Here is a 57,671-nt window from a genome sequence, read left to right as displayed (position 1 = left end):
AAACGATCACTGTTATCCTCCGGCCAAGTATAACGAATTTTACTTTCTTCCATACAGATATAATCCTTCCGTCCACAGATTGCACATTCGACATAATCACGACCCGATTTGGCAATCCTTAGAGTGTGATGATAATCTGGGTAGGCTACTTCTTGAGGCGTTTCATAAAGATAACTTTTTTTAAATCAACTTCCGGATGCACTATGGCTCTCCATACAACGCATGAGCCGCTACATTCGTCCTTGGGCCAAAAAATACGATCTCTAAAATCCGATATGACACCGGCAGACCCTAAAACCCAATCTGGTGATCCTAAAAGGAATCCATCGCACTCAAAAAAACTTTTCGGCAAGTCAGGCACCATCATCTTTCAAAATACACCCTTACAACCTTTTTTTCATATAAGGGATATGGCCACATGCTTTACAAAGTCGTAGATCACAACGGTTTAACCGAATCAGCTCGACCCCACAAGCCATTTTCTGTGCTTTTGCTAAAGCGATTTTTATATACGTTTCTGTATCTCTATTGACCTTTCCTACAGAAAAAGCCACAATCTTTTTTGACATATTGCATACTCCATAAAAAAATCATTACGATTACTGTATCAAGTTGTTTTACTGAAACAAAGATCACTTTTTTTAAATGTTCATTTTTAAAGGAGTTACCATGAAAAACAAAGAAACGATCATATAAATTGTCCATATTTTGATTTATATAGCCAAAACAATAGATATTGACCAGAATCGTGTCAAAGAACATTGTCAAACTGACTATATCAGCCGTAGTACCTTCTATCAGTATTTTACAGACATCAATGATATGATTAAGCGTTTGGAATGTTATCTGATCAACAAATTTCATCAGGCTACGGATTCAAAAACAGAACATGCCGCGTAGATTCACAGCTGGTTTTCCTATTTTGTTCAATATAAAGATGCTCTCAACACACTATGAGGACCACACGGTCTTCAACAGTTTTATGCGAAGATGAAAGAACAGATAATCCTTGCTCTAAATCAATAAATGAACTTTGACGGATTCCCTGATGTACTCTTCGAAAATACTTTCAAAGCATCTATGCCGGAACTTTTTTGATCCTTGCCATGGAATGGACACAAAAGAAATAAAAGAACGATCTCAGCATGGCTTCATTATGTGATATTGCGTTGGCTTTACGCGAAAAGAAAGAATAAAGAAAGACACAAGCATTACGTAATGTAATTGCTTGTGTCTTATATGATGCATTAATCTTCTGTTTTTTCTTTTTCTGTAATCTGAATGTGCAACTCTTTTAACTGTGCCGGATCAACCGGTGTCGGTGCTTTGGACATCGGACATTTCGCATTGGCATTTTTCGGGAATGCGATAACATCACGAATGGAGTCACTTTCTGTTAAAATCATCGCAATACGATCCAAACCAAAGGCCAATCCTCCATGTGGTGGTGTACCATATTGGAAGGCATCGATAAAGAACCCGAATTTATCTTTGATTTGTTCTTCAGTAAAACCTAACAATTCAAAGATTTTCTCCTGCAGCTTGTTGTCATAGATACGAAGACTTCCTCCACCTAATTCATAGCCGTTTAAGATGATATCGTAGGCATTGGCACGAACCGTCTCAATATCCGTATCCAGTAAAGGAATATCTTCTTCCATTGGCTGTGTAAATGGATGATGGAGTGCCTGATAACGTCCTAACTCTTCCGAATACTCAAACATTGGAAATTCCGTAACCCACAAGAATGAGAATTCATTCTTTTTCTTTAAGCCCAGCTGCTGGCCGATTTCATTACGCAGAGCACCAAGAACAGTGCAAGTCCTAGACCATGTATCACTAACGATAAATACACAATCCTGATCCTTCAGATTTAAAGTTTCGTATAATGCTTTTACTTCGTCATCTGATAAGAATTTACGAGCCGAACCGGTCAAATCCTGATCCACGGCCTTTAAGACTACAAGCCCTTTGGCTCCGTTCTTTTTCGCAAGGTTAGTAAAGGCATCGATTTGTTTTCTGGTGATATGGGCAAAATCTGGTACAACAATGGCTTTGATACTTCCTTTTGCTTCGACAACCGATTTAAAGACACCGAATTCCGTATGTTCAAAAATAGATGTGATTTCCTGCAGCTCCAATCCAAATCGATTGTCTGGTTTATCACTACCATAACGATTCATTGCCTCTTTATAAGTCAAACGTAGGAATGGCGTTTCAATATCCAACCCTTTTACTTCCTTCATCAGCTTTTTCATCATTTCTTCCATCATGGTCAAAATTTCGTTTTCAGTTAAGAAGCTGGTTTCAATATCAACCTGTGTAAAGTCGGTTTGACGATCGGCTCTTAAATCTTCATCACGAAAACAGCGGGCAAACTGATAATAGCGCTCAAAGCCACTGATCATTAAAAGCTGTTTATAAAGCTGTGGTGATTGTGGTAATGCATAGAAACTTCCCGGATGTACGCGGCTTGGCACTAAATAGTCACGAGCTCCTTCTGGTGTACTTTTTCCTAGCATTGGTGTTTCAATTTCAATAAAGGCATGGTTGTCTAAGTAATCACGCATACTTCGTGTAATCTGATGACGCATCATCAATTTCTTTTGCATAATCGGACGTCTTAGATCCAAATAACGATACTCTAAGCGTGTATCTTCTAAAGCATCGGTTTCATCGGCAATGATCAAAGGTGTCGTTTTTGCCTCATTCACAACCGTTACTTGATCGACCTGTACTTCAATATCGCCGGTTGCCAAATCCGGATTTTTATCCTTACGTTCTACGACAGTTCCGGAAACCGATAATACATATTCGTTACGCACATTTTTTAAAGTCTCACTAAATGTTTCATCAAAAAGCAGCTGGCAAATTCCACTGCGATCACGCAAATCAATAAAGTTTAACTGTCCGAAGTTTCTTTTTTTAGAAACCCATCCGACTAAATCCACGTGCTGACCGACATGGCTTAGTCGAAGTTCTCCGTTTGAATGTGTTCGTTTCATTCCTCTTCCTCCTGATGATGAAGTTCATGTTCTTCTTCCATGTGGGCATCCACATAGCCAATCAACGCTTCACGCGCAATTGTTTCCTGTGTTTTCTCTTTCAGGTTTTTGATCGTGATCGTTTGATCCAGTGCTTCCTTATTTCCCAACAACAAGGCAAATTGTGCATGACTTCGATCCGCTGCCTTAAACTGTCCTTTAAAACCACGTCCTAACATATCCATTTCACAGCGATATCCATAGGCTCTTAGTTCTGTTAGGGCTTTAAAGGCATAAGTTCTGGCTTCTTCATCCAGACACATCACAAAGACATCCAGATCCGGTTTTTGTCCCAGTTCGATCCCTTCTGCTTCCAAAGCAATCAGTAAACGCTCCATTCCTAAGGCCCAACCGATACCGCTCATGGCTTCCGGTCCACCAAAATATGGAATTAAACCATCATAGCGGCCCCCTGCCAAAACAGTGGATTGTGCGCCCATTTCTTTATTCAAAGAAACGATCTCAAATACAGTGTGTGTATAGTAATCTAAACCACGCACCAGCTGATCATCAATTTCATAGGGAATCTCCAGTTCATCCAATAATGCACAAACTGTATCAAAATAAGACTTACTTTCCTCGTTTAAGTAATCTTTCATTTTTGGTACATGTTTCATGCACTCTTTGTCTTTATCCACTTTACAGTCTAAAATACGCAAAGGATTTTGTTCATAACGACGTTTACAATCCGAGCATAATTCCTCTTTATACGGTGCAAAATAATCTTTTAATGCCTGTCGGTAATTAGCTCTGGAATCATCATCGCCTAAAGTATTCAAACAAACCTTTAAGTCCTGTAAGCCTAAAGCCTTTAAAATAGAAAAAGCCAAAGCAATGGTTTCTACATCCGTATAAGGACTTTTATTTCCCAGACATTCTACGCCAAACTGATTAAAGATACGAAGTCTTCCCTTTTGCGGGCGTTCATGTCTTGCCATTGGGCCCATATAATATAACTTAACAGGAAGATCCGGATTGGCATACATCTTATTTTCGACAAAGGAACGAACGACACCTGCAGTTCCTTCCGGACGAATCGTTAACGAAGTTTTTGAGTTCTCCAGTTTGAAGGTGTACATTTCCTTATTGACCATATCACTGGAATCATTTTCTCTTTTAAATACATTCGTGTGTTCAAAAATTGGTGTACGAATCTCATCATAGTTATACAAATAACAGAATTCTCTTAATGTTCTCTCTAAGCTTTGCCAGGCAAAGCTTTGTTCAGGAAGAATATCCTGACATCCTCTTGGTATCTGGTACGACATAGTTTCACCTTTCTTTCTATAAAATAAAAAACGCCCTTATATATAAGGACGTTTTCACGCGGTACCACCTTACTTCATACACAAAGTGTATGCACTTATGTCTTAACGCGACCAACGATCAGCTTTTCACTGATTTCTCCAAAGTGTCCCATCTGTAACCCATCCGATCTTTTCACCAGCCAGATCTTCTCTACATCTGTTTTACAGATTTCTCTTCTTCAACGAATTAGTTTAAATTATCTACATTATGATATACGTTCTGTACATCATCTACATCATCCAACAATGTCACAAGGCGTTTGAACAAATCCAAATCTTCTCCTTCTAAAGAAACTGTTTCGTTTGGAACCATCTTATTTTCCAGGACTTCAAACTTAACACCCGGAATCAATTCTTCCACAGCTTCTTTGGCATCATCCAACTGTGTCGGATCAACTGTAATTGTCATATATCCATCTTCAATTTCGATTTCTTTTAGATCGATATCTTTACTGATCAGACAATCCATCATCGCTTCTTCATCATCGTACTGAATTACGATAACACCTAAATGTTCATACCCAAAGCTTACAGATCCACCAACGCCCAATTTCGCATGGCTTTTGTTGAAGCAGGCACGAAGGTTTGCAATCGTACGATTAGGATTATCCGTCAAACAATCAATGATAATGGTACTTCCACCACCGGAACCAAAGCCTTCATAACGGGCGCTCGAATAGTTTTCATCGGCACTGGATTTAGCCTTATCGATCGCACGTTTGATAACATCTGCCGGAACGTTATTAGCTTTTGCACGTTCAATGGCTTTCTTTAAAGTCTGGTTCATATCCGGGTTTGGATCCCCGTTTTTGGCAGCTACCAAAATTTCTTTTGAATATCTTGAATAGATCTTAGCTTTCTGATTCGCTGTTTTCTGCATAGCAGCAGCACGAACTTCAAAATGTCTTCCCATAGTTTCTTTTCACCTCAAATACCTTTCTAGTATAGCCTAAAGACTTTTAATTTTCAATTGTCTCATATCGTTCAATGATCTTTTGTACAAGCGGATGTCGCACTACATCATCCGAACTCATCTGTACAAAGGCAATACGATCGATTCCCTTTAAGATTTGTGTAGCCTGTACAAGGCCTGACTGTTCTTTTCGAATCAAATCGATCTGTGTGATATCTCCGTTGATGATCATTTGCGCGTTTTGACCCATACGCGTCAAAAACATTTTCATTTGCGCCTGTGTCGTATTTTGTGCTTCATCTAAAATTACGACAGCTTTGTTTAAAGTACGTCCACGCATAAAGGCCAATGGAGCCACTTCGATGACTTGTTTTTCCATTAATCGTTCTACGGTTTCCACACCTAACATATCGTATAAAGCATCGTATAAAGGACGAAGATACGGATCGACCTTATCCTTCATATCTCCCGGCAAGAAACCAAGTGATTCTCCGGCTTCTACGGCAGGTCTTGTCAGAATAATCTTTTCCACTTCTTCTTTCTTGAGCTGCATGACTGCATAACAGACCGCAAGATAGGTTTTACCGGTACCGGCCACACCGGAAGCAAAAATAATATCGTTATGGAAAAACGCATCACATAAGATTGCCTGTCCTAAAGTCTTTGGATAGATCAACTTACCGGACTTTGTCTTTGCGACCGGTTGCAAATGACTCAGATCAAATCGATCTAACTGATGATGCTTTGCCAAACGACAAAGATAGTTTACATCTTGTTCATTTAACTTATGCTTGGATTCGATTAAATCAAAACAGGTAGAAACTACTTGTTGAATCTCATCAAATTGTTCTGAATCAAACTTTAATTGTTGATCTCTGAGTATAAAATCCGTTTTAAAAGCTTTATGAAGTACCTGCAGATGTGCATCTTGATTCCCCACAAAGATCTGTATTGCGTTTACATCATAATCTGATAAATCAATCGTTTTGAATGCCATATGCTTCTCCTAATATAAAAAGAATCTGCATTATGCAGATTCTTATTTTCCTCTACGTGCTTTACGGGCAGCTTCAGATTTTAACTTTCTGCGCACACCTGGTTTAACGTAAAATTCTCTTTTTCGGGCCTCAGCAAGGGTGCCGTTTCGAGATACCTGACGCTTGAATCTTCTTAATGCATCATCAAGCTGTTCGTTCTCTTTAAGAACTACCTTTGGCATTTGATAACCTCCCTTCCTGAGTAACAACCAAAAGAATTATAGCAAACTCCCTTTTTCATTTCAACTGTTTTTCGAAAACTTTAGGGGAATAAAACGTATGAAATACCAACGTTAAAGAAGAAAGATGGCAGAGCTGTCCTACCATCTTTCTATTAGAACCTTTTTCGTTTGATAAACCAAAGCACAATCAACATCACAATGCTTGTGATAGCCAAGACAATAACCGTAGTAGAATCAAAGGATTCACTGGTTGGTGTAGAAGACTTCTTTTGCTTAGAATAAGAAGGTGCATTCTGTGTATTGGTAATCACAAAACCTTCATCCATGTTTCCCTGCATTGTGCAAGTATAACCCTCTTGTTCTTGTTCTAAGACATCATACTGTATCTTATGACCATCTATTGGATCATACATCGGTAAATCTTCAAACGCATATGTCCATCCGCTTTCTTTTGTCATTACCACCGTTTGTAGAGTCTTGTCATCCTGGCATAAAACGATGGTCGCAGATTTTCCTTCTTGACCTACCCATTTCTTGGTTACTGTAATCGTACGAGTACTGATGTTGGTATTTGTTAGTACAAAACCATGTGTCATATCCCCTTGTACAGAGGAAGAATAACCCGACAACTCTTGTTCCTGTATACCATAAACAATTTCATGACCATCTACATCATATTTGTTCAGATTCCTAAAAGAATCAGTCCATCCGTTATCCGCATTCAATGTCAAAGTTTGATCCGTTTTTTCTCCATCTTTGATCAAGGTAACTTCTATTGTATCATGTTCAGGTCCAATCCAAACTTTCGAAACAAGAATCGATAGGGTTTCCATGTTGGTATTTATGAGTTCATAGCCACTTTCCATATTCCCCTGAATCGAAACCTCATAGTTTGGCAATTCATGTTCCTGAATGCTGTAAACAATTTCATGGCCATCAAGCGCATCATATTTTATTAAAGAATCAAAAGAAGACTTCCATTCATTCGCTTCCTGCAAGGTCAAAGTCTGATCCGTTAAAGTTCCATCTTTGACAAGCGTGACTTGTACAGAGTCCTGTTTCGGCCCGATCCAAACTTTAGAAACAACTATATCCCGTTTCTCTGTATTTGTATTCGTAACGACAAAACCGTTTTCCATATCACCACGAACAGATGATGTATAATTCTTTCCTGCTTCCTCTTGAATGGAATAGGCGATAGGATTTCCGTTTTTATCATTGACTGGTAAGTTTTTGACACTTGTTTTCCAACCATCGGCTGCCTTTAAGACTACTGTTTGACCTGTATCCTTCTCATTGGCTAAAATATGAACCGACACTTCCTGCACGTTTTGCGGTCCAATCCATTCTTTTTGAAGACGCATGGATGTTCTTGGTACATCATTTTGAATCACGATTTTTTGTACATCGGAAGCATCGATTGGCTCTGCTACAGTAAAATATGTCTTCGCATCCGATTTTACATACCCCTCCGGCGCTGTAACTTCTTGCAGATAATATTTCTTACCAATAAATAAATTCGGAAGTGTGGCAATACCATCATGGTTTGTTGTGATATTCGACAAGATCAACCGATCCGTTCCGTTTTCTCCGGTACCTTCTTCGTATAGATTAAAAGTGCCCCAAATAATTTATACGAATCATCTTCCATGTTCACTTTTTCTACCAATACATCTCGTTTTGGATACGTTACCTGCACTTCGGTTCGCAAGGCTTCCATAAAAGATGTTCCCTCATTCAAAGTATACGCAAAGGAGTTATATGCCTTGTCTCCGTCCTGAATCTTAGGATCATTGACAATTTGATTGTGCGTAACGATATACGCATTTTCTCCCACCGGTATCGTTTGTCCTTTCTTTAGGACAGCCTTGATCATCGTGACCTTGCTCATATCATCGACTGAGCTGGACCAGTTGACCTTATAGTTTTCCTGTGTCGTTTGTTTAACCGGATCCGTTGAATAGTAATAATCAAATTTACTATTGTCCTCTATGGAAAGAAGCGGCGTTGTAAATGAAGAACCACGAGCCGGATACTCACCAAGATCGTTATGAACAATCGCATGATCCCCCTTATCCGGTAAGATATCTAGAATTTCCAGTTGATCGATCGGTGCATTGGAGTTATTCTTTAGTACCCATCGATAATCAATTTGATCCCCAATCGTCGCCTTGCTGCCAAGAGAGGATGCATATTTGGAATCCGGCTCTGAAGTCAACTTCACTTCCTTGATAGACGATATAACCTTCGGCGGATAAATGGTAAAGGAAGAAGAATAAAAATTTGTAAACTTTGTCGGATCATCTGGTCGATTGGCACCATCTTTTAAGATCGTACTCCATACCCCACTTGGTGTCGAATCTTGTAGAATCCCATATTGATTGCCGTTTGGATCCACACCAATCTTATTATTATCGTAAGACATACAAGAATATATGGTATATTTTCCAATATCCAGTCGAGTCGTGACGGTAAAGTCCAAATCGAAGATATTAGATATATCTCGACTCAACGATCCATCTAGCTTAGGAATCGTTATGGATTTTGGCTTGGCGATAACTAAATTCATGCCATCTCTATATCCACGAATGACTTCGATACTTTCAAAAGTATTTGTATTTTTTATGGGTTCTAGTCCATCCGGGACTAAATAATAAACATTTAAATTTTTCGGCTCTGTTGCTTCAGAAAAATTTCCGATTCTAGAATGCCTATACATCTCACTTAAAGAAATTGTATCGTTGGTAAAAAACTGGCTTCCATTTGTGATAGATAGACTATTATATCTGATAATTTTTTCTATTTGCATGCGAATAATATCAGTGGTCCAGGCAAATTGACGAGTATCCTCTTTGGAAGTAAGCTCGGTATCACCGGCAAACTTATAGTATCTGGTTGTAATCGAGGTATTCGCATACTCAGTGGTGTCTCCCAACAATGCCTCTTGGTGTGCATCGATTTTTTCTTTTAAGGTTTGGTAGGTAGATTCTTTTACACGGCCAATGACATCCGAATAAATGGCATACTTGCAGCATTCGATTTGATCTTTTCCTTTCAAAGTCACTCCGCCATTGGGATAAACAAATTCTACTTTTGTATAATTTTCTGTGTTTGAAAGTGTCTGCCAGTCTTCACCATCAAAAGAATCATTATAGGAACGATCTATATGGATCGGTACATGATCACTGATCAGCACCTTTTGTCCGGATGAAGTAATTCCATACGCTTTTGTTCCAGTTAATTGTTCCTTCATCCATTTCGCATCCTCCTCATTTAAACCTATCACCATTAAACGAATTTGATGCGGTTCTACATAAGGACTAATATCCACCCTGGAATCTCTGATGGTCAATTCGCGAATACTCTCATCTTCTCTATTGGCATTTGATAAAGACCAGGCATAGATATTTTTTAAAGTATAGCGCATACGATGTGTATACAAATAATCCTTATTATAGGAAATAGTCGTATACTTATAAGTAAAATCTATTGGATAAGTTGACCCATCAATCGGTTGATAATCTTTATCTATGATTTTTTCATATTTCGCAATATCCCAGCTAGGCGAGGCACCTTGTGGTTTGGGTATTTCTTTTAAGACATAATAAGGTTTACTGTAGTAACCAGTATTTGGTCCTAAATCATTTTGGACGATACCATCGACAACCGGCTGTATACTAAAATCGACTCTAAATTCTTTTGACTTGTTGGAGGCATCATAACTGGATAAATCAATGCCTCCCAGATCCAAGGTAATTGTTCGATAATATGTATTATATCTTCTTAGAGTATAATCATAGCCATCATTAAACTTATCTCTAGGAATATCTCTATAATATCGATTTGTTTCTGGCTCATACGTCCAGCCCGTATTTTCTTTCACCTTGGTTCCTTCGGGAATCTTCGCATATAGGCGTCTATCTCGTGGATCATTTTTATTCGAATGAACACTGTAGTAATAAGCTATAAAATCCACATACGTACCTTCTTTAATCACAAAATCAGAATCCACTTCTTTAATCAATTGTGTTGCTCCATAATCTTTCTTTTGTAAAGTTTCGATTGTGGCCTTTGCCTTAATGATCTGGGTACTGTCCTGTGTCAATTTTTTACCATCTTTATTAAAGAACTGTTGGGTGATTGTATGTTGTGAATTATTGATAACTTGTCCCGGTAAAAGATTTACACGAATGGGAGTACCCCCATTGTAGCCGCCATATAAAGTCTTATACGTTAAGACAATCTGAAAATCGGTATCCGTTTCTTTGATTTCTAAGTTCTTAAAATTGTCAAAGGACGTGGAAACTTCACTTTCTCTTGGTTTTTGAAACGATGCCTTTGGTAAGGAGACAATGGTATAAGCGCCTTCGGGTACCACGGTATTGTTTCCGGATATAGAAATGTTGTCATAGACTGTTATGATTTCACCACCATAATAAGCATCACTGGTACCGGGTGCTAAATTGATGGAAGAATCATAGTAATCGGTTGAACTGGATGGTTCTTCAACTTCTTCTGCCGGCTGTTCTTCCGGCGTAACTACAGTTTCCGGCTGGATAGTCTCGCTTGTTTCTGTAGGAGATACTATCAAAGCGTAAATACTGAAAGAAGAACTTTCAAATGTAATTAGTTTTTTATTGGTATCGAACGTTGCAAGTTCTTTTTTTTCAGGCTTGGCATTTTTATCTGGTAAATGATACAAAGTGGCTTTTGTATCTTTGGATAGATCCAGATTTTGCAGGGTAATGGATATCTTTTGTTTTGGTTCTATATGATGCAAGTTCTCTGTATAGAAATCAAAATCAAGCGCGATTACCTCTTCCTTTTTGATGGTTTCATCCTGTGCATGTAGAAGATCATAAATCGTATCGACATCTATTTTTTGGATATCCACTTGTATCCCCTGTGGAAATGCACCTTCTGGTGCATTTACTTTTACCGTTGGTCCATCTTTCATATCGATGGACTTTTCAAAAGAAGGAAATTGTTCTTGTTCAACTGGTTCTTCTGCGGTGGTTTGTGGTATTGAAACTTCATGATTTTGACTCGGCGCATTGATCACCGGTTCTTCTACTGCTGGCTCTTCTGGAACAATTGTTTCTTCAACCGGTTCTTCGATGGATTTGTCAACATCCGATGGATTGTCTATAGGAATCTTTTCTTCCTGTGCCCATACCTCAAACCCCGGACTGGTGATCGTATTACAGGCCAGTAGTACAGTTGTTAAAAATGTGGTGGATAATTTCTTAAAACGTTTCATACTCTTTCTCCCTTCAATGAATAATTTTATGTTCTGGTCAATAAAATATTAAATAATCCTATTTACATAGTAGCATACATACGCACATAAGCCTATATATTTAATAGGAACAATAATAAAAAGTCATTCGTGGGAATGACTTTGTTGTTTATTCTTTTGTATAGCCTGCTTGCGCAAGACATTCTCTGGCGCAGTTATTGTCGCCTGTCCATGGAACACGTCCTTCTGTATGATACATAAAAGGTTCATCGCCTTTACCTAAGATCAAGATGACATCCCCATCGGATGCGTTATCAATGGCTTGACGAATCGCCTCATAACGATCTTCGACAAATACGCTTGGGGTATTTTGAATTCCCTCTTTAATTTGACACGCGATGTCTTTAGGATTTTCATCTCTTGGATCATCTTCTGTCAGTATGATCAAATCGGCATATTGATCCGCCAGTTCTCCAAAGACTTTACGTTTGGCAATATCACGTTTTCCGGCAGAACCAAAAACACTGATGACGCGATGATTCTGAGCGATGTGTCTTCCATATCGTAACATTTGTTCCATACCATCGGGTGTATGGGCAAAGTCAACAATCACATGGAATGGCTGGCCACAATCAATCTGTTCCATACGGCCTTCAATTTGCGGAATGTTGGCGCAGGCTTGTAAGACGATGGCTAGATCCATGCCGGTCTGATGTAAAGCCGCAATACAGGCTAATAAGTTATAGACATTGTACATCGCAACAAGACTGCTCTTTACATGATAAATATTTTCCTGATACACAAGGTCAAAAGTCGTGGATTCTGGATCAATACGAACATTGATTGCCCGATAATCACATTCTTTTTCCATACCATATGTAACAACTCTGGCTTTGGATAAAGACTTTAAATCTTCAAACTTATCATCATCGACATTTAATACGGACACACCATTTTCTTTAACTAAATCTTTAAACAAAATCGATTTGGCATTAAAGTAACTGTCCATAGTTCCATGAAAATCTAAATGATCATAAGTAAAGTTAGTAAAGATTGCCACATCAAAACGAATCGCATCGACACGATGTTGTGCCAAACCATGCGAGCTGACTTCCAGAGCGCAAGATTTCATACCGGCTCTTACCATATCGCTGAGCTTCTTTTGAAGAAACAGGGCATCCGGTGTTGTCAGATCCGGTGCTAAACGTACCTTTCCATATTCAATCGCAATCGTTCCGATATAGCCACAAGGCTCTTTTAGCTCACGAATATATTTGATGATATTGGCACATGTACTTTTTCCGTTGGTGCCGGTGATTCCATACATTGTCATTTTATCAGAAGGCTTGGCATAGAAAATTCGGGCACACTGGTTCATGGCTAAAACGACATCTTCTACACGAATATAGACAGCACCTTCCAGTTTATTTTCAATCTCTTTGGAATGAACGATACCAATCGCCCCTTTTTCTACGGCCTGGGCAATAAAATCATGTCCATCGTAGGTCATTCCCGGAAGACAAAAATACAGATCTCCTTTTTGCACTTTTCGTGAATCAAAACATAGACCCGTCACATTAACAGTCGGTGCATTTTTAAAAAGCTTGCTTAGTCGCATAACGATCCTTCTTTCTTTAACACAATATAAGTATGATCCTTGATTTCATTCCACGTTACATGAATACGTGTAGAAAGAGGAACATCACTATAAATCTTAACGGGATGATATTGTTGGCAATAGCCATGATACACACCATCCTGGTCTTGTTTTTCAATCAAGACTTCTAAATCGGTAAAGCGTTCCATATCATTTTGACGAAGTTTGTTGGAAAGTGCTAATAGTTTATTGACTCTTTCTTTGACGATCGAGCCATGCACTTCCCCTTTCATCCTGCTGGCAGCGGTGCCGTTGCGCTTAGAGTATGGAAAAACGTGTAAGAAAGAAAAAGCACAATCTTCAAGATTTTTATACGTTGTTTCAAACTCTTCTTCACTCTCCTGTACAAAGCCGACAATCACATCAGTAGAGATGGAAATATCAGGTATTTCTTTTCGTATATGATCCAATCGTTGTTGAAATTCTTCGATCGTGTAAGGACGATTCATACGCTGTAAAGTTTCGTTACAGCCAGATTGAATCGGAATATGCAAATGACGACAGATTCTTGTGGTCTGTTTCATCAAATCAATCAGTTCATCATCCACTTCGGTAATTTCAATACTTGAAATTCGATACTGAACCCGTTCATCTGTTTTTTCTAACAATTCTTTTAACAGTTTGGCCAGCGTTGTATCTCCATCTTGATAACGACCGGTATGAATTCCTGTCAAAACGATTTCATAATGTCCTTTATTAGATAAAGACTGTGCAATTTCTATAACCTTTTCTTTAGATAAAGAGCGTTGTCTTCCTCTGGCATATGGAATTGCACAATAGCTGCAGAATTGATTACAGCCATCTTCAATCTTTAAGAAAGCGCGGTGCTTGGACTCATAGACATGAATCGGCATTTCTTCAAAGGATGTAAAGTCTCGGATATCTTCCACCAGGTCCTTACGGACATGGTCCTTTAAGAGTTCTTCGATTCGCATAACCAGTTCATTTTTATGATTGGCGCCAATGATCAAATCCACATTCAGCTTTTCTCTTTCCTGTTGATCGGCATGTTGTACATAACAACCAACCACAACGATCAAGGCATTAGGATGTGTCTTTTTTAAAGAATGAATCTTTTGTCGAGATTTAGCAGCCGCTGTATTTGTTACAGTGCATGTATTGATGATACAAACATCGCAGGGGCTGTTAGTTTCCACCATTTGATGACCATGTTTTTCCAGCTGTTCTTTATAATAATTGGATTCATAGCTGTTGACCTTACAGCCTAGTGTCGTAATACTGAATCGCACTACTTTTCCTCCTTTGATAAAGCATGTTGATAATCAATACAGGATAACGCATAAATCGCTGCCGTTTCAGCACGCAAGATTCTTTTTCCCAAGGTAACCGGAATAAAGTGATCATCCTGTAAGATATCGATCTCATTAACATCGAATCCACCTTCCGGACCGATTACGATGGAAACCGATTTGGGATCATCTTTTAAATACGATGCCAAATGCATCGATGCTTCGTTTTGTTTTTCATAACAGACCAGATTGCATTTTCCCTGATAGTTATGCAGGGTTTCAATGCTTTGAATGGGTTCTAGCTGTACTAAATCATTGCGATTGCATTGTTTGCAGGCATCCAATATGATCTGTTGCCAGCGTTCATACTTTTTTTCCTTTTTCTTTTCATCCAGTCTGACAATGGAAAAACGACTGTCGAAAGGTACAATTCGGCTGACACCCAACTCACATGCCTTTTGCAACATAACTTCAAAGCGATCCTGCTTGATCAGTGCGCAACAAAGCGTAATGTGATGCAAGGTAGCAGGTACTTCGATCTCATCCGTGATATATAAATATGGCTTTTGTAACGGCTTAGCTAAAAAGGCACCACCTTGTTTACTGATTACGCGCACCGTTTCTTTTTGTTCGATACGCAATACATCAAATAAATGATGCGCCTGTTTGGTATCCAAAAGAACCTTGGAGTGTAATTGACAAGCCTCTTCTACAAATACTTGTTTCATTTTGTTTCTCCCTGATTGGCCAGATACAAAAGTTTTTTGACTTCATATGGCTTTAACTGCCGAATTTCGCCCGGTTTTAGGGTATCCGCTTCGATAAAACCAAAACGCTTTCGATGTAAGCGTCGCACCTCATGGCCTAACATCGCCATCATATTTTTGACCTGATGATTTTTTCCTTCCGTGATCGTAAGTTCAAAACGACAGCGATCTCTTGTCGGATCGGTTTCCAACATATAGACTTTTGCCGGAAGAAAAGTTTCCTTACCATCACTTAACCCTTTACGCAGCTTACGAATATCGTCTTCACTTAAGATTCCCTGCAGATTTACGATATACGTCTTGGGCAAATGATAACGAGGATGGATCATCTTATTGGTAAAATCGCCATCGTTTGTCAATAATAAGACACCACTGGTATCATAATCAAGTCTTCCTACCGGATACACTCTTTGATCAATGTGAATATAATCCAATACGGTTTTTCGATTATGTTCATCCTTGCTTGTACAAACACAGCCTTTAGGTTTATTCATTACATAATACACTTTATCTTCACGCACTAATGCCTGTCCGTTGATTGTGATCGTATCGTTAGGCTTCACTTTGCTTCCTAAGATATCGACAACTTTTCCGTTTACCTTGACTTTTCCCTGAATGATATACTCTTCGGCTTTTCGTCTTGAACAAAAACCAGACTGGGCAATGGCTTTTTGTAATCGTTCCATTATTGTTCCTCCTCATGAAACAACTCTTGTTCTTCCTGTGGCTTTGGAAGCTCAGGAAGTTCTTTGATCGTCTCTAATTGAAATGTATCTAAAAAAGTATCGGTCACCTGATACAGTAAAGGCTTTCCTACGACATCCAATCGATCTTTTGCTTCGATCAAACCTCTGGCCTGCAGCTTCTTTAACATCATCTCACAGTTGACCCCGCGAATCTCTTCAATTTCCACACGTGTAACCGGCTGTTTATAGGCAATAATCGCAAGGGTTTCGATGGCAGCCTGTGAAAGTGTCGGATGTTGAATATTTTCAAAAAGTTTTTGTCCAAACGGATACACAAAGTCTTTAGTGACAAATTTATATCGGCTGGCATATTCCACTAACTCAATTCCTTTTGCAGGCGAGGCATATTCCTCCTTTAAAGAAAGAAGCGCATCCAGTACTTTCTGGCTTTCTTCAATTTGTAGAGCATTTTGTATCTGGATCATGGAAAGTCCTTCCTCTCCACTTAGAAAAATCAAGCCTTCCACCAGTGCTTTTATATCATGCATGAAGCTGCTCTCCTTTCTTGAGATAAATCTGATCCTCTTCATTGATTGTAAAATCCAACATTTTCTGATGGATCAAATCTAATATAGCTAAAAACGTAACAACGATCATATGCAGATTGGTACAGTCCGAACAAAGCTTTTCAAAAGTGATCGGGTGATCGATCGTATTTAAAAAGCGTTGAATTTGTTCGAGTCGTTCTTCCACTGATAACTCCTTGATCGTTACTTTTGTCTCATAAGGCTGTAATAAGATCATGCGATGCATCACACGCTGCATAGCTTTGACCAGCTCATAAGGTGATTGTGTTGGAAGATCATCTATTTCGATTGGTTTTGCCCATGACTCAATCAAAGAAGCCGCCGGTCTTGAAAAATGCAGCTGTCTTTGTTCAAAAGAATCTTTTAAAGAAGCCGATACTTCTTTATAGCGCTGATATTCCAATAAACGTTCGACCAGTCTTTGTCTTTGTGTCTCTTCTTCATATTCTTCTTCTACGACCACTTCTTCACGTGGTAAAAGCTTACGGCTTTTATATTCCACCAAAGAAGCAAGCTCACTTAAATATTCACTGGCTACTTCCAAATGAAGATCTTTCATTTGATGAATAAAATCTATATATTGATTAGCCAAAACAAGCATATCTAAGTCAAAAAGATCTAATTTATTCTCTTTGATCAGATGCAGCATCAGATCCAATGGACCTTCAAACTGATCGATCGTTACTTTAAATTCCACATTCACTCACCATATCACAGTATAACAAATTTTCAGACAACAAGAAAGTAGGACTAATGGATGTCAAAGACACCCTTTTATGATATGATGATAAAGATTTTAGGGGGTGAACCCATGAAAAGAGCTTTGTGGTTTTTAATAGCAGCCCTGATCATGGCATTGATCGTACAGCCAAATCTTTCAACTGTCCATGAACCTCAGGTGCGTACACCAACCAACACAACAACTAACGCAAAGACAAATGATACGATCGACATGGGTATTTCACACTCCAAAGCAACGATCTGTCTGGATGCCGGCGGTGGTGGTATTGATACCGGCTATACAAGCGGTGATCATACACCGGAAAAGGACATTAATTTACAAATTGTACAAAAAATAGGTAATTATCTTGCACAGGCAGAATACAATGTCGTTTATACAAGAACCGATGATTCAACAATTGTTTCAGCCAATGAAGTCGATTCCAGCAAGCAGCGCATCCAGCTGGCTAAAGATCAAAATGCGCAGTATTTGATCAGTATTCATATGAGCGATGATGTCGATACGACCATTCAGGGATACTCTCTTTTTACCCATCCCAAGGAAGAATTGATTGATCTGTGCAATGCGATCAACGAAAAGCTGATGTCTATCAACTATTCTCGCTTTAATGGTTTAGACAGTGATCACTATGAAAACTTTCCAATCCTTATGGATCAATCACTTTCTACGATCATGATCGAGTTAGGTTATTTAAGCAATACCGAGGATTATACCAACTTAACCAATGAAGATTATCAGGATCGAATTGCCCGCTCGATTGCCGAAGCTATCTTAGCACAAATTGACTGAACTTTTACCGGTGTTTCTTTGAGAAAGACCGGTTTTTTTGATATAATGAAAACTATGAAAGAAGATGAAAATATATGGAAAATAAAGAGATCTTTAAAGGGAAAATTTTTACTTTAGAACAAATAGACGTAACGATCCATAATAAAGAATACAGACGCGATATCATTCGCCATCCCGGTGGTGTCGGTGTGCTTTTGATCGTCGATGATAAAGTTTTGTTGGTCAAACAAATGCGTCATGCGATTGATCAGGAAACGCTGGAGATTCCTGCCGGTAAGCTTGAATATGGAGAAGATCCCATGACTGCCGGTCTTCGCGAATTAAACGAAGAAGCCGGCTATGAATGCAAGCGTTTAAAACCGATCATACACTTTGTATCGACCCCTGGATTTTGTGATGAAGTCATCTGGCTTTATGAAGCTATAGAACCTTATGTAACAAAACATAAGCTGGCTATGGATGAAGATGAAGAAATTACCAAAGTATGGATTGATCTCAAAGAAATACAACAAATGCTTCAAAACAATCAGATCATTGATGGAAAAACAATCATTGCCCTGCAATATGCACTTTTGGAAAGGAGAGATGTCAAATGAATTTTATCATGATTTCACCCAACTACCCTGAAAACTACTGGATGTTTTGCCGGGGATTAAAAAAATACGGAGCGACAGTTTTGGCCATCGTCGATACGGCCTATGACAATTTATTACCGGAATTAAAAGAAAACATCGATGAATGTTATGTCGTTTCCAATTTCAACAATTACGATGAGATGCTTCGTGCAGTTGGTTATTTTACGTTCAAATATGGAAAGATCGACTGGATCGAATCCAACAATGAAGCTTGGCTCGATCTGGATGCTCGTTTACGCGATGATTTTAATGTAAAGACTGGCTTTAGCTACAAGACTATTCAGGAATACCAAAGTAAGGCAGCCATGAAAAAATACTATGAAAAGGCCAACATCCCAACCGCTCGATACGATTTGGTGGATTCTAAGGAAAACGCCTTACAGTTTGCCAAAAAGATCGGTTATCCTCTGGTTTTAAAGCCCGATCATGGTGTAGGTGCCTCCTTTACTTATACAATCAAAAACGATGAAGATCTGATCAAGTATTTAGATTTGACCAAGGAACACCAGATGATCTTGGAAGAATACATTGAAGGCGATGTCTTCACTTTAGATGGTGTATGCGATCAGGAAGGAACGATTCGTTATTTGAATTCTTTAGAATATGTCGGCAACTGTATGGACAGTGTACAGTACCAGCAATCGATCGGTGCTTATACGGCCTTTACAATCAGTGATGAATATCGAAGCATTGCCCAACGTACCATTCATGCCTTTGCCCTAAAAAACCGGTTCTTTCACTGCGAGTTCTTCCGTTTGACTAAAGACAAAGAAGGTTTGGGTAAAAAAGGGGCGGTCATTGGATTGGAAGTCAACTTCCGTCCACCGGGAGGTTTTGCCCCAGATCTGATGAACTATGCCGGTTCTTTGGATGTCTATGATATCTGGGCACAGGTATTATTAACGCAACAGGGAGATTATATGCATATTGCCCGTGAATCGGCCGGCTTTGCGGGAAGACGAAATTCGATTGCCTATAAATATCGTGTGGAAGAGATTGAAAAGATGTATAAAGATCAATGGATTGCCACGACCTATCTTCCGGAAGCCTATGCGGCTACGATGGGTGATGTGACTTTGGCGTGTCGTTTCCGTACAGTAGAAGAAAGGGATTCCTTCTTTGCGATCGCATTTCAGGAATCTACAAGAAAGGATCGAAACAAGTGATTTTAAAGTTTGACCTATACATGTCCGCCCTGCAGAAACAAAGGAAGATCCACATGTACTTACCGGATGATTATTTATATTCTCAAAAACGATATCCGGTTTTATACATGTTTGACGGACATAATCTTTTTCATGATGAAGATGCGACTTATGGAAAATCATGGAATTTGGCATGGCATATCATCGAAGGCAAAAAGGATATGATCGTAGTTGGTCAGGAGTGTTCACACCATGGTAATGACCGCTTGAATGAATATAGTCCCTACCCTTTTGCCGATGCGGAGCTGCAGGTGCAGCAGACTGGTTTAGGCGAAAAGACAATGGATTTTTTCGTCAATGAACTCAAGCCTTATATTGATGCTCACTTCCCGACTTTACCGCAGCGAGAAACGACATGGATCGCCGGTTCCAGTTGTGGTGGTGAAATGGCTTTGTTTGCGGGTATGCGCTATCGCGATATTTATTCTCGCTCTTTAGTGATCTCACCATACTTGATCCCTACGGCGGATTATTTCCTGATGGAAGCCGATCAAACATTTTTTGATCAACCATCCTTTTTCTATATGTCCTGGGGTGCTCTGGAAGGAAATGGCAAACATGCCTTTGTACAGGAAACAACAATTTGTACGGAACTGTCCAATCGATTACAGGAGCATGGTGCCAGAATCTTCTTTCATGTCAAACCGGAAGGGGAACACACCGAAAGTTCCTGGGAAGAAGAAGCGCCTTTATTCTTGGATTTTTTGTTTTATTATGAGTAGTTATGAATCGTAAACCTGTAGTTTTAAATTTACCGGCTTTTCAACAAGGAAAAACAATCGTGATCAGTGATATCCACGGCAATTTAAAAGCGTTAAAACATGTATTGTCACTTTGTCATTACGATAATTCAAACGATCGTCTAATCTTAGCCGGTGATCTTTTGGAAAAAGGAGAAGAAAACCTTACGACATTGCGCTATATCATCCAACTTTGTGAACAAGGAAATGCGTATGCCTTAATGGGAAATTGTGACTTCACCGTAAAAAATGCCTTTTTATCGTATCGTCTTGATTTTTTAAAACAAATCTTATTGACAAGAAAGAATTCAGTTCTTCATGAAATGGCTAATGAAATCGGAATGTCTTTGAATAAAAATACGGATATGGAAGTCTATTGCGCAACGCTTCGAAAGCACTTTCTCAAAGAAATGGCCTTTATTAATGATCTTCCTCATGTGATTGAAACACCTGATATGATTTTTACCCATGCCGGTATCGCATCGGAAAAACAATATGGTGATGACTTTAAGATCACCATGACCACTCCTATGTTTTTTGAAACGAAACAGACTTTTGAAAAGAAAGTTATTTGTGGTCATATGCCGGTTACTGAATATCAGAAATACATTGCCAGTTTTGATCCACTCTACGATCCAAAAAAGAACATCTACAGCATCGATGGCGGCAACATCGTCAAAAAAGGAGGTCAGTTAAATGCACTGATCTTTGAACAACATCATGTAGATGTCAAACGATACGATGACTTACCCACAGCCATCTGCATACAAAGTGTAGATTATCAAAATCAAATTCCTTTGTTTGTGACTTGGAACCGCGGTGAGATCGAAATTTTAAAGAAGGAGCGTTACCAGTCCTATATTTATTGTCTCCATTTAAAACGTGCTTTTTGGGTTGATAATGAATTTATTGAACAGCGCCACGGCAAATGGTATGCCTCAGACTATACCAATTATCAAATACCTTTAAAAGAAGGAGATATTGTAAAGATCGTACGTGAATATCGGGACAAAGCACAAATCAAAAAAGATGGTGTACTGGGATGGACATATTTAAAAAATCTAAGAAAGCTAAACTATTAATTTACTCTTTTCTTTTTGATCAACATTCGATACAATATCTCTGTATTAGGCAAATGCCTTGATCCACGCTTGTTAGGGAAAATTTATTTTTCTGACTGGCGTGTTTTTTTAGGAGGTTTTATGATAAAGATTGTACGATCTGTAATTCCGGTCATCTTCGGAAATTTCTTATATGCCCTGGTTGTAAAACTGTTTATCTTACCCACCAGTTTAATGAGTTCCGGTACGACCGGTATTGCCCTGTTTTTAAACCATTATTTGTCGTTACCAGTCTCCTTATTTGTGCTGGTATTTAATCTTTTAATGTTGTTGATAGGATTTTTGATATTAGGAAAAAAGTTTGCGATGACAACGATCGTATCTACATTGGTATATCCGATGGCACTGGAATTTTTCAATCAGCTGTTAGGAAATCTTGTGATCACTGACAATGAACTGTTAAATACGATCTTTGCAGGTTTGGGTATTGGACTGGCCTTGGGTATCGTGATTCGAAGCGGAGCCAGTACCGGTGGCATGGATATTCCCCCTTTGGTGCTTCATCATTTTTTTAAGATTCCGGTATCCATGAGTTTATATGTCTTTGATTTTATCATTCTATCTTCACAGACATTGTACAATCCTTTAGAAAGATTATTGTATGGTATCATACTGATCTTGTTGACATCGATCGTTTTAGATAAAGTTCTTTTAATGGGTACGACAAAGACCGAAGTGAAGATCATCAGTCCGCATCATGAACAAATCGCATCTTCCATTTTAAAAGATGTCGATCGTGGTATCACATTGTTGCAGGGAAAAGGTGGTTATTCTCATCAAGATCAATCTGTAATTCTAAGTGTTGTTTCCAATCGTGAACTTTCAAAGATTGAAAAGCTGACTCATCAGATCGATCCGGATGCGTTTATGATCGTCAGTCGTGTCAGTGAAGTTCTGGGACGAGGCTTTTCCTCTAAGAAGCAATATCAATAAAAACAGGCGGCAGCTGGATACTATCGCCTGTTTACAACTATTCTTCTTTTAATTCTTTCGCCTGTTTTAATAAGGTAATCAGGGCATCTACCTGCTCTTGTGTAGTGCTCCAGCTGGTCACAAAACGAATGACCTTTCCTTCTTTCCGATTTTCCCAAAGCTCAAAATCTACTTTTTCTTTCAAAAAAACATATTCATTCTCATTGACAACCGGGAAGATCTGATTGGTGTCGCTCTTCATTAAAAATGGATATTTCAGATCAAACAAAGCATCCTGAATCTGTGCTGCCATTTCATTGGCATGTTTGGCAACTGTATAAAACGCATCGTTTTCAAACAAACCCGCAAACTGGATTCCTAATAACCAACCTTTCGCCATCATGGCTCCGTTTTGTTTCATACAAAAGCGAAAATAAGGCTTTAAGCTATCGTTGATGATCACAACGGCTTCTCCCATTAGAGCGCCATTTTTTGTGCCACCAATATAAAATACATCACACCAGGCAGCCAAATCATTTAATGAATAATCGACACCGGACATCAAAGCAGCGCCCAGTCTTGCCCCATCCATATATAGATATAAACCAAGTTCCTGGCACTTTTCATGTAAGGCTGTAAGCTCTTCTCTTGTATAGACGGTACCAAATTCTGTGGCATTGGAAATATAGACCATCTTTGGATACACCAGATGTTCATAGGTCAACATGTGCTCATCAAATGATTTTTGAATCAATGCCGGTGTCAGTTTTCCATTCACATTTTGTACGGTGATAACCTTATGACCGGTGGCTTCGATAGCTCCTGTTTCATGTGTTGCGATATGGCCGGTATCGCAAGAAATTACTGCTTCAAAGGGACGAAGCATGGATTTGATCACAGTTTGGTTGGTCAACGTACCACCGGAGATAAAATGAACATCAACTGTATGATCCACCATCTTAGATTGAATCAATTGTTTAGCATGCATGCAGATTTCATCTTCTCCATAGCCTACATGACTTTGCATATTGGTCTGATTCATCTGTTCTAAAATTTCCGGAATACAGCCTTGTCCATAGTCATTTCGAAAAAATAACATAGATTCTCCTTTCAAAAAGAGAGTACTTATAAAAGTACTCCGCTTATTTTAACAATCCCATTTTTTCATCCGTGAATAAACGGGCATCCATCAATTTTAAATCTTCGGCAATAGCCGGTTTAAATTCCATCTGTGCCAGAACATCTTTTTCCAAATCAATACCCGGTGCAATTTCTGTTAAGGTCAATACACCATCTAACAGTTCAAAGACAGCACGTTCAGTAATATACATGACTTTCTGTCCTGTTTGTGCAGCATATTCAGCGGCAAATGTAATCTGTTCCACTTCATTTTTGAACTTTTTGATCTGCCCTTCCTGTACGATTTCCAGCTTACCATTACCAATGGTTTCCTTTAAGCCCTTTGCGGTAAAGGTTCCACAGTAAACCACAACAGGAGCAGTCTGTGTGATGTTGATGAATCCTCCACAGCCGGCAATCTTCGGTCCAAAACGAGAAACGTTGATGTTTCCGTGACGATCACATTCTGCCAATCCCAAGAAAGCCTGATCCAATCCACCGCCATCATAGAAGTCAAACTGATATGGCTGATCGATCATCGCATCCGGGTTTGTACAGGCACCAAAGGCTGTACCGCTCATCGGTACTCCACCGATTCCTCCGGTTTCTACCGTCAATTTTAGACCCGGTAATCCTTCTTCATTGGCTACATTGGCAATACCTTCCGGCATACCAATACCTAAGTTGATGATTGCTTTTGGATCCAATTCCATAGCAGCTCTTCGACAAACAACCTTACGTGCATTTAATGGCATTGGTTCAATAGAATCCACCGGTACACGAACTTCCCCAGAGTAAGACGGATTATATTCCTGTGAGAATGTTTGCCAATGATTTTCCGGTTTTCCGATAACCAACGCATCGACATAAATACCCGGAATTTTTACTTCACGAGCCGGTAATGTACCATTTTGTACGATATCTTTAACCTGTACGATGACAGTTCCACCAGAGTTTTTAACTGCCTGTGCGATCGATAAGGAATCCAGCGTACCAGCTTCCTGCGTCATGACTACGTTACCATCTTCATCGGCATAGGTACCACGAAGCAATGCGACATTGACTGGGAAGGATTTATAACGTAACCATTCTTCCCCATCCATTTCAATCAGTTCTACCAAATCTTCTGCCTGACGTGTTTTTTCATTCATCTTAGCTCCTTCCAAACGAGGATCGATGAATGTTTTTAAACCGATTTTAGTAATAACACCCGGGCGATGACCGGCAATTTCACGGAACAACAAAGAAATGGTTCCTAAAGGCAAGTTATAGCCTTCTACTTTATTTTCAAAAACCAATTTTTGAAACGTCGGAATCAATCCCCAGTGTCCGGCCACGATTCGTTTTAATAAGCCTTCATGTCCTAAATGGTTGGCACCTAAACGGTCAGTACCATCACCCATTCCGGCAGAAAACATAACGGTCAGATCACGTGGATGTCCGGTTTTCAAAAAGCTTTCTTCTACGGCGATACTTAATTCCTGCGGATGTCCCATTCCGATAAATCCACTGATACCGACAGTATCACCATCTTTGATCAAAGAAACAGCTTCTTCGGCTGATAAAATTTTTGCCATTGAAACTACCTCCTTCTATTTGTTCTTAAATTCTTTTTCTTTTACTTTATTCACAAAGCATTCCATACCATAGGTTTGATCTTCTGTGGCAAAGCAGCTGGAGAATTCTTTGACTTCAATTTCAATGGCACTGTCAATATCTGTCTGCAGACCATTGTTGATTGCTTTTTTGGCATAAGCAACGGCTATTGGTGCATTTTTGGCAATACCTTTGGCCATCTTTAATACCGTTGGCATCAATTCTTCAGCCGGAACAACATTGTTGACCAAACCAATGGCTAAAGCTTTGTCAGCTTTGATATTACGAGCCGTAAAGATCATTTCTTTGGCAATACCAGCCGGTACTAAGCGAGCTAAGCGCTGTGTTCCACCAAAACCTGGTGTGATACCCAAACCAACTTCCGGTTGTCCAAATACGGCATTTTCACTGGCTACACGAATGTCACAGCTCATAGCTAATTCACATCCACCACCTAAGGCAAATCCGTTAACAGCGGCAATAACCGGGCAATGCATAGTTTCAATCATGCGGAAGATCTTATTTCCGTAAGCGCCATATTCAGCAGCTTCTTCTACTGTTTTATCTTTCATTTCCGCAATATCAGCACCGGCTACAAAGCTTTTAGATCCAGCACCGGTAATGACGGCACAATACGTATCTTTGTCCGCTTCTACTGTATTGACTGCTTCTTCCAAGTCTTTTAAAACGGCAGTACTCAACGCGTTTAATGCTTTTTCACGATTGATCGTAATGATCGATACATGTCCTTGTTTTTCTAAAATTACATTTTCCATGATAGTATCCTCTCTTTTGAAAAAAAGGCGAAACCAGAAACGGTTCGCCTTATCGGTTCAAGTAAATATTAATACTTGTAGAAACCTTCTCCAGTCTTACGTCCTAATTTACCGGCACGTACCATTTTTCTCAACAAGGTGCTGGCACGGTATTTAGAATCTCCTGTTTCATGATACAGAACGTCCATGATTGCTTCAACGATATCCAAACCGATCAGATCGCCTAAAGCCAAAGGTCCCATTGGATGGTTAGCGCCTAACTGCATTGCTGTATCAATGTCGCTGGCAGAAGCAATTCCTTCCTGAAGAATGAAAGTTGCTTCGTTGATCATTGGAACTAAGATACGGTTTACGACAAATCCAGGTCCTTCATTGACTTCAACCGGTGTTTTTCCGATTGCCTTAGAGATTTCGATGACTTTGTCTTTTACTTCAGCCGGTGTATTTGCACCAGAGATAACTTCGACTAATTTCATACGATCTGCCGGATTGAAGAAATGCATACCAATTACCGGATGTTTGATACCATTGGCAATTTCTGTAATGCTTAAGCTGGACGTGTTAGAACCGAAAATGCAGTCATCTTTTACGATTTCATCCAATTTTGTGAACAATTCTTTTTTCACATCCATAACTTCCAATACAGCTTCAACGATCAAATCTGAATCAGCCAGATCCGCATATTCACCAGCTTTTAGGTTTGCTTTGGCAGCATCGGCAGCTTCCTGAGAGATTTTTCCTTTTGTGACTAATTTGTCTTTAGAAGCAAAAATCTTGTTGACACCATTCTGTGCCCATTCCAGTTTCACATCGACTACAGTTACCTGGTTTCCAGCTGTCGCAAACGCATTTGCGATACCTTGTCCCATTGTACCGGCGCCGACTACACCTACTTTTAATGTCATGTTGAATTCCTCCTTAAGCAGCTTTTGCTTTTTTGATTTCTTCTACTAACAAAGGTAATACTTCGTTGACATCACCGACAAATCCCATATTGGCAATCGTAAAGATTTCAGCCTGAGGATCACGGTTGATGGCGATGATCATATCGGATTTTTCCATTCCGGCTACGTGCTGAACAGCTCCGGAAATTCCACAAGCGATGTATAAGCTTGGACGAACCGTCTTACCAGTCTGACCAACCTGTAAAGCTTTATCCATGTATCCATCTTCTACTACGGCACGAGTTGCACAAACAACACCGTCTAATTCTTTCGCGCAGGCTTCTACCAAATCCAAGCATCCTTCCGCACCACGTCCGGCACCAACAAGAATGTTTGCTTTTGTGATATCTACACCTTCAACGATTTTTTCTACAACTTTGTCGATGGTAACTTCTGGTTCAGTTGTTTCCCATTTTGGAGCAAATGATACAACTTCTCCTGTACGGCTTGCATCAACTGGAGCCATATCAAATACTTTTGGTCGAATCGTAGCCATCTGTGGACGAGTATCCGGACAAACGATAGTACCAAACAAGTTTCCACCAAATGTTGGTCGTGTTACCAACAATAAAGCTTCTCCGTCTTTTGCCTTTTCTGTATCGATTTCGATCTTAGTAGCATCAGCTGTTAGACCAGCATTGATACGAGCAGCTACACGTGGAGCCAAATCACGTCCTAATACAGTAGCTCCTGTCAAGAAAGAATCTGGCTTGAATTCTTTGATGATCTGAGTTAATGCATCTGTATAGAACTGTGTAGAATAATCTTTTAATAATTCATCATCAACAACGATGACTTTATCAGCACCATGTGCAATGACATCCTGTGCTTTATCTGTAATATTTGAACCTAACAGAGCACCGACAACCTGATATCCCATTTCCGGAATGCTGGCAACTAATTTTCTAGCTTCGGAAATCAATTCGTAACCAACTTCGGCAACGGTTCCATTTTTCTGTTCAACAAATACATAAATGTCTTTGTATCCTTCAAATTTTGCCATTTTGTGTTCCCCTTCCTACTTCGTGATCAATTGCTTTTCTTTCAATGTTTTAGCAATCAATTCTGCAGTTTCCTGTGCAGACAGTTCATATGTTTTTGTTTCAGCGCTGACTTCTTTTGTGAATGTCGCATGAACCTTAGTTGGAGAACCAGCTAAACCAACAACGGAAAGATCCAGATCTAAATCATCAAATGTCATGATGTTTACCGGTTTGTCAAAAGAATCTACGATATCAACGCAGTTCATATAACGAGGTTTGTTCATTCCGGATAATGTAGTTAATACACAAGGCATCTTAGAAGTTAAGATTTGTTCTTCTTCTTCCAAGGCTTTTTTAACCGTGATTTTTTCCGGTGTCAGTTCAATAATCTGATCAACATATGTGATCTGAGGCAATCCCAAACGTTCAGCAGTCTGCGGACCAACCTGAGCTGTATCACCATCAATAGCCTGACGTCCGGCGATGATCAAATCAAATCCGATCTTCTTTAAGGCAGCAGCCAAAGTGCGGCTTGTAGCACAAGTATCGGCACCACCCAAACGACGGTCAGTGATCAAATATGCATCATCCGCTCCACGAGCGATTGTTTCCTGCAGCATACCTTTTGCTTGCGGAGGCCCCATAGATACAACAGTTACTTTTACATCCGGATTGGCATCTTTTAATTCCAATGCAGCTTCCAAACCAGCTAGATCATCTGGGTTGATGATACTTGGAACGCCATCACGAACCAATGTACCAGTCTTTTTATCTACTGTAATTTCAGTAGAATCTGGTACTTGTTTTACTAGAACGACAATTTTCATATTTCAACAATTCCTTTCTAACGTAATACCGCACCAGAAATTACCATACGCTGTACTTCAGAAGTACCTTCGTAGATTTCGGTAATCTTTGCATCACGGAACATTCTTTCAACTGGTAAATCACGTGTATAACCATATCCACCCATCAACTGGATTGCTTTGGTTGTAACTTCCATCGCAACTTCAGCGGCAAATAATTTTGCTTCGGCAGCTAATACCGTATATTTTTCACCATTTTCTTTTGCCATGGCAGCACGATAAACCAACAGACGAGCTGCATCAGTTTTGCACTGCATATCGGCTAACTGGAATTGTGTATTCTGGAATTTAGAGATCGGACGACCGAACTGTTTACGAGCTTTTACATAAGGAACAACTTCATCGATAGCTCCCTGGGCAATACCTAAAGCCTGAGCTGCGATACCGATACGTCCGCCATCCAGTGTCATCATCGCAATCTTGAAGCCCTGTCCTTCTTTTCCTAATAAGTTTTCTACCGGAATCTCTACATTATTGAAGATCAGTTCGCTTGTGGCAGAACCGCGGATTCCCAATTTTTTTTCATGAAGACCGAAAGTGAATCCTGGCATTCCTTTTTCAACGATAAAAGCAGAAATACCATGTGTTCCTTTTGATTTGTCTGTCATCGCAAAGATGATATAAACATCAGCTTCTCCGGCGTTTGTGATAAAGATCTTTGTACCGTTCAATACATAATGATCTCCCTTTAATACAGCCGTAGTCTGCTGACCAGCTGCATCGGTACCGGCATTTGGTTCTGTCAAACCAAAGGCTGCTAATTTCTTACCTGTACACAGATCCGGTAAATATTTCTGTTTCTGTGCTTCAGTACCAAACTGAGCGATTGGCCATGTACCTAAAGATGTGTGGGCACTTAATACAACACCTGTTGTTGCACAAGTTTTAGAAAGCTCTTCAACGGCTAAAATGTATGACAAATAGTCAGCTCCGGCACCACCATATTCACGTGGATACGGAATTCCCAACATTTTTGCCTGACGCATAACTTCAACGCTTTCCTTAGGGAAACGTTCGTTTTCGTCAACATCCGCTGCGTTTTCTTTAACTTCGTTTTGCGCAACTTCTCTGAACAACTTCTGCATCATTTTTTGTTGTTCTGTTAAATTGAAATCCATAGATGAAGTTCTCCTTTCTTTCTTTGAACCATTCGACTTTTGGATATCGTAAGCATGAAAAAAGTTTCAAAACTTCTCATACATGTTTATTGTACAAAGTTATAATCTTTCCGTCAATAAGTTTGTGCAAAAATTAACAAGTTATTTTTAGCCGCTTTTTCACGAGCAAAATTCACTTATTATTTTTTTCACAAGTTTGTTGACATCCCCTCTGAATTGGATTATTCTATGCGTGACAAGTCTCTTATACGAGCAGAAAGGAAGATAAAATAATGAGAAAAGCTTATATCGTAGCTGCCAAACGAAGCGCCGTAGGAACCTTCATGGGTTCTTTGACCGATGTTGATGTTGCTGATTTTGGTGCTACTGTCCTCAAAGAAACCATTGCCCAGGCCGGTATCGATTCTAAAGACTTAGATGAAGTTTTAATCGGTAACGTTATTGCCGCAGGTTTAGGACAAAACATCGCCCGTCATGTGGCCTTTAATGCCGGAGTACCGGTAGAAGTATGTGCCCAGACTATCAACATGTTATGTGGATCTGGCTTAAAAGCTGTTATGGAAGCCTGCCTTCGTATCCAGGCCAACTTCGGTGATCTTTATGTAGCCGGTGGTGTAGAATCCATGACTCGCGCCCCTTTCCTTACTCCTTATACCATTCGTAAAGGTGTAAAAAGTGGAAACATGACATTGATCGACTCTATGCTGCACGATGGTTTGACCGATGCCATGTATGGAATTCATATGGGTGTTACAGCCGATAACATTGCCAAAAAGTATAACATTTCTCGTGAAGCGCAGGATGAATTTGCCCTGGCCAGTCAACAAAAAGCATTGGCAGCGATCGAGTCCGGACGCTTTAAAGATGAAATCGTTCCAATTACTTATCGTACAAGAAAAGGTGAAGTCACTTTTGATACCGATGAACATCCACGTCAGACAAGCATGGAAAAACTGGCAAAATTAAAACCAGCTTTCTCCAAAGATGGAACAGTTACAGCCGGTAATGCTTCCGGTATCAACGATGGAGCCAGCTTTACGATCGTAGCCAGTGAAGATGCCGTTAAAAAATACAATTTAAAACCAATTGCCGAAGTCATTGGATTTGGTCAAGGTGGTGTAGATCCACGCGTAATGGGATTAGGTCCTACCCCAGCTATTTTAAACGCTTTAAAATATGCTGATCTTTCTATCAATGACATGGAATTGGTTGAGTTAAATGAAGCCTTTGCCGCTCAGTCTTTAGGTGTAATACATGAATTGGAAGAGGCAACGGGTATGGATCGTGAAGAATTCTTAAAGAAAACCAACGTCAATGGTGGTGCCATTGCCTTAGGACATCCAGTAGGAGCCAGTGGTAACCGTATCTTAGTTACACTTTTATATGAAATGAAAAAACGTGGTTTGAAGACCGGTCTTGCCTCTTTATGTATCGGTGGTGGACAAGGTGCTGCCGTTATCGTGAAGATGTGCGATTAATTCATTCTGATTCTAAAAACGAGTAGAGTGCAAATACCCTACTCGTTTTCTTTTGTGATATAGCTCATAATCAATTCAACCGTATTTTCCAAAGCCTTATAATGCGTTCTTTCCATACCATGCGAAGCTTGTACTCCTGGGCCAATCAATGCCCCTTTGATATTATTTCCACCCTTTAAGGCGGCAGACACATCACTGCCATACATCGGATAAATATCAACAGCATAACATAACTGTTTTTCTTTAGCCAGACGAATCAGATCACTTGTCATTTGGTAATCATAAGGGCCACTGCTGTCCTTAGCACAAATGCTGACATCATATTCTGTACAAGACAGGTCTAAACCGATACATCCCATATCTACTGCCAACATTGAATCTATCTCATCCGGTAAGGCAGAAGCGCCATGGCCTACCTCTTCATACGTACTAAACAAAAAAATCAGATTTGTAGAAGGCATGATATTTTCATACTTTAATGTCTTCAAAACTGAAAACAAGCAAGCACAGCTGATCTTATCGTCTAAGAATCGTGACTTGATAAATCCACTTTCTGTAACAGTTGTCTTTGGATCAATGGCAATAAAATCACCATTTGAAATTCCAAGTTTCAAAACATCCTCTTTATTTTTTACTATTTCATCAATACGTACTTCTAAAGTATCTGCTTTTCTTTCTAAACTGCCGGCGTCCGGATGCACATGCTTACTGGCTGCCTGGCATAAAATGGTTCCTGTATAGACTTTATTCATACGCGTATAGATGCGGCAATATTCCGAATCTAAAGTGGGTAAAGTCGGAGAACCGATCGGTGTAATTGCCAAATATCCATTCTCTTTGATGGAACGCACCATCAACCCCAACGTATCACAATGTGCACTTAATCCCAAAGTCCGGCTTGTATCCTTTCCCTTAACTTGAATCATCAGATTCCCTTTTTGGTTACGAAATGTTTGATAGCCTAATGACTTTGCTTCTTTTTCTAAAAAATCAATGGCGTGCATTGTAAAACCGGTTGGCGAATCCACCTGTAACAATTTTTGTGCAAAACTCAATATGTATTCTTTATCCATACGTATAATCCTCTCTTTATCTTTAAAGATATCTATCTTTTATATTGTATTACCATCAAACAAAGCGTATCCAAAATGGGTAAATTCTTTGATTGTCGTTAGTAGAACTTCTTGGCTAAAAACTCTAAACGAAAAGCTGCATACTTTAAAAAATCTTTGTAGCCACAATAATGATCATCAAAATAGGCGATATTCAACCGTTTACAATTTTGATGACAGATAAATTCGAAGGGACAGTTCTTACACGCTTTGCTGATACGTTTTGAACGTCTTAAAAAAGCTTTGGCACCATCACTTTGCATCATAGCAGTTACATCATCCGTCTTTATATTTCCACAAACATATTCATCTAAGGCATAAAAATCGCAGGGGTACACATTCCCATTGGCTTCGATAACCGATTGAAAGCTGCAGTTTCCACACATACCGCATGATTGCGGCCTTCGATGCTGAAACAAAAGAATCAAATTATCAAATAAAGTAATACTGATATAATTTCCTTTTTCTACTTCTTCAAACCACAAATTAAAAAACGCCTTATAAAAAGATGCAAACAATGATGGTGTTAAAGCATATGGACTTGATTCATCCAACGGTGCCAGGCAAGGAATTAACTGCACATAGTAAAATTGATGTTGTAAGATCCATTGAAACAACTTTTGTGGATGCTTTGCCAGATACGAAGTTAAAACAATCAAAATATTAGTATCGACAGCATGTTTTTTTAATCGATCGATGGAATGCATGACTTTTTTGTAAGTTGGATTTCCTTGACTATCCGATCGCAAAAAGTCATGATTTTCCTGATAACCATCTAAGGATACACCGACAAGAAATTGATTCTTTTTAAAAAATTTACACCAATCATCATTGATGGAAAGACCATTTGTCTGTATCGCATAGTGTATGTTTTGATGCGTTTTACGTTGATTGACATACGCAATAAAAGCATGGTAAAAAGTAAGTCCGGCCAATGTTGGCTCACCACCCTGAAACGCAAACGTGATGTCTTCATACGATGCCAGAGCACGATCAATCAAAGCGTGCATCGTATCTTCCTTCATGATGGAATAAGAAGGGTTCTTTCGATGATTGACCACATCTTTATAAAAACAATAACGACAATTCATATCGCATAAAGAAGAAGCCGGTTTAATTAAAAAACTGATAGAAGCCATACTCATAGTGTATCAAATCTATATGAAATACTCAAAAAAAGGATTCCTCACAAGAAGAATCCCTTTATTCTAAATATCAAACCACTGAATCGCACAAGCGTCCAATTCCACTTCAAAGTTAGATCCATCACCTTTATAAATTGTCGATTTTTGCGGTTCATACGTATTGTTGACAACGCAGAAACTGTTGGTTGATGGATAAACATTGACATCTAAATTATAGTTGTCACTGTACCATTTCTTCATGTCATTTTCTTTGTGTGCCGCAAAGAAAATCGCACGATATAATAGACGTGTATTTTCAAAGCTGAATGGAAGACCGTTAATATAAACGGAACGTCCTTTACCATATTCATTCACAGCTAAATTTACATGAAGATCTTTTTCCTTCAGGATCCTTGTACCTGGTAAAGCATACACGTTATTGACACATTCTCCCCAGTCCTCATGTTCTAACTGTTCGGTGATAAAGTGTTCATGCGTATCCCAGTTATACTTATCGGTATGCATCGTAAATCCCAACTCTTTATCCACACCTAATACGTCATAAAGAGTGAAGAATTTACCATTCTTGGCACAGGCTGTTGGCTCTCCAACACCAATGAAACCACCACCGTTATCGACATACTTACGCAGAACGGCAATCACGGTTTCATCAAATTCTTCACCGCCGCTAAAGCTTGTATAAGCAGCACCAACATTCAACAAGACATCAATATCATTTAATACGGATGGATCGTTACGTACTTCATCAAAACTGATAAAACGCACATCGAACGGGTATCCGCTCAAAGCTTCCATAACACCGGTAAACGAATAAATCTGTTTATACCAGATCGCATGGTGTACCAGATGTGTTCCCCAGCGACGAAGTTCACCCCAGCTGTTCAATACACCCACCTTCATTAGGGTATATGGTTCCTGCTGGTTGACATGAGAATATAACTCACGGAATTCATCACAGACTTTTTCGATGTAATCAATAAATTCTGGGAATTTTAAAGCCAGTTTTAAATAACCGCCATATCCGATCCGATCGACCGGACTTCTCAAAATTGCACGACGGGCAGTCACCCAGTTGATCTTGGCTTCTTTTAAAGGATCGCCACCTTCATGGAAAGTATCCGGGAAGAAGTAAGGTAAAAATCTTCCTTCGGTATATTTCACACCTTTGATATCAGAAATTAGACGAAGTGTTGTTCCGGAACCTACCGAACCAACCACAGCATCTAAACCAATAGATTCAAAATACTTGCCAAACGGTTCGGTACCAATCCAGTGATCGCCTAAGAACATCATGGCTTCTTTACCATATTCATGGCAAATATCGACAAACTTTTTAGCCAACTTACAGACTTCTCTTTGTTGGAAATCCATAAAATCGCGATATTCTTTTGTCGGTACGCAGAAAGTAGAGTTGTTGAAACCTTTATTAATGATGTATTCCGGTCTGAACTTATAACCTACTTCTTCTTCAAACTGTTTTAAGATGTATGGAGAAACCGAAGCACTGTAGCCAAACCAGTCAACATATTTTTCTCTGGCCTGTTCGTCGAACTGTAATGTGAACTGATGAAAGAATGTTGTAAATCGAACAACGTTTACATCATCACGTTCCTGACAAAATTTTCTAAATTTTTCCAGTACATACTTTTGTGTCTTTGGCTGACGTACATCAAAGGTCATCTGATGTTCTTCATCCTGCCAGTCATTTGTCAATGAATTGTACATGTGAACCGGATCCCAAATGACAAATGCCAAAAAGCTTACTGTATAGGCATGATAAGGAATCGCATCATGAATGATCACTTCGCGATTTTCTTCATCGTAATCCCAGTTTGTCACTACGGTATCCGTTGTACGATCAATGACTTCCCACCAGCGATGAATATCATCGATCGTGTTGGGTTTAAGCTGATCCTTATAGAAATGCTTCATGATCTGAATCTTACATTCAGTCTCTTTGGCCGTTACAAAATCAGACATCAGATACATTTGTTGAATTTCTTCCGGATTTGCTTTGGCCCATGCGTTATCTTTACGTGTTGTATAGTAAGTCGCATATTGTTTAATATCCATTGAACGAAGTTCTTCTGGCATATCGGTTCCATCGCAGTCACGAATCGCATCCGCTTTCCAGCGATGAATGATATCGATCGTATCATCTATGACATCGATATCAGTTGGTACTGTCACTCTTCCTTGTTTAATCATGTTAATGTCCCTTCTATTGTGTCAATCAATTTTTGAAACGCAATATCTCCTTTTTCATCAAAAGAATAGATGCCGCAATGTCTTAGTCCTTCCACAAAGATCTTGCCGACTTCTTCTTGCAGCTGTTCTTCCACATTTTCTTTTGTCCAGGTGATGGATTGTTGAAGATTCTGCAGCCATTCTAAATGAGAATCTAAAAGATCTGAACAGGTACCATCTAATAAATAATCCTTCATTGCCTGCATTTCCGTTTTTAAGCGGGCCGGCAATACCGCAAGTCCCATCACTTCGATCAGACCAATGTTTTCTTTTTTGATATGATGTACTTCTTCATGCGGATGAAAGATCCCCATAGGATGTTCCTTGCTTGTTCGATTATTTCTAAATACAAGATCCAGTTCATATCGATTGTTTCGATAACGCGCAATACTGGTGATTGTATTGTGCATCTGTCCATCTGTTTTGGCATAAACTTCAACAGCTGGATCATCATACTGCCGCCATACTTGCAGTATAGTATCCGCTACATCGATCAGTGTCTCCTTTTGCACCGATGATAAGCGCAATACGCTTAATGGCCAGAACAGACGATCGGCTCTTACATCCTCTGTCAGCTGAAATCTTTGAACAACTCTCGCATTGGCCATGGCAAAGTCATAATTCCCACCCTGAAAATGATCATGAGACAGGATTGATCCTCCCACGATTGGAAGATCGGCATTGGAACCTAAGAAATAATGTGGAAACTGTTCGACAAATTCCAGCAGTCGAATAAAAGTTTCCCGACATGTTTTCATAGGTACATGTTCACCCTTTAACACAATACAGTGTTCATTGTAGTAAACATAGGGAGAATACTGGAAGAACCAGTCTTCTCCATTTAATTTCAAAGGGATAATGCGATGGTTGCTGCGGCCATCGCATCGAGGGCTTCCATAATATCCTTCACATTCCTTACAAAGCACACAGGCTGGATAGCTTGTGGATATGCTCTTAGAAGCTTTGGCAATATCTCTGGGATCTTTTTCTGGCTTGGATAAATTAATGGTAATATCCATAATGCCATACTCTGTATTCAGTTTATATGAAACATTCTTATCAATTCGATCCTTGCGAATATAGTTACTGGCGATGCTGGTATGATAGAAATAATCGGTTGCTAGTACAGGAGAATTAGTTTTTTTCATTTCAAATGTCTGAATCATTTCGGAAGGTCGCGGCATGAAACAATTCATGATCTGAGAATCAAATGCATCGCGGTTTCGCAAAGTATCTTCCAGGATTCCTTTTTTGATGGCGATATCACAAAGCTTTTGCAGCAATTCACTGACATAGTGATAGGATACCCTTTGATTGGTAGGTGTATAATCTTCTTCCTTTAAACAGGCCAGAATACGATTGCGGGCATAGATTCGATCGCTTGGTTCCATCAAATGCTGCTCGATCGCATATTCCAGCAAAGTTTCAATGATTGCTTCCATACGTATCCCTTTTATACGATACGATTTTCTGTTTCTGGATCAAAGAAATGAATCTTGCTTAGATCCATGGTCAGATCCAGATCCTCATGTCCTTTGGCTTCCAGACGAGATGCAATCTTTGCACTCATAGCTTCTCCGTTATAAGTTCCATGCAGGATGTATTCATGACCTAATAATTCGGCTACATCAATGTGGAAGGTAAAACGAGCACTTGGATAAGTCTGGGCAACGATACCCTCGGCATGCATATCTTCCGGACGAATACCCATAATGACTTTCTTTCCGTTATAAGCTGTCATCTCATCCTGGAACATGTCCGGTACTTGAATCTTGTGATTTCCAGCGGTAAAGATGCCATCGGCATACGTTCCATGAATGAAGTTCGTTGCCGGTGCCCCTAAAAAGCCTGCCACAAACATATTGGCCGGATTGTTGTAGATTTCCTTTGGTGTACCGATCTGTTGGATATAACCGGCTTTCATGACAACGATACGATCGGCCATTGTCATGGCTTCGGTCTGGTCATGGGTAACATAAATCGATGTCGCACCAATACGCTCATGCAGTTTAATGATTTCGCTGCGCATCTGCACACGCAGCTTGGCATCCAGGTTACTTAAAGGCTCATCCATTAAGAATACCTTGGCATTACGCACAATGGCACGCCCCAAGGCAACACGCTGTCTTTGCCCACCGGACAATGCCTTTGGTTTACGATCCAAATAATCAGTAATCTCCAAGATACGAGCCGCTTCTTTTACACGTTTATCGATTTCATCTTTTGGTGTTTTTCTAAGTTGCAAGCCAAATGCCATATTGTCATATACACTCATATGCGGATATAGCGCATAGGACTGGAATACCATGGCGATGTCACGGTTTTTTGGTTCAACATCGTTCATCAGTTTTCCATCGATATAGAACTCTCCGGCGGTAATATCTTCCAAACCGGCAATCATACGAAGTGTCGTTGATTTACCACATCCGGATGGTCCTACAAATACGATAAATTCTTTGTCTTTGATCTCCAGATTAAAATCAAAGACAGCTTGTACATTGTTATCATAGACTTTATCTATATGTCTTAAAGACAATTCTGCCATATTACTTTCCTCCTACTGATACTTTCGATTGTAGAGATAGATCAGGATCATAATACCAATGACACCAACGATCTCCATCATCAAATTTGGGATTCCTACCGTTTTTTGTCCGATGACTACCAATGCAACACAAACAATAAAGGCAATCAAAGACAAAATCGTTTTAATGATATTGCTGTTTTGCATATGCATCCTCCTTCAATTAGTCTTTTAAACCACCAAGGCTCATACCTTGTGTCAACTTCTTTTGAACGATGATATACAAAATCAATGTAGGAACCATCGCAATCACCAATCCGGCATACATGACACCGTATTGAGCTGCCGAACGCTGTGCCTGCATCAGATTACGTAATCCGACAGATAAAGTCGCATGATCTGTCTGCAACAATGTAAAGGCAACGATATATTCATTCCAGTAAGCTAAAAACTGGAACAAAATAACAGTAATGATACTAGGTCTTGCCATTGGGATCATGATCTTTGTCATGGTCTTAAAATAGCCACATCCATCAATCAATGCTGCCTCTTCATAAGCTTTTGGCAACGTCTGGAAGTAACCTGTCAACAAGTAAACTGTAAATGGAAGACTGGTCGATGCATAAACAATCGCAAGTACTAACTTGTTGTCGATCAAAAAGTTAGTCAATCCAAGCATGTTATCAAAGTTAAACAACATCATATAGATTGGCAATACGATATAGTTCATATTGATGAACAATCCGGCCATAAACAAGAGATTCATAAATTTCTTTCCCTTGAAGTTGAAACGAGCCAGTACATAAGAACATGGTAATGCGACTACCAGTAAGATTACCAATGCCATAGCTACCACGATGACCGTATTTAACAGATAATCGCCCATTCTGGCTTTTTCAAATGCCGTCACGTAGTTTGACCACTGCAGTACAGCCGGTAAGGCCCATGGGTTATCGGCATTTAATTCTAACTGTGTTTTCAAACTTGCCAAAAATACCCAAAGAATCGGAATAATGATCGTTACCGCAAAGACGATCATGGCAAAATATACAAAGATCTTGTACCAGGAATGTGGTGATAAATTCTTAAGTTTTTTCATCGAGGCACCTCCTAATACTGTAATGGATCACGTTTTGTGACCTTATTCAATGCACCTGCCATCGCAAACGCCAGGATAAAGGTAATTACACCAATGGCCATACCATACCCCAGATTTCCGGAGAAGGCTTTTGAGTACATGTAATTCAACATAACCTGCGTACCAAATTGTCCATCGGTATTAACCTGCACAAACAGGAAGCTTAAGTTGATCGTTGAAATAACGAAGAATGTCAAAGTCTGACGAATGTTATCCCAAATCAATGGCAGTGTGATCATAAAGAACTGTTTTACTTTTCCGGCACCTTCCAAAGAAGCTGCTTCATACAAGTTTTCTGGAATGGATGTCATACTGGCCATGTACATAACCATGTAGTATCCGATGGCCTGCCAAACCAGAGCTCCGATGATCGAAAAGATGATAATTTCCGGATCTCCCATCCACTGATGACATAAGCTGTCCAGTCCAATCGTGGATAAGAAACTGTTCAACAAACCATTGCTTGGAGCATAAATGGCTGAGAAAATACCGGCGATGATAACGATATTCAAAATGTTTGGAATATAGAATATAACACGGAAGAAATTCTTTCCTTTGAAGTTTTCACGTGTTAATAATGTCGCAAACAAGATCGCCAGAACGATCGTAAACATCGTTACGATCACAATGATGAGTATCTGATTCTGAATGGATTCCAGAAAGATATCATCGTTAAACAAAGTTTGGAAATTCTTGAGGCCGATAAACGTCTCCCCGCCGACAAATCCAGCTTTCTGATACAGTGAATAACGGAATACCTGTATTGTCGGTACTACGATAAACAATGTAACCAGAACCAGGGCAGGTGCCAGACAGGCGATGACAAAACGGCGCTGTGATTTCTTTTTTGTCATAATGTCCAACCTCTCTCTTTTAAGTAGTAAGAAAGCGGTGAAGAATCACCGCTTTTTATAAATATCACTGTGTTTCTTATTCTTTTGCTAATGGATGTTCACGTAATGTTGTCCAAAGCTCAGTCAGTGATTCTTGCCATGTATCAACAGATACACCTTCTTTACCGCTGGCGATTTCTTCGATTGGTCCATACATAGTACCCTTGAAATCAACATCTGGTACAGCGGTAGCATCGTATGCAGCATATGTACCGGAAACAGCTTTTACGCCTTCCTGATTGTAAACATCAAACAGACCTTTTAACTGTTCGTCAGCTAACAAACTAGCAGAATCTTTTCTTGGTGAAACAATGTTGTGAGAAGCAAAGATCTTAGCTGCATCTTCAGAATACAAGAATTTGATGAATTCTTTTGCATCATCTACGTTAGCAGCTTCAGCAGGGATCCATACTTGTTCAGTCATTGTTGTAACAACGCGTTCTCCACCTTCTTCAAAAGCAGGCAGCGGCATTACACCCCAAGAGAAGCCTTCCGGTGTAGTTTCAGCCATTTCACCGATGATCCAGGAACCATTAGGCATAAATAAGGCTTTACCATCGATCATAGACTGCTGGTTCTTTGTGAAACCACCGTCAACGTTGGCATTGGCAACTGTATCTTTTTCTAAATAGTTAGGTCCTACCAATGTAGCTATAGTTTCCAGAACTTTCTTACCTTCATCAGAATCCCAAGTTCCTTCACCATATTTCAAAGCATTCTGGAAGTATTCTTCTCCACCAGCCTGATACAGCATACCTAACACAGTGTTGTCAAAGTATCCTTTGATTGGGTATGTGAATAAGTATTTGTCAGGGTTTTCACTATGTACCTGATCACCTAAAGCCCACATTTCATCCCAAGTCTTAGGAAGCTGATCTTCTGATAATTCAGCTTTGTTGTAGTATAATCCAGCAGGTGTGTACATGATTGGAGCCAGATATGCTTTTCCATCACCGAAATAATCAGAAGTAGGTTCTGTGATAGAAGTATCGATTTCATCAGCAACCTCTTCCATAACATCGCTGATATCCAAAACGTTACCATTATTCAGCATTGATTCTGTATAATTGGAAGCCTGTCCCAGGTTGTAGTAAACCAAGTCAGCATATTTTCCAGATGCATTGTCTTTCTGCATTTCCTGATCGATTTCTTTACTGAATCGGATCTGTACGTCAACTTCCGGATTGGCTTCTTCAAATGCTGCGGCAGCTTCTTCCAAGAATTCTGTACCGTTACCACCTTCAAAAGCATCGAAAGCCAAAATTCGTTGTCCGTCATCATTTGTTGGCACTTCTTTTTCGCCCGAATCCGTGCTTCCTGAGCTACATCCAGTAACCATTGTAGCCATTGCCAGAGCCAAAGCTCCGGCTCTCATTAATTTGTTCATTATAATCCTCCTTTGAACATAGCTTTTAACTACTTAAAGTGTACAAAAATGTAAGCGCTTTTTCTATGCGATTCTTGTTTTGAATTTTAGAAATATTGCTTTTTGATAAATACACCTCAAAATTTCGAAATTTTCACATCTTTCTGTGCTACACTTCTTTTAGTAAAAAGGAGATTTTTTATGCGTCAACCTAATATACTCTTATTGATGTGTGATCAGTTTCGCGGTGACTGCCTTTCCATACAAGATCACCCCAATGTTAAGACACCTTTTCTAGATTCTATTGGACATCAGGGTGTGGTCTTTGAAAATGCATACAGTGCAACACCCAGTTGTATTCCCGCCCGTGCAGCTCTTTTAACCGGACGAAGTCAGGAAGGCCATGGACGTGTCGGCTATCAGGATAATGTCGATTGGGATTATACGCACTATATGGCTGAAGAATTTTCCAACGCCAATTATCAGACCCAGTGCATTGGAAAGATGCATGTTCATCCCCCACGCCTATCCTGTGGTTTTCAAAGCTTAAAGCTTCATGATGGTTATTTGGCATGTTACAGAGATAATAAAGCACCCTACTGGATGCATCAAAGCGTTCATGATGATTATCTTTTCGATCTGCAAAACCAGACAAATCGCTTCAGCGATGTCACATCCAGTGGACCGGAGTGCAATTCCTGGGTGACTCATCCATGGATCTATGAAGAACGGCTGCATCCGACAAACTGGGTTGCCGATCAAAGTATTCGCTTTATTCAGACAAGAGATCGAACCAAGCCTTTCTTTTTGATGTCTTCGTTTGTGCGCCCTCATCAACCCTTAGATCCACCACAGTCCTATTTTGACATGTATAAAGATAAAGATCTAAGAAAACCGGCACAAGGCGATTGGGATGACAAAGAACGTACTAAAACACATAAGTTTCAATATGACTCAATCTATGGAACCGATGATCCTAATCTACAACATGATGCGATGGCTGGCTACTATGGCTCCATCACCCATGTTGATCATCAGATTGGAAGGATCCTATTGGCTTTACAGGAAGATGGCATCTTAGAAGATACGATCGTATGCTTTGTCAGTGATCATGGTGAAATGTTATTTGATCATGGTTTATGGCGAAAGGTCTTTCCATACCAGGGCAGTGTTCATATTCCATTTTTGATGCGTGTAGGAAAGAATGTCGCCTCTATACAGTCACAACGAATCAAGGATGTCGTAGAACTGCGCGATGTCATGCCGACCTTATTAGATCTATGCCATCTATCGATCCCAGATACTGTAGATGGAATTTCACTCAAGCCCGTATTGGAAGGTACAAAAGCTTCGCCTAGAGACTATCTTCATGGTGAGCATAGTTTTCATTCTGATCTATCGAATCATTATATTGTCACTAAACAGTATAAATATATATGGTATTCACAGACTGGTATCGAACAATTCTTTGATTTAGAAAACGATCCGTTTGAATCACACGATGCGATAAATGATCCTGCTTACAAGGATATCATCACAACATTAAGAAACCATCTGATCAAAGAATTAAAAGATCGTCCGGAGGGCTACAGTGATGGAACACAGCTTTTCATAAAGAAAACACCACTCAACATGATTCCTCATCGTAAATAGAAGACAAGTCAATCGCGCTTGTCTTTTTTTATAGACTTTAAACCTCCTTTTGAAACCGATCAATTATAAACAGGCTATAACCTTAGAACTTCCAATTTAACTATGCTTATAAATTCGATTTTTCGATTTTCTTCGCATATAAAAATCTTTTTTATTCAAGATGGATAGCCTTTCTATATTTGTTAGAAAAGCATGGATTTTAACTTGTGAAAAAATTAATTTGTTCATTGATTTTAAAAGAAAGCTGTGATACAGTTTCCTTGGTAAGATAGTAAATATCTGAAACAATGGAGGAATTAAAATGTCAAAGAAAATCGTATTAGCCGGTGCATGTCGTACCGCAATCGGTAAAATGGGTGGCGCTCTGAGCAATACACCTGCTGCTGATTTAGGAGCTATCGTTATCAAAGAAGCTTTAAATCGTGCTGGTGTTAAACCTGAACAAGTGGATGAAGTTTTAATGGGATGCGTTATCCAGGCTGGTTTAGGACAGAACGTTGCTCGTCAGGCATCCATCAAAGCCGGACTTCCTATTGAAGTACCAGCTGTTACATTAAACGTAGTATGTGGTTCTGGATTGAACAGTGTAAACCAGGCAGCTGCTATGATCAAAGCCGGACAGGCTGATATCGTGGTTGCCGGTGGAATGGAAAACATGTCCATGGCACCATTCGCCCTGAATAAAGCACGTTTTGGATATCGTATGAACAACGGTGTATTAGTTGATACTATGGTAAACGATGCCTTGACAGATGCATTTAATCATTATCATATGATGATCACTGCCGAAAACATTTGTGATCAATGGGGATTAACTCGTGAGGAATTGGATGAATTTGCCGCTAATTCTCAGCAGAAATGTGAAAAAGCACAGGCTGAAGGTAAATTTGATGATGAAATCGTACCGGTTCCGGTAAAAGTGAAAAAAGAAATCGTAGAATTCAAGAAAGACGAAGGACCTCGTGCCGGTACTACTGTTGAAACCTTGGCTAAATTACGTTGCTGCTCAGGAAAAGACGGTGGATTGGTAACAGCCGGAAATGCTTCCGGAATCAATGATGGTGCTGCGGCTATCGTTGTAATGAGCGAAGAAAAGGCAAAAGAATTAGGTGTTACCCCAATGGCTACATGGGTAGATGGTGCATTAGCCGGTGTAGATCCAAAGATCATGGGTATCGGTCCAGTGGCTGCTACAAAGAAAGTAATGGAACGTACCGGATTAAGCGTTGATGATATGGATCTGATCGAAGCCAACGAAGCCTTTGCGGCACAGTCTGTAGCCGTTGCCAAAGACCTGAACTTTGACATGAGCAAAGTTAACGTTAACGGTGGAGCTATCGCATTAGGTCACCCTGTAGGTGCCAGTGGATGTCGTATCTTAGTAACTCTGTTATACGAAATGCAGAAACAGAATGCGAAAAAAGGTCTTGCGACATTATGTATCGGTGGCGGTATGGGATGTGCCACAATCGTTGAACGCGACTAATCTCAAACGGACTATAAAAAAATGGCGTGTGAAATTTATTGTTCACACGTCTTTTTCTTTGTCAGATATTTACTTGCCTCTTTGATGGTTAATGAACTTAAAGCTGTATGATGTTGTTTGATAAAAGATTCTACCCATCTAGGATTGGTTTTGGAATATTGTCGCAGTGCCCATCCTATCGCTTTATTGATAAAAAATTCATTCGATCCTAAACAGTTTAAAAGAATCGCCTCTAAAAGCTGAGTATCGGTTTTCTCTTTATATAACAGTTGATGATCGATCGCAGCTCTTTTTATCCAAGGTTCATCGGATCTTGACCATAAAATCATCTCTTGCTTGATTCTTGTATCTCTAAGACCGATTTTTCCAATGACTTGATCTAAGGCATCTGTTGTATCCCACCAGTTCCCTTTTTTAATATAAGCTTTGATTCGATCTAGCTCTTCAAAAGGAATATAAAAAGCTAACGCTACCAAATAATCACAGACAAAATATTGAAATTCTCGGTGTTCATCTTCAAAGCACTGATTCAACAATGCCCAATCTACTATCTTCTTTGTCTTTTCCTCTTTCAAAAAATCTTTATACAATGCTTTTCGTTTTGGTGAAGGGATACCATAAAACAAAAACTGATTCTTCATATAAGCAGCCATCTTTTTTGCCTTTAAAGGATCCGCATAAGATTCCATCTGTTTTTTTGAGTATCGTGTAATAAGTTGTCATACCAAATCTTTCTACATTACACTGTAATGAAAGATATTATAGATATTGATGCAGATGATGACGATCATCAAACCAATGAACAGTTTATCAACAGTAGAATCCACAATCTTCTTATTGATCTTTCGTCCAAAGATTCCCCCTAAAATACCACAGAGAATCATACCCACAAGCAAGGTCAAATCGATGGAGGCGACGCCACTGATCAGATTGCTGATCAAGCTGGCACCCTGCGAAAACAAAATAATATATAACGAATTTTGCGCAGCTTCCTTGGTCTTCATCGTAAAGAAGAAATATAGAACAACCAGATTGATCGGTCCTCCACCTATTCCAAGGAAGGAAGAAAAACAACCTAATAATAAACCAATACCAATACATGCCAGAAGATTGGTGACTTTATACGTCTTGATCTTGTCTTTTTGAATTGTATAGATCAATGTGCCTAATGTAATCAGAAGCAATACAAAAGCCTGAACAGCCCCGGCTGTATTGGGTGATGCGAACAAGGAAGCTACCATACTAAAGAGTTCTTTTCCAATCAATCCTCCAATCGCAGCACCAATGGCCAAGGGTGTTCCGGTCTTCATATTAACAGAAGAATCCTTTGCCACAAAGCTTTTACAAACCGAATAGGTTGTCATCGAAAGAACGGTACATCCGGAAAGAAAATTGATGACCGATACATCCAATACTCCAAAGGCATCCATGACCGGTTTAATGATAATACCACCACCAATACCACATATAGCACCAATGATCGAGGCAAAAAAACTAATCAGAAAAAATAATATATACATGAATCTCTCTCCTTTTTAAGAGTTTTGACATCTTCTATCTTCTATCTTCTATTATTCTACACTATTCCCTTTTAAAAATTTTAGAACATCTTGTCAATTTCTTTAGAAGGATTGTTCTTCCATATTTTCTAAAACTGATTTTGTTTTATAATGAAAGTAAGAAATGTGAGGTAAAAATCCTATGAAAACTTTTATTGCGGTGGATCTGGGCGGAACCAATATTCGTGCCGCTTTGGTATCCGAAGATGGCCAGATCTTAGATGTGAAAAAAGATAAGACAGAAGCCCAGTTAGGCAAAGAGCACATCATGGAAAAAATGGAGAGCTTGATTGCTTCATTGGACGGCTACAAAGATGCGCTTGGTATCGGATTAGGAATTCCCGGTCCAACCGATACTGTTAACGGAAAGATCATCATTTCCAATAATTTACCGGATCTGGTTGGCTATCCAATTGCTGATCATATTCGAAATCATTTTAACAAGCCTACCTTTATGGCAAATGATGTAAAGGTGGCCGGTCTTGCCGAAGCTTTATTAGGCGAAGGAAAAGGAAAGAAAAATTTATATTATTTAACCATTTCAACCGGTGTTGCCGGAGCCATGATCCTGGATGGAAAAGTCTTATCCGGCTTCCATGGACACGGTGGTGAAATCGGTAACGCGATCATCGATCCTTCCAGAGAGCCAATCAATGGATTAAATCCAGGAGCTGCCGAGTCCTGGGTATCCGGTCCGGCCATTGTACGCGAGGCAAATAAAGCCTGCCATAAAGAATTTGCACATGCCGGAGAAGTCTTTGAAGCAGCCAAGAGCGATGAAAATGCCAAAGCTGTCGTAGAACGATTCAAAGAAGATTTAGCCATTTTACTGGCAAATGTATGCTTTGTATGCGATCCGGAACGTATCCTGATTCAAGGTGGTGTTATGAAATCCGGTTCTGATTTTTTGGAAGATGTACAGGAAAGAATGCGCAAGTATTTATTCCCAGGTATGCGTGAAACAACACTGGCCAATGCCACTATGGAAGAAAGTGGTCTTGTCGGTGCGGCAATGCTTGCCAAATCACAAATGGAAGACTAAAGCGTTCGTAAAGAGCGCTTTTTTCAAACATGTATATCCTACTGTTTTTATATTGTATATAAGCTATGTAAATGATAAACTTTTTGAAGAAAGAAGGAATATCATGTCAAAAAATCAACCACTACAAGTTATGATGGATGCGATCGACTTTGATCAAAGAAACATTCAAACACCATCAAAATGTATTTCATTCGATACGATTATCAATACAGAGATCATATGCCATATCTATCAAAACCAAGATAAGAAAATGGTTTCACTGCAATCATACTTACCTGTCAAAGCTGCTAAGCTGCAAATTGGATTAAAGCTGATTGATAAAGATCATTCAGAATATGTTTTTTATCCATCCCACGAACTGGTCTATCCCTTTACAAAAGAGTATGATCAAATTCTACACCTGTGTCATATTCTACAGGATAAAATACGCAACAAATCCTAAAAAGTACCTTCTCCATACATTTTCATTAAGTTTCATTAAAAATTTGCCTTTGCAAACATTCTTTGCATGACAAAAGCCCATCTCTGCTTTACTATGAAATTAGAAAAGAGGTGGCAATCATGACATATATACAGTCGAACTTAAAGTTCTTGCGAAATAAAATGAACATTTCTCAAGAAGAATTGGCTAAACGATTATTTGTAACCCATCAAACCGTTTCCAATCATGAAAATGGAAAATCACAGCCTAATTTTGAAATGATAGAAAAGTATGCTTCCTTTTTCAATGTTCCCTTTGAAGATCTGATTCACAAGGATCTTTCCCTGAAACAAAAACCGACTCGCATTCTATTTGACAGTATCATCTTTGATACCAAAGACAAAGTATTTATCATACTTGATGGTTCTAAAGGGACTTATTCCTATAAAAATATTAAAAAATGTGAAATTCTGAATGAGAAAGCACGTTTTCGTGGAAAAGAACCCCCTTTTACACATCAAGTTGTTACCGGTGTCGATTGGATGATTGCGGCCAATTTTATGGAACAACCTTTTTATGTAGGGCTTAGAATTACCATGAAGGATGATACACAGCTGGTTGTCTATATTTCAAAAAATCCGACACGAACACAAACCGATCAACACATCAAAGCCTTTCAGGAAGCAGAAAAGATCAAACATTTAATCGATCGTATCATCAATAAATATCAGTTGGAATCCGGACCGGTCACGGTAAATAAAAAAGAAAATACCTTTACGATCCATTCCGGCGACTGCGGTGTCTATCCATTGAATGAACTGGTCAAATGCAGCGTGGTTTTTGAGAAGGCAAGAGATGCCAAACATAATAAACCATTTGCCAGACAAATGTTGATCAGTCCGATGACACAAGGCTTTGCGGGCATTTATTCCCTTCATATTGGATTACAGTTTACTTTCAAAGATGGAAACAAAAAATATGCGTATGTATCGCAAAATGCTGTACAGCCCTATTCAGATGAATATCGAAAAATTCACCTACAGGCACAACAAATGCGTAAAGGAATTGTCAAACTGATTTCTCATTAGATATCCGAAAGGATATCTTTTTTAAGATATATTGCGCATTGAAAGTATTTGCACAATATCTTATAATAAAAGAAAAGAAATTGAGGTTATTTATGCCAAATTTAACATATGAAATCAGTGAAACAACATTAGATAAGATCAAAATGAATTTATTGTACATCTCCCAAGGTGTTTATGGAAATGACTGGCACAGCAGTATGCATACTCACCATTGTACCGAATTGTTCTATGTCACAAGAGGTACAGGTCTGTTTCAAACCGAAGGAGGAACGACAACGCTGCATGAGGACGATTTGATGATCGTCAATCCCAATGTCAGTCATACAGAGATTGGAATCAAAGGGGAAATCTTTGAATATATCGTATTAGGATTTGAGGGAATGGAATTCTACAATGCGGATTTCAATCAACATATCCAGGTCTTTCAGGCAAACTACCAAGATTATAAACATGAAATCTTATTTTATCTAAAAACACTTCTTTTAGAAGCCAAGAATAAAGATCAACACTATAAGGAACTTTGTCAAAATCTTTTGGAAATTCTCATGATCAATATCATTCGCCGATCAAACATTCAATTAACGGTTTCTCCAAGCCAAAAAGTTAATAAAGAGTGTATCTTTGTCGAAAACTACATCAATGATCACTACAAAGAAAACATCACGCTGGATCAATTGGCAGAATTAGCTTATGTCAATAAATATTATCTGGCGCATACCTTTAAGAAACAAAAAGGGATTTCTCCCATCAACTATCTTTTAGAGAAACGAATTGAAGAGGCAAAATACTTGTTGAAGACCACCAATCTTTCTGTCAATGAAATCGGTCGAATCGTCGGTTTCTCCTCACAATCATATTTTGCACAGAGCTTTAAACGAGCTTTAGGCAAAACGCCGTTAGAGTTTCGTAAAAGTAAATCTGAAACAGAATAAGGCTTTCCTCATGGAAAGCCTTACTTTTGTATATCGTGTAAAATCTTTTCAATCTTATTTCCCTGTTCCAGACTTGTATCCTGTACAAAGATCAAATCCGGCATTTTACGAATCTTAATCTTTTTCGCAAGATTTGAACGTATAAAACCTTTGCTCTGATTTAAGACACGTAAACCGGCATCGTTGCGATCTTGTTTGCCTAAAAAAGATACATAGACCTTGGCAAGACTTAGATCTTTTGTACATTGTACATCGGTGACTGTCACAAAACCAAGCTTTGGATTCTTTAATTCAAACTGCAGGATGTTTGAGATTTCCCGCATGAGAATATGATCCATACGATCTGCTTTTAAACCAGCCATTATTCCTGCACTTCCTGATCTTCATACGTTTCAATGATATCATCGACTTTAATATCATTGTAGTTTTCAATGGTCATACCACATTCAAAGCCGTTATTGACCTCTTTGACATCATTTTCAAAACGACGTAAGGAACCAAGCTTACCTTCATAAATCACGATGCCATCGCGAATTAAACGAACCTTGCAGTCACGTTTGACACAACCATCCGTCACCATACACCCGGCAATCGTTCCAACCTTGGAAACCTTATAGATTTGACGAACTTCAGCCTGACCGATGATAACTTCTTCATATACCGGTGCAAGAAGACCTTTCATGGCACCTTCTAATTCTTCCAGTGCTTTATAAATGATGTTATGAAGACGAATCTCTACGCCCTCTTCTTCTGCTTTTTTACGAATGGCAGCACTTGGTCGAATATTAAATCCATAGATTATCGCATTGGATGCACTTGCTAACATGATATCGGATTCCGAAATCGTTCCTACTGTCGAACGAATCACATTGACACGAACCGTATCTACATCCAGCTTTTCCATGCTGGCCTTTAACGCTTCGGCAGATCCCTGTACATCCGCTTTGATTAGAACGTTGATTTCCTGAATATCGCCTTCTTCGACCTTTTTAGCTAAATCTTCCAAAGACATGGCACTGGTCTGATTACGTTCTTTTTCAATTTGTTTTTCCAAACGATGGGATGCGATTTCCTGTGCTTTCTTGTAGTTTGGATACGTCATAAAGACATCTCCGGCACGCGGTACATCGTTGAGTCCAATAATTTCCACCGGACAGCTTGGTTCGGCACTCTTGATTTCCATACCACGATCATTAGTCATCTTACGAACACGTCCGTAAGAGCTTCCGACAACAATGCTGTCACCAGTATGCAAGGTACCTCTTTGTACCAACAAAGTCGCAACCGGTCCACGTCCTTTATCCAACTTGGCTTCGATAACCGTACCACTGGCAAGAGCATCCGGATTTGCTTTTAATTCCTGCATTTCGGCAACCAGTAACATCGTTTCCAATAAATCGGAAACTCCTTCGCCGGTCTTGGCAGATATTTTGGCAAAGATCGTATCGCCACCCCATTCTTCCGGCATGATACCTAAATCAGACATTTCCGACATGATACGATCTGGATTGGCGCCCGGTTTATCCATTTTATTCACTGCTACAACGATTGGAACACCGGCGGCTTTGGCATGATCTACCGCTTCCTTTGTCTGTGGCATGACACCATCGTCTGCCGCAACGACAATAATTACGATATCCGTAACCTGTGCCCCTCTGGCACGCATAGACGTAAATGCTTCATGTCCCGGCGTATCTAAGAAAGTTACCTTTTTTCCTTTCACTTTAACCTGGTAAGCACCAATATGCTGTGTGATACCACCAAATTCTTCGCCGGTAACATGGGTTTTACGAATCGTATCCAACAATGTTGTCTTTCCATGATCGACATGTCCCATGATCGTGATCACTGGTGGTCTAGGCTGTAATTTTGATTCATCTTCTTCAATGTTATCGATTTGTTCTTCAATATCATCTTCATCGATCACCACTTCTTTATGCGCCTCGCAGTTGAACTCCATACAGATCAGTTCAATATCTTCATCGCTTAATACCGTATTGATCGTAGACATATTTCCCATCATAAAGAGAAATTTTATAATATCCGAACTGTTTCGTTTCAACAGTGTGGCTAAACCACCAACTGTCAATGGTTCCTGATATGTAATCTCTTTAGGGTATTCAACTTTCTTTACCGGCTGCTGGCGATTGTTGTTTCTCTGATTTCGGTTTCGATTCGGTTTTTTCTTCTGTTTGTTGTAAGCCATTTGACATCACCATTCCCTTTCTATCATTCCATATTTGTTTGGCTAAAGAAGCATCCAATATGGAAAATGCTACAAAAGATCGTTTCGTGATCTGATCAAATTCATCAGGATCCACACCAAAATAAGGTATTTGATACGTATGACATTTGTCCTGTATCTTTTTTTTGGAGTTGTTTCCAATCAAATTGGAATATACAACAAGACAAGCCTGTTTCTTTTGAATGCTTAGAAGCAGCTTGCTTCCATAAACGACTTTTCCGGCTCTAAAAGCAATCTGACAATACGAGACCCATTTACTCGTCTTCACAGAGTTCTTCCAACTGATCATAGATTGCTGTTGGAATTTCCATTTCCAAAGCTCGATCTAATGCTTTGTTCTTACGAGCCAGAGCAATCGTTTTCTTATTTAAAGAAACGTAAGCTCCATGTCCGTTCTTTTTCCCTGTCAGATCGACCTCAATTGCTTTTTCCGGTGTACGTACCACACGAATCAGTTCTTTTTTAGGAAACCGTTCCTGTGTCACTACACATTTTCGCATCGGTATCTTACGCATACAAACTCCTAGTCGTCATAGTATTCGTCGAATTCTTCATAATCGACATCTTCATCCCAGACATTCTCTTCTTCCATCTGCTGGGCCTCGATCTCGGCAAGCTCTTCCTCTGAATAGATCGGTTTCATCTGCTCAAACTGCTGTTTTACCTCACTTAGATCATGCTTATCCGTTGTTTCTTTGACTTCTTCCTGTTTTTTCTTCGATTTGACCGGAGCTGTTTCCTGTTTACTCGAAGCATCCGCAAAGTTTTCAAATTTAGAAGTATATTCCGTGCTCGGTGCAATACTTGCTTTTTCTTTACGTTTTGCCTTGGCGATACGAGCTGCTTCTTCCATTTCATCCAACTCTTTTTTCTCTTGTTCTTTTTCAAACAAGGTCGTTGTATTCTGAAGTGGCATATCTTCTTCTGTATCCAGTAAAACATCATCATCGTATGTAAAGTCAGCTACATCCACATTTTCGATTTCCGTTGGTGTCTGGTTCAATTCTTCAATACGCTGCTGTTGTTTATAAGCACGCTCTTTTGCTTTCTTAGCTTCGTATTCTTCCTGCATAGCTTTGGATATAGCCATGTAGTCAATACCTGCTTCTTCCATTTCCGCATCCGATTTAATATCAATTTTGCGATTTGTCAGTTTTACAGCTAATCGGGCATTTTTACCACGTTTACCGATGGCAAGCGACAACTGACTTTCCGGAACGACAACGATCAAGCCATCCTTTACATTTTCATTTGGAATGACTGCAATAGCTTCACTTGGACTCAAGGCATTCTTGATCAAATCCGCAATGTTATCGGACCATTCAAAGATATCAATTTTTTCTCCATGAAGTTCGTTGATGATCATCTGTACACGAGAGCCACGAGGACCAATGCAGGCACCGATTGGATCAATGTTTTCATTATGTGTATAAACGGCGATTTTACAACGTTCTCCCGGTTCTCTGGCAATCGCTTTGATTTCAATGATACCCTGATAGATTTCCGGTACTTCACGCTCAAACAAACGCCGCACGAATACCGGTGTAGCTCGTGATACCAGGACTTGTGCTCCTTTGGTTTCTTTATTGACTTCAGTGATCACAACCAAAAGATTTTGTCCTTCATAATAAGTTTCCCCTGGAATCTGCTGGCTCTTTTTCATCATGGCCAGTGTCTTACCGATATTAACGATCACAAATTTAGGTTCTACAGTTTCCACCGTTCCCATGACCATCTCATCGACTTTGTCGCAATATTCTTCGTAAACGATTTGTTTTTCGGCTTCACGAATCTTTTGTTTGATGACGTTTTTAGCCAAAACAACGGCAGCACGATCAAATTGTGTATAATCCACTTCTTCATCGATCATATCGCCCAGCTTGGCATCCTTATTCAGTTTCTTCGCTTCTTTCAAGGAAATTTCCAACTCATCGTCTTCAACTTCGTCCACAACGACTCTTTGATGATAAATATGAATGATTCCGTCTTTAATTTCAGTTTTTACATAAGCGTCCGGAATTTCAATATGCTTACGATACGCTTTAGTCAAAGCTTCCTTTAAAGCTTCTTCTACAATTTCCGGTGTCAACTGACGATCACTTTCAATTCCCAATAACGCAGAAGCAATCGTATCCACTTTTTGTTTCATGTCCGTCTCCTTTATACCTTAACAGCTGTTCGAATCAGCGCAATATTTTCTCTTTCAATTTCCATCGTTTTATTTCGTGTCTTATCTTTATACTGAATCACAATGGAATGTTCATTGATTTCTTTTAAGTCTCCTGTCACAGCATCCAATCCCTGTTTAGGATCTTTCAGCTTACAGTGCACATATTCTCCCAAGGCTCGCTGCAGCTGCTCTTCGTTTTTTAGTTCCCTTTCCGCTCCCGGAGAACATACTTCCAACATATACTCGGAAGCAAACCAGTCTTTTTGATCTAATACTTCCCCAATGGCATCACTGCACAAAGCACAAGTATCCAGATCCATGCCTCCCTTTTCTTTTTCTACACTAAAGCGTAATAATGGCGGATCTTGACTCGGTATCCATTCAATGTCATACAACCTGCAGCCAAGCTTTGACAGAACGGGTTCGATCCACTCTTTGAGTTTGTCCATACTTTCTCCTTTTCAAAATGAAGGAGTGGGTTTCCCCACTCCTTGTTTCAATACATGCATAACATAGCACAAAATATGCTTAAACGCAAGCGATTATTTGTTTTCTTCCAGCTCAATATGGCGTAAAATGATCGTTTCGATCAATTCTGCTGCCAATTGTGGATCATCATTACAAACGATGTATTTATACTGATATACCATCTTCATTTCATTGCTGGCTTTGGCAAGTCTTTGTTGCACGATTTCTTCCGGTTCCGTTCTGCGTCCCCGTATCCGTCTTTCCAATTCCTCCATAGAAGGTGGTACAATAAAGATACTGATCGCATCTGGACATTTTTGCTGTACCTGTGTAGCGCCCTGTACTTCAATTTCCAGAAGAACATTCTTCCCTTCATCGCGCAAGCGGTTGACTTCCTTTAATGGCGTTCCATAATAATTACCAACAAATTCGGCATATTCCAACAGTTCACCATTCTCAATGGCCTTTTCAAACTCTTCCCTTGTAGTAAAAAAGTAATCCACACCATCTTGTTCACCTTCTCGCGGCTTTCTTGTCGTCATAGAAGTAGAATACGCCAGATTCAATCGTTCATCTTCCGAAAAGATCTTTCGTATCGTTCCTTTTCCAACACCGCTAGGCCCACTTAATATAATCAATAGCCCACGTTTCATTCCCTTTTCTCCTTTTTTTATTACTAACATTTTACACCGAATGCACACAGTGTCAAAAGAAACTTAAGAATATGTTATAATGGTACAGCTAAAAGGAGGCAACTATGGCATTAGATGGTTTATTGTTGCATGTAATCAACAAACACTTACAGGCACTTTGCCCTTGTAAGTTAAATAAAATCCAAAATATAAGCGATGAAGAGCTTTTATTTGTTCTTCGTACACATACCAAGACCGAAAAGCTTGTCATCAATGTACATTCCAATACCAATCGTATTTACTTAAATGATTATTCCTATCCTTCGCAGATGACTCCCAGCAACTTTGTGATGGTCTTACGCAAAAAGTGTAATCAGGCTATCCTTGAAGATATAAAACAAATTGGATTTGACCGGATTTTAGAGATGTCGATTGTAGCGCGCGATGAACTGGGAGATATAAAAAAATATAAACTCTATGTAGAATTGATGGGAAAATACTCCAATCTTGTTTTTGTTGATCAACAAGGGTTCATCATCGATGCTTTAAAACGCATACCCGTTTACGAAAATTCTAAACGACTGATTCATCCGGGGGCTAAATATACGTTACCGGATCCTGGTCATAAACAAGATCCGCTCCATGTAACACACATTGATAAGGATACCAGTTTAGTCAAACAGATCTATGGCTTTTCTCCCTTATTGTCAAGAGAATTTCTCTATCGTTTAAACAGTGGACAAGCTTATGAAGACATCCTGCAAGAGTTATTACAGTCCACATCACTCTATGTTTATGAAAAAGACTTTCATGCCTTACCGATGCTACACATTGATCAAAAACCAAAGATTTTTTCGTTTATGGAAGGCTTTCATCATCTGTACCAGGAAGAAGAACAAAAAGCTCGTATCAAGGAACAATGTGGAGATGTCTTTCGATGTGTGGAAAAAGAAAAGAATAAAGCCATCAAAAAGCTTCCCAAGCTGCAAAGCACGTTAGCACTTTCACAGGACTATCAAAAATATCAGGAATACGGTGATCTTTTATTTGCCTATATGGATGAAGTACCAAAAGAGCCAGTCATTGAAGTTCCTTCCTTCGAACGAGATGAATGGGTACAGATTCCCATTGATATGCGCTATGATCTCAAACAAAACGCCAATAAGTATTATCAGAAATATCACAAATTAAAACGATCACTGACCATATTAAAAGAACAGATCGAAGCATGTAAGGAAGATATTGCTTATTTTACGCAGTTAGAAGAACAGCTGGCTCATTGTTCTATCCCTGATGCTTTAGAGATTCGCGAGGAACTAGTCAAAAATCGCATCTTGTTTGTAAAAAAGAATCAGAAGAATACCAAACACAAAAACAAGCCGAATTTACTATGTCTTCAAAAAGATGATTTTACGATCTTTGTCGGTAAAAATAATCTGCAGAACCATTACATTACACATCAAATTGCACGTAAAAATGACTTGTGGTTTCATGTTAAAGATTATCACGGATCTCATGTTTTATTGAAAAGCGAACATGTGGATGAAGAACAAATCCGTATGTGTGCCAATCTGGCCGCCTATTATTCCAAAAGTAAAGATTCCAGCAGTGTGCCGGTCAATTACACCACAATTTCGAATTTAAAAAAAGTTCCCGGAGCCAAAACCGGTTTTGTGACCATGAAAACCTATAAAACCATCTATATTGATCCCCAGGAGGCACCGGTGGAACAATGGATACAGGAATACAAAAAAATCTGATCAATTTGACCAGATTTTTTTTATCCTTTGATTTCCACCGTTGATCCATCCGGACCCGGTGTATTTTTTAAGTAATCGATGATTTCCTGTTTTTTAT

The 57,671-nt window shown here is 39.4% G+C and carries 56 protein-coding genes and 1 other annotated feature (2 of these 57 running past the window's edge); of the genes, 15 read left to right on the top strand and 41 right to left on the bottom strand.

Annotated features, from left to right (window positions below; all coding sequences use genetic code 11):
* Nucleotides 1-53 carry the 5' end (the start) of a hypothetical protein gene (locus tag G413_RS0100790; protein WP_022789051.1) on the bottom strand. 325 nt of this gene lie to the left of the window's left edge, so 53 of the gene's 378 nt are visible here — the first part of the coding sequence; its start codon is at nt 51-53; its stop codon lies beyond the left edge, outside the window.
* A 330-nt stretch (nt 54-383) separates the two neighbouring features.
* Entirely contained in the window at nt 384-569 is a 186-nt protein-coding gene (locus G413_RS0100780) for a flavodoxin family protein (RefSeq protein WP_022789049.1), read from the bottom strand.
* Between the two features lie 139 nt (nt 570-708).
* Between G413_RS0100780 and G413_RS0100775 the strand changes: the two genes are divergently transcribed.
* A complete protein-coding gene (locus tag G413_RS0100775) occupies nt 709-900 on the top strand; it encodes a hypothetical protein (protein ID WP_022789048.1) in 192 nt (63 codons plus the stop codon).
* Nucleotides 901-1,247: 347 nt separating this feature from the next.
* Here G413_RS0100775 and aspS read toward each other — a convergent pair whose 3' ends face one another.
* The 13 genes from aspS to G413_RS0100705 form a co-directional block, all read right to left on the bottom strand.
* The gene (aspS, locus tag G413_RS0100770) at nt 1,248-3,005 is read right to left on the bottom strand and encodes an aspartate--tRNA ligase (protein ID WP_022789047.1); all 1,758 of its coding nucleotides are present in this window, start codon (nt 3,003-3,005) and stop codon (nt 1,248-1,250) included.
* Nucleotides 3,002-4,312: a histidine--tRNA ligase gene (gene hisS / locus G413_RS0100765; protein ID WP_022789046.1), complete on the bottom strand. Its 1,311-nt coding sequence runs from the start codon at nt 4,310-4,312 to the stop codon at nt 3,002-3,004. Before hisS ends, aspS begins: the two co-directional genes overlap by 4 nt.
* 41 nt (nt 4,313-4,353) lie before the next feature.
* Nucleotides 4,354-4,543, bottom strand: a binding site (T-box leader).
* Nucleotides 4,539-5,264, bottom strand: a complete 726-nt coding sequence (locus G413_RS0100755) for a YebC/PmpR family DNA-binding transcriptional regulator (protein ID WP_027968955.1) — start codon at nt 5,262-5,264, stop codon at nt 4,539-4,541. It overlaps the preceding feature by 5 nt.
* A gap of 46 nt (nt 5,265-5,310) precedes the next feature.
* Nucleotides 5,311-6,261: a PhoH family protein gene (locus tag G413_RS0100750; protein ID WP_022789045.1), complete on the bottom strand. Its 951-nt coding sequence runs from the start codon at nt 6,259-6,261 to the stop codon at nt 5,311-5,313.
* Between the two features lie 42 nt (nt 6,262-6,303).
* Entirely contained in the window at nt 6,304-6,483 is a 180-nt protein-coding gene (gene rpsU, locus G413_RS0100745) for a 30S ribosomal protein S21 (RefSeq protein WP_016318853.1), read from the bottom strand.
* Nucleotides 6,484-6,635: 152 nt separating this feature from the next.
* Nucleotides 6,636-8,048 (bottom strand): Cna B-type domain-containing protein, encoded by a 1,413-nt coding sequence (locus G413_RS0100740; RefSeq protein WP_155979213.1) that lies wholly within the window; start codon nt 8,046-8,048, stop codon nt 6,636-6,638.
* Between the two features lie 2 nt (nt 8,049-8,050).
* On the bottom strand, nt 8,051-11,743 hold the full coding sequence (locus G413_RS0100735) for a hypothetical protein (protein ID WP_022789042.1): 3,693 nt from the start codon (nt 11,741-11,743) through the stop codon (nt 8,051-8,053).
* Nucleotides 11,744-11,891: 148 nt separating this feature from the next.
* Entirely contained in the window at nt 11,892-13,340 is a 1,449-nt protein-coding gene (locus G413_RS0100730; RefSeq protein WP_022789041.1) for a UDP-N-acetylmuramoyl-L-alanyl-D-glutamate--2,6-diaminopimelate ligase, read from the bottom strand.
* Entirely contained in the window at nt 13,331-14,629 is a 1,299-nt protein-coding gene (mtaB, locus tag G413_RS10585) for a tRNA (N(6)-L-threonylcarbamoyladenosine(37)-C(2))-methylthiotransferase MtaB (RefSeq protein WP_022789040.1), read from the bottom strand. The genes G413_RS0100730 and mtaB overlap by 10 nt, the downstream gene beginning before the upstream one ends.
* Nucleotides 14,629-15,357, bottom strand: a complete 729-nt coding sequence (locus tag G413_RS10580) for an RsmE family RNA methyltransferase (RefSeq protein ID WP_022789039.1) — start codon at nt 15,355-15,357, stop codon at nt 14,629-14,631. Before G413_RS10580 ends, mtaB begins: the two co-directional genes overlap by 1 nt.
* Nucleotides 15,354-16,082: a pseudouridine synthase gene (locus tag G413_RS0100715; protein ID WP_022789038.1), complete on the bottom strand. Its 729-nt coding sequence runs from the start codon at nt 16,080-16,082 to the stop codon at nt 15,354-15,356. Before G413_RS0100715 ends, G413_RS10580 begins: the two co-directional genes overlap by 4 nt.
* The gene (gene scpB / locus G413_RS0100710) at nt 16,082-16,630 is read right to left on the bottom strand and encodes an SMC-Scp complex subunit ScpB (protein WP_022789037.1); all 549 of its coding nucleotides are present in this window, start codon (nt 16,628-16,630) and stop codon (nt 16,082-16,084) included. Before scpB ends, G413_RS0100715 begins: the two co-directional genes overlap by 1 nt.
* Nucleotides 16,623-17,366, bottom strand: a complete 744-nt coding sequence (locus G413_RS0100705; RefSeq protein ID WP_022789036.1) for a segregation and condensation protein A — start codon at nt 17,364-17,366, stop codon at nt 16,623-16,625. The genes scpB and G413_RS0100705 overlap by 8 nt, the downstream gene beginning before the upstream one ends.
* Before the next feature lie 114 nt (nt 17,367-17,480).
* Between G413_RS0100705 and G413_RS0100700 the strand changes: the two genes are divergently transcribed.
* From G413_RS0100700 to G413_RS0100675, 6 genes are all read left to right on the top strand, one after another.
* Nucleotides 17,481-18,200 carry an N-acetylmuramoyl-L-alanine amidase family protein gene (locus G413_RS0100700; RefSeq protein WP_022789035.1) on the top strand — a complete coding sequence of 240 codons (720 nt, stop codon included), beginning with the start codon at nt 17,481-17,483 and terminating at the stop codon, nt 18,198-18,200.
* 74 nt (nt 18,201-18,274) lie between these two features.
* A complete protein-coding gene (locus G413_RS0100695) occupies nt 18,275-18,796 on the top strand; it encodes an NUDIX hydrolase (RefSeq protein WP_022789034.1) in 522 nt (173 codons plus the stop codon).
* Nucleotides 18,793-20,001 (top strand): ATP-grasp domain-containing protein, encoded by a 1,209-nt coding sequence (locus G413_RS0100690; protein ID WP_022789033.1) that lies wholly within the window; start codon nt 18,793-18,795, stop codon nt 19,999-20,001. The genes G413_RS0100695 and G413_RS0100690 overlap by 4 nt, the downstream gene beginning before the upstream one ends.
* Before the next feature lie 20 nt (nt 20,002-20,021).
* Complete coding sequence (locus G413_RS0100685) at nt 20,022-20,762, top strand: alpha/beta hydrolase (RefSeq protein ID WP_276329713.1); 741 nt, start codon at nt 20,022-20,024, stop codon at nt 20,760-20,762.
* Between the two features lie 2 nt (nt 20,763-20,764).
* On the top strand, nt 20,765-21,862 hold the full coding sequence (locus tag G413_RS10575) for a metallophosphoesterase (RefSeq protein WP_022789031.1): 1,098 nt from the start codon (nt 20,765-20,767) through the stop codon (nt 21,860-21,862).
* A gap of 120 nt (nt 21,863-21,982) precedes the next feature.
* Nucleotides 21,983-22,834 carry a YitT family protein gene (locus G413_RS0100675; protein WP_022789030.1) on the top strand — a complete coding sequence of 284 codons (852 nt, stop codon included), beginning with the start codon at nt 21,983-21,985 and terminating at the stop codon, nt 22,832-22,834.
* 37 nt (nt 22,835-22,871) lie between these two features.
* Here the strand turns inward: G413_RS0100675 and G413_RS0100670 are convergent, their stop codons facing one another.
* The 7 genes from G413_RS0100670 to G413_RS0100640 all read right to left on the bottom strand — a co-directional run bounded on the left by G413_RS0100670 (nt 22,872) and on the right by G413_RS0100640 (nt 30,215).
* A complete protein-coding gene (locus tag G413_RS0100670) occupies nt 22,872-23,912 on the bottom strand; it encodes a threonine aldolase family protein (protein ID WP_022789029.1) in 1,041 nt (346 codons plus the stop codon).
* A gap of 43 nt (nt 23,913-23,955) precedes the next feature.
* Nucleotides 23,956-25,509, bottom strand: coding sequence for an acyl CoA:acetate/3-ketoacid CoA transferase (locus tag G413_RS0100665; RefSeq protein ID WP_022789028.1), 1,554 nt, complete (start codon nt 25,507-25,509; stop codon nt 23,956-23,958).
* Between the two features lie 15 nt (nt 25,510-25,524).
* Entirely contained in the window at nt 25,525-26,304 is a 780-nt protein-coding gene (locus G413_RS0100660; protein WP_022789027.1) for an enoyl-CoA hydratase-related protein, read from the bottom strand.
* Nucleotides 26,305-26,372: 68 nt separating this feature from the next.
* Nucleotides 26,373-27,209: a 3-hydroxyacyl-CoA dehydrogenase family protein gene (locus G413_RS0100655; protein ID WP_022789026.1), complete on the bottom strand. Its 837-nt coding sequence runs from the start codon at nt 27,207-27,209 to the stop codon at nt 26,373-26,375.
* Between the two features lie 13 nt (nt 27,210-27,222).
* On the bottom strand, nt 27,223-28,251 hold the full coding sequence (locus G413_RS0100650; RefSeq protein ID WP_022789025.1) for an electron transfer flavoprotein subunit alpha/FixB family protein: 1,029 nt from the start codon (nt 28,249-28,251) through the stop codon (nt 27,223-27,225).
* Between the two features lie 15 nt (nt 28,252-28,266).
* A complete protein-coding gene (locus G413_RS0100645; RefSeq protein ID WP_022789024.1) occupies nt 28,267-29,058 on the bottom strand; it encodes an electron transfer flavoprotein subunit beta/FixA family protein in 792 nt (263 codons plus the stop codon).
* Nucleotides 29,059-29,075: 17 nt separating this feature from the next.
* Complete coding sequence (locus G413_RS0100640; RefSeq protein WP_022789023.1) at nt 29,076-30,215, bottom strand: acyl-CoA dehydrogenase; 1,140 nt, start codon at nt 30,213-30,215, stop codon at nt 29,076-29,078.
* Nucleotides 30,216-30,487: 272 nt separating this feature from the next.
* Here G413_RS0100640 and G413_RS0100635 point away from each other — a divergent pair, with 272 nt between their 5' ends.
* A complete protein-coding gene (locus G413_RS0100635; protein WP_022789022.1) occupies nt 30,488-31,693 on the top strand; it encodes an acetyl-CoA C-acetyltransferase in 1,206 nt (401 codons plus the stop codon).
* Between the two features lie 38 nt (nt 31,694-31,731).
* On the opposite strand, the gene G413_RS0100630 is transcribed toward G413_RS0100635, so the two are convergent.
* From G413_RS0100630 to G413_RS0100590, 9 genes are all read right to left on the bottom strand, one after another.
* A complete protein-coding gene (locus G413_RS0100630) occupies nt 31,732-32,766 on the bottom strand; it encodes a M42 family metallopeptidase (protein ID WP_022789021.1) in 1,035 nt (344 codons plus the stop codon).
* A 98-nt stretch (nt 32,767-32,864) separates the two neighbouring features.
* Nucleotides 32,865-33,944 carry a radical SAM/SPASM domain-containing protein gene (locus G413_RS0100625; RefSeq protein WP_022789020.1) on the bottom strand — a complete coding sequence of 360 codons (1,080 nt, stop codon included), beginning with the start codon at nt 33,942-33,944 and terminating at the stop codon, nt 32,865-32,867.
* Between the two features lie 69 nt (nt 33,945-34,013).
* On the bottom strand, nt 34,014-36,158 hold the full coding sequence (gene gnpA, locus G413_RS0100620; protein WP_022789019.1) for a 1,3-beta-galactosyl-N-acetylhexosamine phosphorylase: 2,145 nt from the start codon (nt 36,156-36,158) through the stop codon (nt 34,014-34,016).
* On the bottom strand, nt 36,155-37,639 hold the full coding sequence (locus G413_RS0100615) for a UDP-glucose--hexose-1-phosphate uridylyltransferase (RefSeq protein ID WP_022789018.1): 1,485 nt from the start codon (nt 37,637-37,639) through the stop codon (nt 36,155-36,157). The genes gnpA and G413_RS0100615 overlap by 4 nt, the downstream gene beginning before the upstream one ends.
* Nucleotides 37,640-37,650: 11 nt before the next feature.
* Nucleotides 37,651-38,742: an ABC transporter ATP-binding protein gene (locus tag G413_RS0100610; RefSeq protein ID WP_022789017.1), complete on the bottom strand. Its 1,092-nt coding sequence runs from the start codon at nt 38,740-38,742 to the stop codon at nt 37,651-37,653.
* Between the two features lie 12 nt (nt 38,743-38,754).
* Nucleotides 38,755-38,928, bottom strand: a complete 174-nt coding sequence (locus G413_RS12015) for a DUF6903 family protein (protein WP_022789016.1) — start codon at nt 38,926-38,928, stop codon at nt 38,755-38,757.
* A 16-nt stretch (nt 38,929-38,944) separates the two neighbouring features.
* A complete protein-coding gene (locus G413_RS0100600; RefSeq protein WP_022789015.1) occupies nt 38,945-39,820 on the bottom strand; it encodes a carbohydrate ABC transporter permease in 876 nt (291 codons plus the stop codon).
* Nucleotides 39,821-39,831: 11 nt separating this feature from the next.
* Complete coding sequence (locus G413_RS0100595; RefSeq protein WP_022789014.1) at nt 39,832-40,713, bottom strand: carbohydrate ABC transporter permease; 882 nt, start codon at nt 40,711-40,713, stop codon at nt 39,832-39,834.
* 76 nt (nt 40,714-40,789) lie between these two features.
* Entirely contained in the window at nt 40,790-42,139 is a 1,350-nt protein-coding gene (locus tag G413_RS0100590; protein WP_022789013.1) for a carbohydrate ABC transporter substrate-binding protein, read from the bottom strand.
* Nucleotides 42,140-42,319: 180 nt separating this feature from the next.
* Between G413_RS0100590 and G413_RS0100585 the strand changes: the two genes are divergently transcribed.
* Nucleotides 42,320-43,771, top strand: a complete 1,452-nt coding sequence (locus G413_RS0100585) for an arylsulfatase (protein ID WP_022789012.1) — start codon at nt 42,320-42,322, stop codon at nt 43,769-43,771.
* A gap of 301 nt (nt 43,772-44,072) precedes the next feature.
* Complete coding sequence (locus G413_RS0100580; protein WP_022789011.1) at nt 44,073-45,257, top strand: acetyl-CoA C-acetyltransferase; 1,185 nt, start codon at nt 44,073-44,075, stop codon at nt 45,255-45,257.
* Between the two features lie 35 nt (nt 45,258-45,292).
* On the opposite strand, the gene G413_RS0100575 is transcribed toward G413_RS0100580, so the two are convergent.
* A complete protein-coding gene (locus G413_RS0100575) occupies nt 45,293-45,946 on the bottom strand; it encodes a DNA alkylation repair protein (RefSeq protein ID WP_022789010.1) in 654 nt (217 codons plus the stop codon).
* Nucleotides 45,947-45,991: 45 nt separating this feature from the next.
* Nucleotides 45,992-46,777 (bottom strand): sulfite exporter TauE/SafE family protein, encoded by a 786-nt coding sequence (locus G413_RS0100570; RefSeq protein ID WP_022789009.1) that lies wholly within the window; start codon nt 46,775-46,777, stop codon nt 45,992-45,994.
* Nucleotides 46,778-46,958: 181 nt separating this feature from the next.
* On the opposite strand from G413_RS0100570, the gene G413_RS0100565 reads away from it, so the two are divergent.
* The 4 genes from G413_RS0100565 (at nt 46,959) to G413_RS0100545 (ending at nt 50,299) form a co-directional block, all read left to right on the top strand.
* Nucleotides 46,959-47,858, top strand: a complete 900-nt coding sequence (locus tag G413_RS0100565) for an ROK family protein (protein WP_022789008.1) — start codon at nt 46,959-46,961, stop codon at nt 47,856-47,858.
* A gap of 103 nt (nt 47,859-47,961) precedes the next feature.
* On the top strand, nt 47,962-48,300 hold the full coding sequence (locus G413_RS0100560; RefSeq protein ID WP_022789007.1) for a hypothetical protein: 339 nt from the start codon (nt 47,962-47,964) through the stop codon (nt 48,298-48,300).
* Nucleotides 48,301-48,419: 119 nt separating this feature from the next.
* Nucleotides 48,420-49,367 carry a helix-turn-helix domain-containing protein gene (locus G413_RS11635; protein WP_051130135.1) on the top strand — a complete coding sequence of 316 codons (948 nt, stop codon included), beginning with the start codon at nt 48,420-48,422 and terminating at the stop codon, nt 49,365-49,367.
* 92 nt (nt 49,368-49,459) lie between these two features.
* Nucleotides 49,460-50,299 (top strand): AraC family transcriptional regulator, encoded by an 840-nt coding sequence (locus G413_RS0100545; RefSeq protein WP_022789006.1) that lies wholly within the window; start codon nt 49,460-49,462, stop codon nt 50,297-50,299.
* Between the two features lie 20 nt (nt 50,300-50,319).
* Here G413_RS0100545 and rbfA read toward each other — a convergent pair whose 3' ends face one another.
* The 7 genes from rbfA to gmk all read right to left on the bottom strand — a co-directional run bounded on the left by rbfA (nt 50,320) and on the right by gmk (nt 55,835).
* Entirely contained in the window at nt 50,320-50,661 is a 342-nt protein-coding gene (gene rbfA / locus G413_RS0100540) for a 30S ribosome-binding factor RbfA (protein WP_022789005.1), read from the bottom strand.
* Nucleotides 50,661-52,505 (bottom strand): translation initiation factor IF-2, encoded by a 1,845-nt coding sequence (infB, locus tag G413_RS0100535; RefSeq protein ID WP_022789004.1) that lies wholly within the window; start codon nt 52,503-52,505, stop codon nt 50,661-50,663. Before infB ends, rbfA begins: the two co-directional genes overlap by 1 nt.
* A complete protein-coding gene (locus tag G413_RS11630; protein WP_022789003.1) occupies nt 52,420-52,812 on the bottom strand; it encodes a ribosomal L7Ae/L30e/S12e/Gadd45 family protein in 393 nt (130 codons plus the stop codon). The genes infB and G413_RS11630 overlap by 86 nt, the downstream gene beginning before the upstream one ends.
* Nucleotides 52,799-53,059 carry an RNase P modulator RnpM gene (gene rnpM / locus G413_RS0100525; RefSeq protein ID WP_022789002.1) on the bottom strand — a complete coding sequence of 87 codons (261 nt, stop codon included), beginning with the start codon at nt 53,057-53,059 and terminating at the stop codon, nt 52,799-52,801. Before rnpM ends, G413_RS11630 begins: the two co-directional genes overlap by 14 nt.
* 8 nt (nt 53,060-53,067) lie before the next feature.
* Nucleotides 53,068-54,693, bottom strand: a complete 1,626-nt coding sequence (nusA, locus tag G413_RS0100520; protein WP_022789001.1) for a transcription termination factor NusA — start codon at nt 54,691-54,693, stop codon at nt 53,068-53,070.
* Nucleotides 54,694-54,704: 11 nt separating this feature from the next.
* Nucleotides 54,705-55,163: a ribosome maturation factor RimP gene (locus G413_RS0100515; RefSeq protein WP_022789000.1), complete on the bottom strand. Its 459-nt coding sequence runs from the start codon at nt 55,161-55,163 to the stop codon at nt 54,705-54,707.
* A gap of 93 nt (nt 55,164-55,256) precedes the next feature.
* Nucleotides 55,257-55,835 carry a guanylate kinase gene (gene gmk, locus G413_RS0100510; protein WP_022788999.1) on the bottom strand — a complete coding sequence of 193 codons (579 nt, stop codon included), beginning with the start codon at nt 55,833-55,835 and terminating at the stop codon, nt 55,257-55,259.
* A gap of 104 nt (nt 55,836-55,939) precedes the next feature.
* On the opposite strand from gmk, the gene G413_RS0100505 reads away from it, so the two are divergent.
* Entirely contained in the window at nt 55,940-57,574 is a 1,635-nt protein-coding gene (locus tag G413_RS0100505) for an Rqc2 family fibronectin-binding protein (protein ID WP_022788998.1), read from the top strand.
* A gap of 20 nt (nt 57,575-57,594) precedes the next feature.
* On the opposite strand, the gene G413_RS0100500 is transcribed toward G413_RS0100505, so the two are convergent.
* Nucleotides 57,595-57,671 carry the final stretch of a (Fe-S)-binding protein gene (locus G413_RS0100500; RefSeq protein ID WP_022788997.1) on the bottom strand. Its footprint extends 241 nt past the window's final position, so only the last 77 of its 318 coding nucleotides appear in the window; its start codon lies beyond the right edge, outside the window; it ends in the stop codon at nt 57,595-57,597.

Origin of the sequence: Faecalicoccus pleomorphus DSM 20574 (assembly GCF_000420345.1) — a bacterium.
Classification (GTDB): domain Bacteria; phylum Bacillota_I; class Bacilli_A; order Erysipelotrichales; family Erysipelotrichaceae; genus Faecalicoccus; species Faecalicoccus pleomorphus.
Note: the sequence above shows the minus strand (reverse complement) of the source record. Positions and strands in the feature narration are given on the sequence as shown.

Excerpts from the sequence above, each read along its gene's own strand:
- G413_RS0100780 (WP_022789049.1), bottom strand. The coding sequence starts at position 569 with ATGTCAAAAAAGATTGTGGCTTTTTCTGTAGGAAAGGTCAATAGAGAT.
- aspS (WP_022789047.1), bottom strand. The coding sequence starts at position 3,005 with ATGAAACGAACACATTCAAACGGAGAACTTCGACTAAGCCATGTCGGT.
- hisS (WP_022789046.1), bottom strand. The coding sequence starts at position 4,312 with ATGTCGTACCAGATACCAAGAGGATGTCAGGATATTCTTCCTGAACAA.
- G413_RS0100755 (WP_027968955.1), bottom strand. The coding sequence starts at position 5,264 with ATGGGAAGACATTTTGAAGTTCGTGCTGCTGCTATGCAGAAAACAGCG.
- G413_RS0100750 (WP_022789045.1), bottom strand. The coding sequence starts at position 6,261 with ATGGCATTCAAAACGATTGATTTATCAGATTATGATGTAAACGCAATA.
- rpsU (WP_016318853.1), bottom strand. The coding sequence starts at position 6,483 with ATGCCAAAGGTAGTTCTTAAAGAGAACGAACAGCTTGATGATGCATTA.
- G413_RS0100735 (WP_022789042.1), bottom strand. The coding sequence starts at position 11,743 with ATGAAACGTTTTAAGAAATTATCCACCACATTTTTAACAACTGTACTA.
- G413_RS0100730 (WP_022789041.1), bottom strand. The coding sequence starts at position 13,340 with ATGCGACTAAGCAAGCTTTTTAAAAATGCACCGACTGTTAATGTGACG.
- G413_RS10580 (WP_022789039.1), bottom strand. The coding sequence starts at position 15,357 with ATGAAACAAGTATTTGTAGAAGAGGCTTGTCAATTACACTCCAAGGTT.
- G413_RS0100715 (WP_022789038.1), bottom strand. The coding sequence starts at position 16,082 with ATGGAACGATTACAAAAAGCCATTGCCCAGTCTGGTTTTTGTTCAAGA.
- scpB (WP_022789037.1), bottom strand. The coding sequence starts at position 16,630 with ATGCATGATATAAAAGCACTGGTGGAAGGCTTGATTTTTCTAAGTGGA.
- G413_RS0100700 (WP_022789035.1), top strand. The coding sequence starts at position 17,481 with ATGAAAAGAGCTTTGTGGTTTTTAATAGCAGCCCTGATCATGGCATTG.
- G413_RS0100695 (WP_022789034.1), top strand. The coding sequence starts at position 18,275 with ATGGAAAATAAAGAGATCTTTAAAGGGAAAATTTTTACTTTAGAACAA.
- G413_RS0100690 (WP_022789033.1), top strand. The coding sequence starts at position 18,793 with ATGAATTTTATCATGATTTCACCCAACTACCCTGAAAACTACTGGATG.
- G413_RS0100685 (WP_276329713.1), top strand. The coding sequence starts at position 20,022 with ATGTCCGCCCTGCAGAAACAAAGGAAGATCCACATGTACTTACCGGAT.
- G413_RS10575 (WP_022789031.1), top strand. The coding sequence starts at position 20,765 with ATGAATCGTAAACCTGTAGTTTTAAATTTACCGGCTTTTCAACAAGGA.
- G413_RS0100675 (WP_022789030.1), top strand. The coding sequence starts at position 21,983 with ATGATAAAGATTGTACGATCTGTAATTCCGGTCATCTTCGGAAATTTC.
- G413_RS0100670 (WP_022789029.1), bottom strand. The coding sequence starts at position 23,912 with ATGTTATTTTTTCGAAATGACTATGGACAAGGCTGTATTCCGGAAATT.
- G413_RS0100665 (WP_022789028.1), bottom strand. The coding sequence starts at position 25,509 with ATGGCAAAAATTTTATCAGCCGAAGAAGCTGTTTCTTTGATCAAAGAT.
- G413_RS0100660 (WP_022789027.1), bottom strand. The coding sequence starts at position 26,304 with ATGGAAAATGTAATTTTAGAAAAACAAGGACATGTATCGATCATTACG.
- G413_RS0100655 (WP_022789026.1), bottom strand. The coding sequence starts at position 27,209 with ATGACATTAAAAGTAGGTGTAGTCGGCGCCGGTACAATGGGACAAGGT.
- G413_RS0100650 (WP_022789025.1), bottom strand. The coding sequence starts at position 28,251 with ATGGCAAAATTTGAAGGATACAAAGACATTTATGTATTTGTTGAACAG.
- G413_RS0100645 (WP_022789024.1), bottom strand. The coding sequence starts at position 29,058 with ATGAAAATTGTCGTTCTAGTAAAACAAGTACCAGATTCTACTGAAATT.
- G413_RS0100640 (WP_022789023.1), bottom strand. The coding sequence starts at position 30,215 with ATGGATTTCAATTTAACAGAACAACAAAAAATGATGCAGAAGTTGTTC.
- G413_RS0100635 (WP_022789022.1), top strand. The coding sequence starts at position 30,488 with ATGAGAAAAGCTTATATCGTAGCTGCCAAACGAAGCGCCGTAGGAACC.
- G413_RS0100630 (WP_022789021.1), bottom strand. The coding sequence starts at position 32,766 with ATGGATAAAGAATACATATTGAGTTTTGCACAAAAATTGTTACAGGTG.
- G413_RS0100625 (WP_022789020.1), bottom strand. The coding sequence starts at position 33,944 with ATGGCTTCTATCAGTTTTTTAATTAAACCGGCTTCTTCTTTATGCGAT.
- gnpA (WP_022789019.1), bottom strand. The coding sequence starts at position 36,158 with ATGATTAAACAAGGAAGAGTGACAGTACCAACTGATATCGATGTCATA.
- G413_RS0100615 (WP_022789018.1), bottom strand. The coding sequence starts at position 37,639 with ATGGAAGCAATCATTGAAACTTTGCTGGAATATGCGATCGAGCAGCAT.
- G413_RS0100610 (WP_022789017.1), bottom strand. The coding sequence starts at position 38,742 with ATGGCAGAATTGTCTTTAAGACATATAGATAAAGTCTATGATAACAAT.
- G413_RS12015 (WP_022789016.1), bottom strand. The coding sequence starts at position 38,928 with ATGCAAAACAGCAATATCATTAAAACGATTTTGTCTTTGATTGCCTTT.
- G413_RS0100600 (WP_022789015.1), bottom strand. The coding sequence starts at position 39,820 with ATGAAAAAACTTAAGAATTTATCACCACATTCCTGGTACAAGATCTTT.
- G413_RS0100595 (WP_022789014.1), bottom strand. The coding sequence starts at position 40,713 with ATGACAAAAAAGAAATCACAGCGCCGTTTTGTCATCGCCTGTCTGGCA.
- G413_RS0100590 (WP_022789013.1), bottom strand. The coding sequence starts at position 42,139 with ATGAACAAATTAATGAGAGCCGGAGCTTTGGCTCTGGCAATGGCTACA.
- G413_RS0100585 (WP_022789012.1), top strand. The coding sequence starts at position 42,320 with ATGCGTCAACCTAATATACTCTTATTGATGTGTGATCAGTTTCGCGGT.
- G413_RS0100580 (WP_022789011.1), top strand. The coding sequence starts at position 44,073 with ATGTCAAAGAAAATCGTATTAGCCGGTGCATGTCGTACCGCAATCGGT.
- G413_RS0100575 (WP_022789010.1), bottom strand. The coding sequence starts at position 45,946 with ATGGAATCTTATGCGGATCCTTTAAAGGCAAAAAAGATGGCTGCTTAT.
- G413_RS0100570 (WP_022789009.1), bottom strand. The coding sequence starts at position 46,777 with ATGTATATATTATTTTTTCTGATTAGTTTTTTTGCCTCGATCATTGGT.
- G413_RS0100565 (WP_022789008.1), top strand. The coding sequence starts at position 46,959 with ATGAAAACTTTTATTGCGGTGGATCTGGGCGGAACCAATATTCGTGCC.
- G413_RS0100560 (WP_022789007.1), top strand. The coding sequence starts at position 47,962 with ATGTCAAAAAATCAACCACTACAAGTTATGATGGATGCGATCGACTTT.
- G413_RS11635 (WP_051130135.1), top strand. The coding sequence starts at position 48,420 with ATGACATATATACAGTCGAACTTAAAGTTCTTGCGAAATAAAATGAAC.
- G413_RS0100545 (WP_022789006.1), top strand. The coding sequence starts at position 49,460 with ATGCCAAATTTAACATATGAAATCAGTGAAACAACATTAGATAAGATC.
- rbfA (WP_022789005.1), bottom strand. The coding sequence starts at position 50,661 with ATGGCTGGTTTAAAAGCAGATCGTATGGATCATATTCTCATGCGGGAA.
- infB (WP_022789004.1), bottom strand. The coding sequence starts at position 52,505 with ATGGCTTACAACAAACAGAAGAAAAAACCGAATCGAAACCGAAATCAG.
- rnpM (WP_022789002.1), bottom strand. The coding sequence starts at position 53,059 with ATGCGTAAGATACCGATGCGAAAATGTGTAGTGACACAGGAACGGTTT.
- nusA (WP_022789001.1), bottom strand. The coding sequence starts at position 54,693 with ATGAAACAAAAAGTGGATACGATTGCTTCTGCGTTATTGGGAATTGAA.
- G413_RS0100515 (WP_022789000.1), bottom strand. The coding sequence starts at position 55,163 with ATGGACAAACTCAAAGAGTGGATCGAACCCGTTCTGTCAAAGCTTGGC.
- gmk (WP_022788999.1), bottom strand. The coding sequence starts at position 55,835 with ATGAAACGTGGGCTATTGATTATATTAAGTGGGCCTAGCGGTGTTGGA.
- G413_RS0100505 (WP_022788998.1), top strand. The coding sequence starts at position 55,940 with ATGGCATTAGATGGTTTATTGTTGCATGTAATCAACAAACACTTACAG.